General features: G+C 64.7%; 49 protein-coding genes (2 of these 49 only partly in view). 23 read left to right on the forward strand and 26 right to left on the reverse strand.

The genetic code is table 11. The annotated features are described in order from the left end of the window. The 4 genes from FGL95_RS14515 to eccCa all read right to left on the reverse strand — a co-directional run. Positions 1-297: the 5' portion of a WXG100 family type VII secretion target gene (locus FGL95_RS14515; RefSeq protein ID WP_169587896.1), read on the reverse strand. 3 nt of this gene lie to the left of the window's left edge; only the first 297 of its 300 coding nucleotides appear in the window; the start codon lies at positions 295-297; the stop codon falls past the left edge of the window. A 32-nt stretch (positions 298-329) separates the two neighbouring features. Further along, positions 330-641 (reverse strand): WXG100 family type VII secretion target, encoded by a 312-nt coding sequence (locus tag FGL95_RS14520; RefSeq protein WP_169587898.1) that lies wholly within the window; start codon positions 639-641, stop codon positions 330-332. Between the two features lie 138 nt (positions 642-779). After that, positions 780-2,147, reverse strand: coding sequence for a type VII secretion-associated protein (locus FGL95_RS14525; protein ID WP_169587900.1), 1,368 nt, complete (start codon positions 2,145-2,147; stop codon positions 780-782). After that, on the reverse strand, positions 2,129-6,154 hold the full coding sequence (gene eccCa / locus FGL95_RS14530) for a type VII secretion protein EccCa (RefSeq protein WP_169587902.1): 4,026 nt from the start codon (positions 6,152-6,154) through the stop codon (positions 2,129-2,131). Before eccCa ends, FGL95_RS14525 begins: the two co-directional genes overlap by 19 nt. A 160-nt stretch (positions 6,155-6,314) precedes the next feature. Between eccCa and eccD the strand changes: the two genes are divergently transcribed. Together eccD and mycP are read left to right on the forward strand one after the other, a co-directional pair. After that, the gene (gene eccD / locus FGL95_RS14535) at positions 6,315-7,781 is read left to right on the forward strand and encodes a type VII secretion integral membrane protein EccD (RefSeq protein ID WP_420838047.1); all 1,467 of its coding nucleotides are present in this window, start codon (positions 6,315-6,317) and stop codon (positions 7,779-7,781) included. Continuing rightward, on the forward strand, positions 7,778-9,214 hold the full coding sequence (gene mycP, locus FGL95_RS14540; RefSeq protein WP_169587906.1) for a type VII secretion-associated serine protease mycosin: 1,437 nt from the start codon (positions 7,778-7,780) through the stop codon (positions 9,212-9,214). The genes eccD and mycP overlap by 4 nt, the downstream gene beginning before the upstream one ends. Here mycP and eccB read toward each other — a convergent pair. Beyond that, on the reverse strand, positions 9,154-10,641 hold the full coding sequence (eccB, locus tag FGL95_RS14545; protein WP_169587908.1) for a type VII secretion protein EccB: 1,488 nt from the start codon (positions 10,639-10,641) through the stop codon (positions 9,154-9,156). The two genes, mycP and eccB, sit on opposite strands and share 61 nt — an antisense overlap. An 89-nt stretch (positions 10,642-10,730) precedes the next feature. Between eccB and eccE the strand changes: the two genes are divergently transcribed. Beyond that, the gene (gene eccE, locus FGL95_RS14550; protein ID WP_169587910.1) at positions 10,731-12,437 is read left to right on the forward strand and encodes a type VII secretion protein EccE; all 1,707 of its coding nucleotides are present in this window, start codon (positions 10,731-10,733) and stop codon (positions 12,435-12,437) included. Here eccE and FGL95_RS14555 read toward each other — a convergent pair. After that, on the reverse strand, positions 12,374-12,949 hold the full coding sequence (locus FGL95_RS14555; RefSeq protein ID WP_169587912.1) for an NADPH-dependent FMN reductase: 576 nt from the start codon (positions 12,947-12,949) through the stop codon (positions 12,374-12,376). The two genes, eccE and FGL95_RS14555, sit on opposite strands and share 64 nt — an antisense overlap. Positions 12,950-13,024: 75 nt before the next feature. Between FGL95_RS14555 and FGL95_RS14560 the strand changes: the two genes are divergently transcribed. From FGL95_RS14560 to FGL95_RS14615, 12 genes are all read left to right on the forward strand, one after another. Next, positions 13,025-13,708: a PadR family transcriptional regulator gene (locus FGL95_RS14560; protein ID WP_169587914.1), complete on the forward strand. Its 684-nt coding sequence runs from the start codon at positions 13,025-13,027 to the stop codon at positions 13,706-13,708. A gap of 152 nt (positions 13,709-13,860) precedes the next feature. Next, complete coding sequence (locus FGL95_RS14565) at positions 13,861-14,871, forward strand: ABC transporter ATP-binding protein (protein WP_169587916.1); 1,011 nt, start codon at positions 13,861-13,863, stop codon at positions 14,869-14,871. Further along, on the forward strand, positions 14,868-15,668 hold the full coding sequence (locus tag FGL95_RS14570) for an ABC transporter permease (RefSeq protein WP_169587918.1): 801 nt from the start codon (positions 14,868-14,870) through the stop codon (positions 15,666-15,668). Before FGL95_RS14565 ends, FGL95_RS14570 begins: the two co-directional genes overlap by 4 nt. Before the next feature lie 76 nt (positions 15,669-15,744). Then, positions 15,745-16,566: a class I SAM-dependent methyltransferase gene (locus tag FGL95_RS14575; RefSeq protein WP_169587920.1), complete on the forward strand. Its 822-nt coding sequence runs from the start codon at positions 15,745-15,747 to the stop codon at positions 16,564-16,566. 81 nt (positions 16,567-16,647) lie between these two features. Continuing rightward, positions 16,648-17,466 (forward strand): alpha/beta fold hydrolase, encoded by an 819-nt coding sequence (locus FGL95_RS14580; protein ID WP_169587923.1) that lies wholly within the window; start codon positions 16,648-16,650, stop codon positions 17,464-17,466. Then, complete coding sequence (locus FGL95_RS14585) at positions 17,454-18,035, forward strand: WHG domain-containing protein (protein ID WP_169587925.1); 582 nt, start codon at positions 17,454-17,456, stop codon at positions 18,033-18,035. The genes FGL95_RS14580 and FGL95_RS14585 overlap by 13 nt, the downstream gene beginning before the upstream one ends. A 43-nt stretch (positions 18,036-18,078) precedes the next feature. Further along, positions 18,079-18,648, forward strand: a complete 570-nt coding sequence (locus FGL95_RS14590; protein WP_338079861.1) for a TetR/AcrR family transcriptional regulator — start codon at positions 18,079-18,081, stop codon at positions 18,646-18,648. Positions 18,649-18,693: 45 nt separating this feature from the next. Continuing rightward, entirely contained in the window at positions 18,694-21,156 is a 2,463-nt protein-coding gene (locus FGL95_RS14595; protein WP_169587927.1) for a molybdopterin-dependent oxidoreductase, read from the forward strand. A 102-nt stretch (positions 21,157-21,258) separates the two neighbouring features. Further along, on the forward strand, positions 21,259-21,978 hold the full coding sequence (locus FGL95_RS14600) for a response regulator (protein WP_169588238.1): 720 nt from the start codon (positions 21,259-21,261) through the stop codon (positions 21,976-21,978). Further along, complete coding sequence (locus tag FGL95_RS14605; protein ID WP_169587929.1) at positions 21,968-22,996, forward strand: sensor histidine kinase; 1,029 nt, start codon at positions 21,968-21,970, stop codon at positions 22,994-22,996. Before FGL95_RS14600 ends, FGL95_RS14605 begins: the two co-directional genes overlap by 11 nt. A 115-nt stretch (positions 22,997-23,111) precedes the next feature. Beyond that, a complete protein-coding gene (locus tag FGL95_RS14610) occupies positions 23,112-24,485 on the forward strand; it encodes a WS/DGAT/MGAT family O-acyltransferase (RefSeq protein WP_169587931.1) in 1,374 nt (457 codons plus the stop codon). 6 nt (positions 24,486-24,491) lie between these two features. Beyond that, complete coding sequence (locus FGL95_RS14615) at positions 24,492-25,976, forward strand: carboxylesterase family protein (protein WP_169587933.1); 1,485 nt, start codon at positions 24,492-24,494, stop codon at positions 25,974-25,976. 6 nt (positions 25,977-25,982) lie between these two features. On the opposite strand, the gene FGL95_RS14620 is transcribed toward FGL95_RS14615, so the two are convergent. Together FGL95_RS14620 and FGL95_RS14625 are read right to left on the reverse strand one after the other, a co-directional pair. Further along, positions 25,983-27,422 (reverse strand): aldehyde dehydrogenase family protein, encoded by a 1,440-nt coding sequence (locus FGL95_RS14620; protein WP_169587935.1) that lies wholly within the window; start codon positions 27,420-27,422, stop codon positions 25,983-25,985. Positions 27,423-27,434: 12 nt separating this feature from the next. Continuing rightward, complete coding sequence (locus FGL95_RS14625) at positions 27,435-29,417, reverse strand: FAD-dependent oxidoreductase (protein WP_169587937.1); 1,983 nt, start codon at positions 29,415-29,417, stop codon at positions 27,435-27,437. A gap of 77 nt (positions 29,418-29,494) precedes the next feature. On the opposite strand from FGL95_RS14625, the gene FGL95_RS14630 reads away from it, so the two are divergent. After that, a complete protein-coding gene (locus FGL95_RS14630) occupies positions 29,495-30,094 on the forward strand; it encodes a TetR/AcrR family transcriptional regulator (protein ID WP_169587939.1) in 600 nt (199 codons plus the stop codon). Between the two features lie 5 nt (positions 30,095-30,099). Here the strand turns inward: FGL95_RS14630 and FGL95_RS14635 are convergent, their stop codons facing one another. Together FGL95_RS14635 and FGL95_RS14640 are read right to left on the reverse strand one after the other, a co-directional pair. After that, entirely contained in the window at positions 30,100-31,056 is a 957-nt protein-coding gene (locus tag FGL95_RS14635; RefSeq protein WP_169587941.1) for a phosphotriesterase family protein, read from the reverse strand. Positions 31,057-31,066: 10 nt separating this feature from the next. Beyond that, positions 31,067-32,704: a long-chain fatty acid--CoA ligase gene (locus FGL95_RS14640; protein ID WP_169587943.1), complete on the reverse strand. Its 1,638-nt coding sequence runs from the start codon at positions 32,702-32,704 to the stop codon at positions 31,067-31,069. 117 nt (positions 32,705-32,821) lie between these two features. Between FGL95_RS14640 and FGL95_RS14645 the strand changes: the two genes are divergently transcribed. From FGL95_RS14645 to FGL95_RS14655, 3 genes are all read left to right on the forward strand, one after another. Further along, the gene (locus FGL95_RS14645; RefSeq protein WP_169587945.1) at positions 32,822-33,745 is read left to right on the forward strand and encodes an alpha/beta hydrolase fold domain-containing protein; all 924 of its coding nucleotides are present in this window, start codon (positions 32,822-32,824) and stop codon (positions 33,743-33,745) included. Between the two features lie 63 nt (positions 33,746-33,808). After that, entirely contained in the window at positions 33,809-34,447 is a 639-nt protein-coding gene (locus FGL95_RS14650) for a TetR family transcriptional regulator (protein ID WP_169587947.1), read from the forward strand. Between the two features lie 10 nt (positions 34,448-34,457). Beyond that, positions 34,458-35,645, forward strand: a complete 1,188-nt coding sequence (locus FGL95_RS14655) for a PucR family transcriptional regulator (protein WP_169587949.1) — start codon at positions 34,458-34,460, stop codon at positions 35,643-35,645. A 49-nt stretch (positions 35,646-35,694) separates the two neighbouring features. On the opposite strand, the gene FGL95_RS14660 is transcribed toward FGL95_RS14655, so the two are convergent. The 3 genes from FGL95_RS14660 to FGL95_RS14670 all read right to left on the reverse strand — a co-directional run bounded on the left by FGL95_RS14660 (position 35,695) and on the right by FGL95_RS14670 (position 38,666). Then, positions 35,695-37,107 carry a lipase family protein gene (locus FGL95_RS14660; RefSeq protein ID WP_169587951.1) on the reverse strand — a complete coding sequence of 471 codons (1,413 nt, stop codon included), beginning with the start codon at positions 37,105-37,107 and terminating at the stop codon, positions 35,695-35,697. 197 nt (positions 37,108-37,304) lie between these two features. Beyond that, on the reverse strand, positions 37,305-38,105 hold the full coding sequence (locus FGL95_RS14665) for an S-methyl-5'-thioadenosine phosphorylase (protein ID WP_169587953.1): 801 nt from the start codon (positions 38,103-38,105) through the stop codon (positions 37,305-37,307). Positions 38,106-38,114: 9 nt separating this feature from the next. After that, positions 38,115-38,666 carry a CGNR zinc finger domain-containing protein gene (locus FGL95_RS14670; protein WP_169587955.1) on the reverse strand — a complete coding sequence of 184 codons (552 nt, stop codon included), beginning with the start codon at positions 38,664-38,666 and terminating at the stop codon, positions 38,115-38,117. A gap of 71 nt (positions 38,667-38,737) precedes the next feature. Here FGL95_RS14670 and FGL95_RS14675 point away from each other — a divergent pair, with 71 nt between their 5' ends. Continuing rightward, a complete protein-coding gene (locus FGL95_RS14675; RefSeq protein ID WP_169587957.1) occupies positions 38,738-39,727 on the forward strand; it encodes an EamA family transporter in 990 nt (329 codons plus the stop codon). Here the strand turns inward: FGL95_RS14675 and FGL95_RS14680 are convergent. The 11 genes from FGL95_RS14680 to FGL95_RS14730 all read right to left on the reverse strand — a co-directional run bounded on the left by FGL95_RS14680 (position 39,645) and on the right by FGL95_RS14730 (position 54,792). After that, entirely contained in the window at positions 39,645-40,196 is a 552-nt protein-coding gene (locus FGL95_RS14680) for an ATP/GTP-binding protein (RefSeq protein ID WP_169587959.1), read from the reverse strand. The two genes, FGL95_RS14675 and FGL95_RS14680, sit on opposite strands and share 83 nt — an antisense overlap. Before the next feature lie 4 nt (positions 40,197-40,200). Continuing rightward, complete coding sequence (locus FGL95_RS14685; protein WP_169587964.1) at positions 40,201-40,575, reverse strand: DUF742 domain-containing protein; 375 nt, start codon at positions 40,573-40,575, stop codon at positions 40,201-40,203. A 13-nt stretch (positions 40,576-40,588) separates the two neighbouring features. Next, positions 40,589-41,002: a roadblock/LC7 domain-containing protein gene (locus FGL95_RS14690; protein WP_169587966.1), complete on the reverse strand. Its 414-nt coding sequence runs from the start codon at positions 41,000-41,002 to the stop codon at positions 40,589-40,591. Next, positions 40,989-43,550, reverse strand: a complete 2,562-nt coding sequence (locus FGL95_RS14695; protein WP_169587968.1) for a HAMP domain-containing sensor histidine kinase — start codon at positions 43,548-43,550, stop codon at positions 40,989-40,991. Before FGL95_RS14695 ends, FGL95_RS14690 begins: the two co-directional genes overlap by 14 nt. A gap of 146 nt (positions 43,551-43,696) precedes the next feature. Further along, a complete protein-coding gene (locus FGL95_RS14700; RefSeq protein ID WP_169588240.1) occupies positions 43,697-45,475 on the reverse strand; it encodes a putative nucleotidyltransferase substrate binding domain-containing protein in 1,779 nt (592 codons plus the stop codon). Between the two features lie 64 nt (positions 45,476-45,539). Then, a complete protein-coding gene (locus FGL95_RS14705; RefSeq protein ID WP_169587970.1) occupies positions 45,540-47,093 on the reverse strand; it encodes a GMC family oxidoreductase in 1,554 nt (517 codons plus the stop codon). A gap of 6 nt (positions 47,094-47,099) precedes the next feature. Then, positions 47,100-48,623, reverse strand: a complete 1,524-nt coding sequence (locus FGL95_RS14710) for an APC family permease (protein ID WP_169587972.1) — start codon at positions 48,621-48,623, stop codon at positions 47,100-47,102. 69 nt (positions 48,624-48,692) lie between these two features. Further along, positions 48,693-50,177: an aldehyde dehydrogenase family protein gene (locus FGL95_RS14715; RefSeq protein ID WP_169587974.1), complete on the reverse strand. Its 1,485-nt coding sequence runs from the start codon at positions 50,175-50,177 to the stop codon at positions 48,693-48,695. Continuing rightward, the gene (locus FGL95_RS14720) at positions 50,174-51,364 is read right to left on the reverse strand and encodes an aromatic ring-hydroxylating oxygenase subunit alpha (RefSeq protein ID WP_169587976.1); all 1,191 of its coding nucleotides are present in this window, start codon (positions 51,362-51,364) and stop codon (positions 50,174-50,176) included. Before FGL95_RS14720 ends, FGL95_RS14715 begins: the two co-directional genes overlap by 4 nt. 6 nt (positions 51,365-51,370) lie before the next feature. After that, positions 51,371-53,824 (reverse strand): GcvT family protein, encoded by a 2,454-nt coding sequence (locus tag FGL95_RS14725; RefSeq protein WP_338079862.1) that lies wholly within the window; start codon positions 53,822-53,824, stop codon positions 51,371-51,373. Between the two features lie 149 nt (positions 53,825-53,973). Next, positions 53,974-54,792 (reverse strand): IclR family transcriptional regulator, encoded by an 819-nt coding sequence (locus FGL95_RS14730; RefSeq protein WP_169587980.1) that lies wholly within the window; start codon positions 54,790-54,792, stop codon positions 53,974-53,976. Positions 54,793-54,941: 149 nt separating this feature from the next. On the opposite strand from FGL95_RS14730, the gene FGL95_RS14735 reads away from it, so the two are divergent. From FGL95_RS14735 to FGL95_RS14745, 3 genes are read left to right on the forward strand one after another with little or no spacing between them, the layout of a single operon-like run. Continuing rightward, entirely contained in the window at positions 54,942-55,283 is a 342-nt protein-coding gene (locus tag FGL95_RS14735) for a bifunctional 3-phenylpropionate/cinnamic acid dioxygenase ferredoxin subunit (protein WP_169587982.1), read from the forward strand. After that, on the forward strand, positions 55,280-56,473 hold the full coding sequence (locus FGL95_RS14740; protein WP_169588242.1) for an FAD-dependent oxidoreductase: 1,194 nt from the start codon (positions 55,280-55,282) through the stop codon (positions 56,471-56,473). The genes FGL95_RS14735 and FGL95_RS14740 overlap by 4 nt, the downstream gene beginning before the upstream one ends. After that, positions 56,470-57,024 carry a YceI family protein gene (locus FGL95_RS14745; protein WP_169587984.1) on the forward strand — a complete coding sequence of 185 codons (555 nt, stop codon included), beginning with the start codon at positions 56,470-56,472 and terminating at the stop codon, positions 57,022-57,024. The genes FGL95_RS14740 and FGL95_RS14745 overlap by 4 nt, the downstream gene beginning before the upstream one ends. A gap of 12 nt (positions 57,025-57,036) precedes the next feature. Here FGL95_RS14745 and FGL95_RS14750 read toward each other — a convergent pair whose 3' ends face one another. Together FGL95_RS14750 and purU are read right to left on the reverse strand one after the other, a co-directional pair. Next, positions 57,037-57,354 carry a glycine cleavage system protein H gene (locus FGL95_RS14750; protein ID WP_169587986.1) on the reverse strand — a complete coding sequence of 106 codons (318 nt, stop codon included), beginning with the start codon at positions 57,352-57,354 and terminating at the stop codon, positions 57,037-57,039. A 26-nt stretch (positions 57,355-57,380) separates the two neighbouring features. After that, positions 57,381-57,671: the final stretch of a formyltetrahydrofolate deformylase gene (gene purU, locus FGL95_RS14755; RefSeq protein WP_169587988.1), read on the reverse strand. It continues 558 nt past the right edge of the window; the window shows 291 of its 849 coding nt (coding positions 559-849); its start codon lies off the right edge, out of view — the gene reads right to left on this strand; the stop codon is at positions 57,381-57,383.

Below are 57,671 nucleotides of genomic sequence, written 5' to 3' on the forward strand. Positions count from 1 at the left end.
GGTGACCCAGCGCAGCGCTTCGCGGTCCTCGGTGCTCTTCATGCTCACGTTGCCGTCTTCGACGACCTTCGCGATGGTCTGGAGAACGTGGATCAGCTCTTGGTGGGCTGCATTCCACTTGTTCTGCTGCGCCAGGTACGACGTGCTCGTCGAACCGTCCCACGTCGTGAACAACGCCTTCACCGTGCTCTGGAGGTCGTCGTGCGTGGAGTTCAGTTTCGCCGCGTCGGCGTTGAGATCAGTCGACAGCGCCGAGACGCCACCGAAATCCTGCTTGATACTTCCGCTCTGTGTCATGGCTGCTCCTTAAGTGTTTACGGCGATTCGGCTCAGAGATTGAGAAGGGAGTTGACGCTCTTCACCGCGTCGACATTCGCTACCTCGGTGGTGTCGTAGCCCCTCGCGTTGGCGCGGAGATTGTCAGCGATCTCGGTCAAGCTCGTGTGCAGCTTGTTCGACGCGTCGTCGTACTTCTGCATCAGGAGGACGAACTGGGCCGAAGAATCGCTTGCCCAGACGCTGGAGGACCCTTCAACCTTGCCTCTGACCTGGCCGAGAATTGCCGCCAATGCGTCCTTTTCCCGATCGACCCGTTCAGCCCCGGATGTCAACTCCGCCGGGGTCGCCTTCAAATTCGACATGATGAATCCCTCTCGTCGTGTTCTGTACGGCTGCCCCCGTTGAGCTGCGCCGCCTCACCCCTACATTTGATTGGACGCCGTTAGGGCCCAACCGGTTCCCATCAATTCGAGAAAGTTTGTGATCCCCCGGCTGGCGATTCATCGCGCGATAACAACTGACCGCACGAGCCGTTCGCATTCCCCCGCCAGTAAGTTCCATTCCCCCAACAAGAACTGACAGCCGACACTGACTTGAGTGCCGTTTTCCACGATAACATGCCACTTGACCTGCGAGTACTCCTCCGGCGACTCGACGTAGAAGATCACTTGTCGCCCGCCGAAATCGACACCGGTTTCGACCTCGGAGAACGTTGCACCACGGTCGTTTTCGGCAATCTTCTGCCGAAGCGTCGCGGCGGCCTGCTCCTGCGTGAATGCCGAGCGAAGTGCGGTCTGCGTGACCGTGATTCGGCGATCAGGGCCTCCGTCCGGAACGAGGGTCAGCCGGTTGCCGTAACCAGGCACAGATTGCTCGGTGTCCTTGACATGCCAGCCGGGCGGAAGCGTCATGCTTGCCCGACCCAACACCACCGGAATGCCGTCGGTCGCCGACGTGCTGGGCGAATCGGTTTTGTCGATTGTGCGTGCCGCGAGCACAATCCCCGCACCGAGCAGCGCGACGACCAACAGCACCGCGGCGACCACGGGCCACACACGACGACGTTGGGGTGCGGACGCCGGCTCTTGGAGCCATTGCGCGCGCGGCGCAGGCTCCGGATCCGATTGCTGCGGGCGGGGTTGTGTTGCGATGGGCAGTCGTGCGGCACTGCGTGCGACCTCACGCGAAGCGACCACGTGAATACGCGAGTGCCCGAATGCCGTTGCGAGCGCGGCAATCAACGCGGGCTTGTGGTCGGTCAACTCGCCACATACCAACACCGCATCGACATCGTCGGTGCCGGCAACCCGAGCCGCAAGGTCGGCAAACTCGCCTAAGCGGTCGACGGAATCATCGAGCCCTAGCTCGGTTTCCACTTCGCACGAAAGCACGCGGCCGTCGGAGTCGACACGGCTCGCAATCGTTGCCACGGAACCACATTCGAGGACCACGAAGCGCCGCGCTGTAGCCGAGGGCGAGGCACGGTACATATGGGCGCGTACGACCGCGGTCGCAACCGCCAACGTAAGAACCTCGTTTGCACATTGCCTGCCTGCTGCAGCGACGACGTTCTGGCGTCCGGCACCCCAGTGCGTAGGGTGCGTGACTACCGCGAGATCGGCAGGCGCTCCGGCACCCACTTCGAGCGCGGCTTGCCAGAACACTCGAGCCATCGATTCGACTACGGGAATCATCCTCGCGCCGACGGCGCAATAGCCACTGTCGATGAACCAGCTGGGCGGCATCGAAACCTGGTTGGCATCATCGATACCCGCTGGTCCGTCCCAGTCCTCGCGCCCGTACCGCGCCCACACTCGGGTCTCACTGAGGTGGACCGCGAATGCGAGGCCTATAGGGGCGGTAGCCACGCGACCTGCATCAGACCGGTGACCGAGCGCGTCGCCAACGTTCCACGACCCGGCGGCATCGCAGAACCGCGAACTGTGCCGATGAGATAGCCCTCGTCGCGGTTTCCGCTCATCACGAGACCGGCAGGCGACACGTCGCGCATCCGCGCGATCACCGGTTCGTACAGCGACCGCGCCGCACCGCCCGAACGGCGCGCGATGATCACGTGAAAACCGAGATCCTTTGCGAGCGGCAAATATTCGATGAGCGGTGTGAGTGGGTTGCCGGTGGTGGCGCTCGACAGCAGGTCGTAATCATCGACGACGACGTAGATCTCCGGACCTGTCCACCACGACCGATCTCGCAATTGCTGCTGGGTGATGTCCGGCGGTGGCATCCGACGAGACAGGATTCCGGCAAGCTCGGTCAGCATCGCCGCGATCGTGTCGTGGACCGCCGCATAACCGGCGATGTGCGGACCCTCGAATGCACCGAGCATGGTCCGTCGGGTATCGCAGATGATCAGCTTCGCTTGCTCGGGTGTGTTCGCCTCGATCAGGCCTTCGCAGATCCCGCGCAGCAACGTCGACTTTCCACACTCGACATCACCAAAGATCATGAAGTGCAACTGGTCTGCGAAGTTGATGAAGACGGGAGCCAGGTCGGCCTCGTCCAGTCCGATAGGAATTCGCAAACACTTCTGCGCGGGGTCGAGTTGCCTCGGCCAATCTCCGGCGGCGCGCAGGAGTTCGGCGCGCGAGAGCCGGTCGGGCAGCATTCGGACCGGCGGCGCACTGCGTCCATGCGTGGCCGCGGCGATGGCGGCAACGGCATCCGCCACGCCGTCGCGTAGGTCGCTCGGGTTCGAGTTGCCGTCGACTCGGGGCAACGCCATGAGTAGATGCAAGGCTTCCCGAGTGATGCCGCGCCCCGGCCGACCTTCCGGCACCAGCAAGCCGACCTTGCGGCCGAGATCGGAATCCGCCGGATCACCGAGCCGAAGTTCGATTCGGGTACCCAGCTGGTCCTTGAGCGCGGGCCGCACCTCGCCCCAGCGAGCGCAGGAGATCACGACATGGACGCCATAGGACAAGCCCTGCACTGCAAGGTTGATGATCTGCTGTTCGAGGATCTCGAAATCCTGGCGAATGCTGCCGAACCCGTCGATCACCAGGAACACGTCGCCGAACGGATCGACAGCGACTCCCGCAGCCGGACCGCCTTGGCTGGGATCGGACCCACGCAACCGCCGGAATTCGGTCATCGATTCGATGCCGAGCTGGCGGAACAGTTCTTCCCGATGCCGGACGATGGATGTCATTTCGGCGACCGTCCGCCGGACCCGATCTTCGTCGAGCCGATTCGCGACCGACCCCACATGTGGCAGGCCTTCGAGCCCGAGCAGGGTGCCACCGCCGAAGTCGAGGCAGTAGAACTGCACCTGTTCGGACGAGTGCGTCAAGGACATGGACATGATGAGCCCGCGCAACGCCGTCGACTTGCCCGACTGTGGGCCGCCGACGATCGCGACGTTGCCCTTGGAACCGGACACGTCGAGGATCAGCGGATCCCGCCGCTGGTCGTAGGGCCTGTCGACGATGCCGATCGGGGCGCGCAGCGGTGATACCCGAGGCGGAGGTTCGACGAGGATCGAGCGTGGGATCAGTTCGTCCAAGGTCGGCGCTTCATCGAGCGGCGGCAGCCAGATCTCGTGCGCGGGCGTGCCGCGTCCGCGAATCCGGTCGACGACAACCTGCATCACCGTCGGACTGTCCCCCTCGACTTCGGCCGGGTCGGGCGCGATGACGACAGGTGCCGGCTGCAATTGCGACGCGTCCAGCGCGACAGGCGCGGCGGTGAAGGCGCGGACTTTGACGTCGATGTCGGAGCGCCCGACCTCGGTCGATTCGCGGGCCCGACCCCGGCCGGTGTACGGACCTGACACGTACGCACCTTGGAACCGCGCGATTTCCGACGCATCCGAACGCAGGTAACCCGCGCCAGGGTTGGCAGGCAGGTGGTAGGCGTCGGGAACACCGAGGACAGTACGAGATTCGTTGGCGGAGAACGTTTTCAAACCGATTCGGTAGGAAAGGTGGCTGTCGAGGCCGCGTAGTTTACCTTCGTCGAGCCGTTGACTGGCCAGGAGCAGATGCATGTGCAACGAGCGGCCCAGCCGGCCGATCGCGACGAAAAGATCCGCGAAATCCGGCTGCTGCGTGAGCAATTCGGAGAACTCGTCGATCACGACGAACAGCGCGGGAAGTGGGTCGAGGTCGGCTCCGGCTGCCCGCGCCTTCTCGTAGTCCGAGACGTTCGCGAAATTGCCTGCCGATCGGAGCAGCTCCTGCCTGCGATTCATCTCGCCCGCGAGTGCGTCACGCATGCGGTCGACCAGCGCCGATTCTTCTTCGAGATTGGTGATGACCGCAGCGACGTGCGGCGCACTGTCGAGACCGAGGAAGGTCGCGCCGCCCTTGAAGTCGACGAGGACGAGGTTGAGCTGATCCGGTGAATGGGTGGCGAGCAGACCCACGACCAACGTGCGCAGGAACTCCGACTTTCCGGAACCCGTAGCGCCGATGCACAGTCCGTGCGGACCCATGCCGTTTTCCGCAGCTTCCTTCAGGTCGATCTCGACCGGCGTGCCATCGGCTGCGAGCCCGATCGGGACTCGAAGCCGGTCGCGCCCGATTCGGATCCGCCAGGTGTGCTCCGGGTTCAGCATGCCGACGTCGCCGAGTCCGAGCAGTTGACTCCACGACGAGATGACCTCGCCTTCGTCGGCTGTGTCGGCGGTCCGGCGCGCCGGCGCCCGGAACGGCGCGAGCCGCCGAGCGACGTTCTGCACCTGATGTGTACTCATCTGATCGACGGACGCGAACGTCTCGACGCCCTGGCCGCTGCGCGCACCGATCTGGCCGTTCTCCACGACCAACTGCAACCCGCGGGTCGCGGCAAGCCGAGGAAGGTAGCCACACAGATCCATAACGGTGAGCGAATCGACGCCACCGTCGGCGATCACGTCGTTCTCGGTGTCAGCCTCGAGCAGACCACCGTCGACGACAACGACGATCTGCGCTACCCCAGCCTGCGGCGGCGCGTTGCGCGAGTATTTGTTGCGCATGAGCAGCGTCGAACTCAGCGCGGCGTTCAACTCGATGATCGAGCCGTAGATCATCCGTTGGCTGCCGACGCCGTCGATCCCCTCGGGATGCTGCGAATGGGGCAGCCACTTGATCCATTCCCACTCACGTGCCGTGTCAGGCCCGCAGACCACAGCAACCTGCAGCTGATCAGGACCGTGAAAGGTGCACAACTGAGCCAGCATCGACCGAACCATTGCCCGAGCCGACTCGCGGTCGCCATCCAGCGCGATCACTGCGAATCCGCGAAGCGACACCGCGGTCGGGAGTTCGGGCACTACCGAATGTGCGCGAACGAACCGGCGCAGCGAGACCGCGGCGACGGGCTCGAGTTCCTCGACCGGACCGGTCTGGGGAGCAACAAGCCGGGTAGCCAACCGCTGGCTGCCTTTCCCTACTCGGGCGTGGCAGTAATCGGAATCGGTGATCCGTCGCTCCCACATTCGGCCGGTGCCCGCCAGCGTCCACAGCAGATGAGGATCGGGGTGGCTCCACTCGAGCGCTTTGCGCTGTTGGGCGCCGGTTTCGTAGACATCCCGCCGCAACTGGTCGAGATACCGCAGGTAGTCCTTGCGGTCTTCGTTCGACTCGGCGGTCTTCGGTCCGCCGCTGCGTCCCTGGCCGGCGAACATGCCGACCATCGAGAACAACATCATCACGGGGAACAGCAGGCTGTACGGGTTGGAACCGATTCCGCCGGAGGTGAATAGCAGGGCCATCATGCCGACCATCGCGACGACCATGACGAGCGGCAGCATCTTCATCAGAAGGTTTCCAGGAGTTACCCGGGGCACCTCCGGAGGTGGCTGCAGCGTCACTTCGCCGCCGGGCGACCTAGGCACCTCACGCCGAGACCTACGCTGAAAACGAACCGTGCTCATCTGAACACCTCCCCCCGTACTGGCCGTCAGAACACACGGCCGAGACCCCCTCGTTCGGTGCTCATAGTAGAGGCCGGGTCGGACATGTCGTACAGTCGATGGGCATTCTTGTGGGGCGATGTGGGCTCGGACCTGCATCGAAACGAGTTGGGGGAACGTCGTGGCACAAGCGCGCAGCAACGAATTTGGCAGTGAATCGAGCCCTTCTCGAGTCCGTGCACCAGACCTGTGCCGGTTGACCATCCTCGCTCAGTCGACGCAGGTCGACCTGGCGTTGCCTGCCGATGTTCCGGTGGCACTGCTCGTTCCGGGAATCGTCGACATGATCCGCGGGCACGGTAACACCAACGAGTTCGACGAGGCCCCTGAGCAGGTCGAACCCGAGAATTGGGTGCTCGCGCGCATTGGCAGGCCGCCGCTGTCTTCGACGCTCAGTCTCACCGAGCACGGCGTTCGCGACGGCGAGCTGTTGATGCTGGAGAGCCTCACCGCGACGGCTCCGACACCGTTGTACGACGACATCATGTACAACGTTGCCACCGTCGACGCGGGCCGTTACCGCCGCTGGACGCCTCGGATCGCCCGCCTCATGGGATCTGCTGTAGCGGGTGTTGCCGCGACCGTCGGCAGCTTTGCGTTGCTGTGGTCCGGCGCGGGCGAAGAGGACGTCATCGGCGCCGTCGCGGCATTGTTCGCTGCGCTGCTCTTCCTCATCGCCGGCACGGTCACCAGCCGGGTCTACGGCGATGGGCCGAGCGCTCTCGTATTGAGTGGCTGCTCGCTACCGACGGCGTTTGCCGCAGGTGTGCTGTTCGTCCCCGGTGACCTGTCTGCGGCACAACTGCTTCTCGGGACGACCACCGCAGGCGCCACCGCAGTTCTCGCGCTGCGGGTGAGCGGCGTCGGTCTCACGCTGTTCACCGGGGCCGCAACCGCAGCCGCCTTCATCGCACCTGCTGCCCTCGTGGAGGTGCTCACCGACTATCCGACACGAGCGATCGGCGCAGTCGTCGCAGCGGCCGCCCTCATCGGTCTCGCGTTCGCGCCGCGGATCTCGATGATGCTCGCGAAGCTGCCACTGCCGAACGTGCCTGCGCCTGGCACGTCCGTCGATCCCGCCGAAGACGACCCCAGCGACAACCAGGTCATGCCCTCGTTCACTGCGCTCGCCGCTTTGGCGCAGCGGGCGCGTCAGTACCTGACCGGACTGGTCGGCGCAGCGACCGTCGTGACCGCCGGTGGCGCACTGGTCGCCGCCGAGCAGGGGGTGCACGGAATTTATTGGGCGGGAACCTCTTTGGCGTTGGTCTGCGCCGCTGTACTGATGTTTCGCGGACGGACCTACGCGAGCGCCGAGCAAGCGATCACACTGATCGGCGGCGGCGCTGCGGTCGTCGTTACGCTGCTGGTCGGCTCGGCCGTCACGTCCGGACAGTCGCTTGCAGTGTTCGGTGCCGCGATGGTCATCGCGGTCGCGGCACTTTCGATGGGCATCCTCGCGCCGATGCATACCTTCTCGCCGCCGCTGCGCCGAGCGGTCGAGTTGATCGAATACGCCTGTGTCGCCGCGGTGCTACCGCTGGTGTGCTGGGTGGGCGACCTGTACTCGATGTTGCGCGGGCTGTGAGCGCGCGACGAGCAGTCCGGCTGTGTGGCGTCGTCGCGGTCCTGAGCCTGACCGTCGTGCTCGGCCAGGGAACGGCAAGCGCCCGTGGCCCGCTGCCGATCGATCCGTCGCAGCTGCCAGGAAAGGGCGCCCCCACGGCACCCGATACCGAAAAGGGCACCAACTGTCTCTTCACCGTGCCGTTGGCGGCGTCGAAGGCCGTTCCCGAGCCGCAGCGCTACCTCGACTTTCGCTCAGCTTGGCAATTCAGTAGAGGTCAGGGCGTCAAGGTTGCCGTCATCGACACCGGAGTTGCGGCGCATCCTCGGCTGCCAGGTTTGGAGCCGGGCGGCGATTATGTCGGCAACTCCGACGGCACCGAGGACTGCGATATTCACGGCACCATCGTCGCGGGTCTGATTGCGGCAAAAGACGATCCGGCGGACGGCTTCTCCGGGGTTGCGCCCGACGCGACGATCCTCACCCTCCGCCAGTCCAGCGCCATCTACCAAGTCAAGGGTCGCGGTGCGCAGAAGAAGGAAGGCGAGAACGCCGACGGCTACGGCGATGTGGGCACCCTCGCCGCGGCCGTCGTCCGGGCCGCCGATCTCGGCGCCAAGGTCATCAACATCTCCGAAGTCGCTTGTGCTGCACCAACGCTCGATGACCGCGCTCTCGGCGCTGCAGTGCGTTACGCCGCGGTCGAGCACGATGCCGTCATCGTTGCCGCGGCGGGCAACAACGATCGCGAATCATGCAAAGGCGCCAATCCGGGGATCGATCCCCTCCATCCGACGGCCGACCCCTACGACCGCGTCGCCACGGCGGTGTCGCCTGCGTGGTACGACGATTTCGTCCTCGCCGTCGGCTCCGTGAGCAGCAACGGCGCCGCCTCGAGCTTCACCGTTCCTGGTCCCTGGGTCGATGTGGCAGCGCCCGGTGAAAACATCACGTCCCTCAATCCAGTCAACTGGCAACAGGGTGTCGACACGACGACGAAGACCAACGAAAAGGGCGAGAAGGGCACGTTCCAGGGCACGAGCTTTTCGGCGCCACTGGTCGCGGGAACGGTCGCGCTGGTGCGTGCACGGTTTCCGCAGCTATCGGCTCCGGAAGTCATGAAACGGATCAAGGCGACAGCCCACGCCCCCGCGGAGGGCTGGAATCCTTACGTCGGATTCGGCGTGATCGACCCGGTCGCATCGGTGACCGCGACGGTGTCCCCCGACCAGCTGAGCCGGATTCTCACGCCCAACTCGGCGAAGCTGCCGATACCGCCTGCCCCGCCTGCGCCGGACAACCGCCCACGCAACGTGGCGCTCATCGGTGCAGGAATCATCGCAACGTTGCTCGTTCTCGGCGTGCTTGCATCGTTTCCGATCCGCCGCCGAATTCAGTTGGCCGAGTCCTCCGGCAACGCCGCCGTGGAATCGTCGGGCGCCAGACCGTCGTAGGCGACGACGGCCGACTCCCTGTCCAGCGTTCGGCCGTGTGCCAGTAGCGACACGATCGGCCACGGCGCGGGTTCAGGATTGGTGTCGAACCCGAGTGCGGTGGCGTCCTTGCCTGCAGGAACCCCGAAGCGCACACCGGTGTCTGCGACGAAGAAGGTGCCGTCCTTGCGCAGGCTGTCGGGATCGATGCCCGTCGCCTGAATGTAGGCGCCATCGCCGGGATGCAGATAGACGGTGTCGGCCTTCTCCCCCGAGCCGTCGGCCTGCGCGAGCTTCACCGCTTTCGACTTGTCAGGGATCGGCAAGGCGCGACCTGACAGCAGGCTGACCTGCGCCGACCGCGAATCTTCGTCGGTCCCACGGACCGGTTTCCAGGACAGGCAGCTGACCGGCTTTTCGTCGGGTTTCGTCACGGCAAGCGCGGTCTCCGGGTAGGTAGCGACGTCGAGTCGTTCCACCACTCCCGCTTTGTTGATGTCGAACGGTTCCACCTTCTCGACGTCTTTCGACCCCGACGGATTGGTGAAACGGATCAGATCTTTGGTCACCGAGCTGATCGCCTGAACCCCGTCGCGTAGGACGACGTAATACTGCGTCTTCTCGTTGCGCGTCGACTGAATGACCGCGCCGATGTTCTGCCCGGCAATCTCCTTGCTCGGCTTCGATCCGGCAGCATCGATCTTCGGCGGCACGATCTGCGGCACTTCGGGAATGGCGTTGAACAGGCCTGGGCTGATCGCTCGTGGCGTGACACCCTCCAACGCGAGCGCCGCGATGACCGCCGTGCTGTCAGGGGTGGTGCCGCTGACGTCGACCTTCGCCCGCTTGCCGTCGTAGACCAAGTACGTGGCGTCCTTGTTCTTGACGAGAATTGCGTTGCCGCCACCCAGGTCCGAAATGTGTTCGCCCAGTGTGGGATCGCCGATCAGGACCGAGGTCGACAGGTCGCTCGAACCGTCGGATCCGACTGCGTCGCACACTGTCCACGTGCGTCCGGAGCCGGAGCGATCGAACGGTAGCGCCGAGGGCGCGCCGGGAATGCCGACAAGCGGTCCGCGGGGCTTCTTCGCCAGCTCCGACTCTTTGATGATGGCGGGCTTCGCGGCGCTGCCGACGATCAGCCGTGCCGACGCCAGGTTCAGTACTGGATGCAAGGTGTCGCCCATGATCACGAACATCGCGCCCGAATCTTTGCCGACGACGATCTTGTTGTCTGCCAGCTTGTCCTGTGGACGCAACAGTGCGAGAACGGCGCAGGCGGCGAGACCGAGGGACGCCAGGATCGCGCCGACCATCAGTGACCGTGATTGCGACCGCATCGGGTCGTGCAGCATCCGCACATCCCTGCGGACCAGGGCGTGCTCCATACGTCGTACCAAGAATCGATAGCCACTGACTTGCAGTCGCGTCGTCGGCTGTGCAGCCATGTTCCCTCCCCCAAGCCGCGCTTGCTCCCGCACGACACAGTACAGTTTCGACAAACGCTGTTTAAGCGGGCAGTTACTCGGGGGAGCAAATGTTGGATCGGTCAGGAGCGACGCCTGGGCCCGTCCTCGGCAAGATTTCGGTCGCGAATCTGCTGGTCGCGCAGCTGATCGGCATCGCAGTCGCGGTCGTCTGCATCGCGTCCGGCGTGCCGGGCTGGGTCACCGTTGCGGTATCGATCGCGGTCGGCGCGATCTGGTTGATCAGGGTTGCCCAACAGTCGCTGCTCGGTTGGATTGCGACGACGTGGCGCTATTTCACGATCAAGGAATACTCGCTCGGCAACACGGTCGATTACCGAGCGCCGTCGGGACGGTCGCTCGGCCTCTATTGGGACGGCACCACAGTGGTCGCAGTCGTCGAAGTGCTCCCACCGCGCGGTGGGCTCACGCGGATCACCCGTGAGGCCTTCGACTCGTCGCACCTCCTTCCGCTTACGGCATTGGCGCGCTCGCTGCATCAGCACGACGTCACGCTCGGCGGCATCGACATCATCAGCCACGGTCATCGAACACGGGCTGGCACGCCTGCCAGCGGTGTCTACGAGCAACTGATCGGTCCACTGCCTGCGGTCGCCGTGCGAAACGTCTGGCTAGCGATCAGTCTCGACGCCGCGAGCAGCACCGACGCGGTCGAGCGGCGCGGTGGCGGACGAGAAGGCGCCAGCCGAGCGGTCACGATCGCGACGCAACGAATCGTGCGTGCCCTCGGCGACGCGGGCTGCCGCTCGCGAATCCTGACCGCTCCCGAGATTCGGGAAGCGGTTCTCAAAATCACGGCTGGTGCGGACCCGACGCGCTTGGCGCACGACTGGAAGCTCGCTCGTCTCGGCGAGAACGTCAACATCGGCTCCGCCATCAACCCGAACCGGCTCGGGTCCGACCTGCTCGCCAAGATCTGGATACCGCAGTCGCGTGGCACCACGGTCGCGGTCCGGCTGCGGCCAGGCAGCACTTCGGATTCGGTATCGGTCGGTGCCGGCTGGCGCCTCACATCGCGCACCGAGCCGGACCCGATTCGATTGAGCGGCTTGGTTTCTCGCAACGGTCAGCACCGTGCCGGCGTGCTCGCCCACCTCCCCATCGCAGTGCCCGGCCTCGAGAACGCCATTCCGGTACACGAGTTCCCTGTCGACGACCTCGGTCGCCTGCATTTGCCGTCGTCCGGTTGCGGGCAGCTCGTGGGGTCCGACGAACAGCAGCAGGGCATCGCGACTCGCATCGTCGGGTCCGGAATCTCGACCGTCTACATCGCGGGCGAAATCTACCTTGCACAGCAGATCGTGTTCCGCGCACTTGCCGTCGGCGCACGCGTCCTGATTCGCACGGACCGTCCCCACGCGTGGGAGAACCTGATCACCACGATCGCCAACCCGGAGCGGCTGCTCATCGCAGGCGAAGCCAACAACTCGAATGCAGGCTTCAACGCCACTGTCGTCGACGGCGGTGTTGCTCCGCCGCCGCACGCGGGTGTCACCACGATCTACCTCACGACCGATCCCAGCCGTTGGCCCGAGGCGAAACCTGATGTGGCGCTTCACCAGCCAGGCGCGATCGGCAATCGCGTGCTGCTGGAGACCGGGGCGGCGAAAGTCGAGTTGTCGCTCGTCACCATCCCGCGCGAATCGGCGTTCATCGGCCGAGCGCGTGGGAGTCGCGTCCAGCCGACCGGGCCTCAGCCGGGGTACGAATCGGCGGCGCGGGCTGTGCGCAGCGCTGTCCCCCACCACGCGAGCTGACGCAGCATGCGCTCGGCTGCGTCGATGGCCGCACCGTCATCGACCTCCCCGTCGGCGTCGAAGCGCTTCTTGGCTTGATGAAAGCTGACCGTCTCGCGGATCGACACCATGTGCAGTTCGGCGACGACCTGGCGTAGTTGTTCGGTTGCGCGCAGACCGCCGGACAGCCCGCCGTACGACACGAAGGCGACCGGCTTGGCACGCCACTCGTGCTTCGCCGAATCGAACGCCGTCTTCAATGCGCCCGAGTAGCCGTGGTTGTACTCGGTCGCCACCACGACGAACGCGTCCGCGGCAGCCAGGCGTGCCCGATATTCGCGGACGGCGTCGGTCACGACCAGATCTGCGGGCAGTGGTGTGTCGACAAGATCGATGACGTCGACGTCGAACGCCCCGTCTACTCGAGCCCGGCGCAGAAACCATTCGGCGACAACGGGTGCGAATCGCCCTTCACGAACACTGCCGATGATCAGCACCAAGCGCAGCGGGTCGCGAGCAACGTCGGAGTCCATGCGCCAAAACTACTAGGGAACGCTTGCGACTAATACTCGGACTCGGATACTCTGACCAGAGTATTAGGAGGTGTCATGACGCGAAAGCCGTTCGCCCGCGGAAACCCGCTCGCATTGGCGGTCCTCACGCTGCTGTACGAGCGTCCGATGCACCCCTATCAGATGTCTCAGACCTTGCAGCAACGCGGCAAGCAGGAATCGGTGCGGCTGAACTTCGGGTCGCTGTATTCGGTCGTGGATTCGCTTGTGCGGCAAGGCCTGATCGAACCGACAGGGACCGAGCAGGATGGCAATCGTCCCGCCCGGACGGTCTACGCTCTCACGGCCTCCGGGGTCACCGAAGTGCTCGGCTGGCTACGGCAATTGATCAGCGAGCCGGTCAAGGAATTCCCTCAGTTCATGGCGGCCCTGTCTTTCATGCCGTTGCTTGCGCCCGACGAATGCGTTGGCCTACTTCGTGCGCGCGCCACAGCCGTACGCGGCCGCATCGCAGATATCGATGCCTCGGTCACCGAGGCGGCGAGATTCCTTCCCGAACTGTTCGTCATCGAGACCAAGTACGAATTGGCCATGGCGCGCGCGGAACTCGACTACACCACAGCGCTCGCCGACCAGATCGAGACCGGAGCAATCGGCGGTGGAGACTTCTGGCGCCGACTGCACGAACTTCGCGCCGATTACCCCGACGGTCGCCTGCCGCCCGCCGTGTTCGACTCGTTCATCGCAGAAATGGGGGTGCCAGGACCACCGACGAACTGACGACACAGCAACGGCTCGAGTGCGCCAACACCCGAGCCGTCACCGGATCCGAACCGATCGACGCACAAGGCGCCTCTGCGATTCGTCTGCAAGCAAAAGCATATCGCCTGCGTGCTCGACGGTTCATCCATCAACCCAGAAGGATGAATCTGATGTCTTACCAACCTGTATTTGCTGTCGAGGCAACCGATCTCGTCAAGACCTACCCAGGCGCCCGTCGCAAGCCCGACGTCCACGCACTCGATGGCCTGAGCTTCGCCATCCCGGCAGGCACCGTCTACGGCCTGCTCGGACCCAACGGCGCTGGCAAGTCGACGACCACGAAAATTTGCACAACGCTCTCGGCGGCCACGTCGGGTTCCGCTCGCGTCGGCGGCTTCGACGTTGCACACAGCGCCGACGAGGTCCGTCGCCGCATCGGCTACGTCTCCCAAGGGACCGGCGCCGACCCACGCCAAACCCCGCAGGAGAATCTCGTCATGTCGGCGCGACTGCGCGGAATCTCGAGGCCCGAAGCAATCGATCGGTCCAGACGGCTACTCGCACAATTCGATCTGGCCGATGCTGCCGACCGCAAGGTCGCCAAGCTGTCCGGCGGAATGCGACGCAAACTCGATGTCGCACTCGGACTGATTCATTCGCCCTCGGTCCTGTTCCTCGACGAGCCGACCACCGGCCTGGACCCAGAGGCTCGTGCCGAAATGTGGTCCGAGATAAGGCGACTGGCCAGCGAAAAGTCGCTCACCGTCGTGCTGACGACCCATTACCTCGAAGAGGCAGACGAACTCGCGGACCGCCTGCTCATCATCGACCACGGTCGCGCGGTGATCGAGGGAACGCCGTCGGAACTGAAAGCCACCCTCGACGGCGACGCCTTGAGTGTCGAACTCTTCGAACCCGACGTTGCTGCGGTCCGCGCTGCGGCGCAGTCGATCTCGGCGCTGCGCCACGTCGTCGTCGAGGCCCGCGGGACAAGCGGGCGGCTCTACGCGCGCGCCGACGACCCAGCGGCGATCATCGGCCGCGTCATCAGTGAATTCGACTCCGCTGGAATCGAGTTCGGTGCAATCTCGGTGTCTCGACCATCGCTCGACGACGTCTACCTGCACTATGCAGGCAGGGCGTACCAGGCCGGAGCAGCGCTAGAGGCGGTGTCGGCATGATCGCCACAGCGCAAGCTCCCACTGCCGGTTGGTCGGTCGCTGCCGGACAGGTTTTCAAGCGATGGTCGATGAACACGCTGCGCGAATCGTGGGGCGTCGGCGTCAGCCTGCTGCAACCGATTGTCTGGATCCTGTTGTTCGGGCAGGTGTTCAAGTCGATCGGCACGATTCCTGGGTTCGGCGATGGTAGCTACATCACCTTCCTGGTGCCGGGCGTGCTGATGATGACCGTGCTCTTCTCGGGCGCGTGGGCAGGCACCGGCTATATCGAAGACATCGACAGTGGCGTCATGAATCACGTTCTCACAGCTCCGGTTTCGCGCAGCGCGCTCGTCGCTGGTCAGCTCGCCAATCAGCTCGCGGTGAGCGCGGTCCAATCGGCGATGGTGCTGCTGATCGGCTTCCTCGGTGGAGCGCGTTTTCATGGCGGCGTGCTGGGACTGGTGCTGGCACTCATCGCTGCAACGCTGTTGGCAGCCACGTTCTGCTCGTTCTCGTCCGCGATCGCACTGATCACTCGTAGCCAGCTCGCGCTGATCGGGATATCGCAGATGATCGTCCTGCCTGCGACGTTCTTGTCATCGGCGATGATGGCGCCTGACCTGATGCCCAGCTGGGTACGGACCGTGTCGCGCTACAACCCCGTGTCCTGGGCGGTCGACGTGGGCCGGTCAGGTTTGGCGGGAACGCAGGACTGGGGATCGGTCGCCTGGCAGCTCGGGCTCCTCACCGCGCTCGCAGCGGCTGCCTTCGCCTTCGCGATATCGGCGTTCCGCAGTTTCCAGCGGTCGCTGTAGGCCACGCCCCCGTGCGCGAGTCTCACCCCTGACGGGGTAAGACTCGCGCACGGTTCGGCTGGCTAGACTCGGCGACGTGGGGAAAGTCGACGGAACTGCACTCAGTGGCGTGCCCGAAACTGCTCTGTGGACGCTGCGCAACAGAGCCGTCGAGGCGGCTCGCTCCGATTCGACATACGACGATCCACAGGCAGTGGCGGTCTACGAGGCGATCGATTTCCCGTACGAGAAGTTCGGCAAGCACAGCCAGAATTTCGCGTTACGCGCTCTCACCTTCGATCGCGTCGTTCGCGACTTTCTCGAGCGGAATCCGACCGGCACTGTCGTCGCTCTCGGCGAGGGTCTGCAGACGAGTTTCTGGCGCATCAATCACCCTGCGATGCACTGGATCTCGGTCGACCTCCCGCCATTGGTGGCGCTGCGTGAAAAACTGCTTCCTGCCGATCCCAGGCTCACCCACGTCGCAGCGTCGGCACTGGACCGCTCGTGGATGCGTCACGCGCCCATCGGCTCGCCGGTCATGGTCACCGCCGAAGGTCTGTTCATGTACTTGCCGCCTGCAGACGTCCTCGCGCTCATCGCCGATATCGCCGCGAGATTCCCCGGCGGACAACTGCTCTTCGACAACATCTCCCAGGCGATCAGTGCCAAGTCGCTGGAGGGACGAGCGCCGGTGAAAGGCGCGGAGTACACGACCCCACCGATGCCGTTTCACCTGTCGATCGACGAGGCTAGGGCACTGCCGGAGCGGATCCCCGGGATCGCGTCGGTCGTCGACGTCGATGTCGCGCTCGGGCGCGGACTGTGGGGCGCCAAGGCGGTCCGGGCGTTGCTGAGCCTTCCGAGAATCCGCAACCGTAGACCCTCGATCACGCTGCTCGAGTTCGCTGCGGACTGAGCGCACGGAAAGAAGTTGTTGACATCGCAGCTCTTTTGGCTAATGTTATTAGCTATAAGGCTAGCAAGCATAGGAGACGACATGACCGAGTTCCTCGAGACCGCGGAAGGCACACTCGCCTACCAAGTCACCGGCGACGGACCGCTCGTGGTCTGTTCCCCGGGGATGGGCGACCTGCGCAGCACGTTCGACAACATCACCCCAGCGCTCGTCGAAGCCGGCTACCGAGTCGCAGCCATGGACATCCGCGGCCTCGGCGAGTCGAGCGCCGGTTGGCGTCGATACGGCGACAGCGCCACTGCCACAGACATATTGGCGCTCGCGAAGCACCTCAGCGACCGCCCCGCCATCCTGTTCGGCAACAGTTGCAGCGCCGGCGCTGCGGTGATCGCAGCACGTCAGGACCCCGCGGCCGTGGCTGCTCTTGTCCTCACCGGCCCGTTCGCGTTGACACGCTCGATCAGCCTCGTCGACAAGGCGACAGCCGCGGTCTTCGGCATTCCCGGGATCGGTCGAATGGGGTGGCTTGCCTACTGGCCGAAGTTCTTCGGCACCAAGCCTGCCGATTTCGAGGCTCGACGGCTCGAGTTGAAGCGCAACCTTGCCGAGTCGGGCCGGTTCGCAGCGGTCCACGCAATCTTCTACGAAGATCACTCGGAAGCCGACGACGCGCTCGTCGGCGTTCACCACCCAGCGCTGATCGTCATGGGCGACGCCGATCCCGATTTCGCAGATCCCGTCGACCAGGCCAAGCGCATCGCGGCGCGCCACCCCGGACCGAACCAGGTCGTCATCGTTCCGGGAGCCGGTCACTACCCGCACAGCGAGCGCGTCGATCTCGTCGCTCCCGCGGTAGTCGAATTCCTCAACTCACTGGACCGCACACCGTGCCCCGAGTAGGCCTCACGCCGACGCTGGTGGTCTCGGCAGCCGCAGACATCGCCGATCTGGACGGGCTCGACGCGCTGACCTTGGCGCGGCTGGCCGAACAGTTGGACGTTCGAGTGCCGTCGCTGTACAAGCACGTCAACGGCCTCGACGACTTGCGTCGCGAACTCGCTCTGGTCGGTGTCCGGGAGCTCACGGCAATCGTCAGCTCGGCAACCGTCGGCCGGTCGGGTACCGACGCACTACGCGCGCTGTGTGCCAGCTACCGAGACTATTCGCGCCGCTACCCGGGACGCTACGCCGCCATGCAACGCGCGCCCGACCACGACAATCCAGCCGACGACGAACTCCGCACTGCCGGTGCGGAATTGGTCGGTCTCTTTACCAAGGTGCTGCGCGGCTACAACTTCGGCGACGACGACGCGATCCACGCGACTCGAATATTGCGCAGCGCGCTACACGGATTCACCGCACTGGAGAACCTGGGTGGATTCGGCCTTCCCCAGTCGATCGACGACACCTTCGAGCACCTTCTCGACGTGCTCGTCTCCGGACTCACCGCGCTCGCCGAAGGGCACTGACCATGGACTGGCTATACCGATCGACATAGCCCATACTTGGTCTGTGACGAACACGCCGACCGCCCGCGAACGCCTCGTGGATGGCGCGCGCCAGGTGTTCAGCGAGCGCGGCATCGCCGGTACGTCGTTGTCGGACATCGTCGAACGCTCGGGAGCGCCTCGCGGCTCGATGTATCACTACTTTCCCGCGGGCAAGGAGCAACTGGCTGAGGAGTCGACAACGGCAGCCGGCCGCATGATGGCGTCGACAATCAGCGGTCTGTGCGCGACCAAAGGGCCGGCCGAAGCGCTCTCGGTGATCGTGAACTTCTTCAGAAAACAGCTCGTGAACAGCGAATACACTGCTGGCTGCCCGGTAGCGGCTGGAGCGCTCGAAGGTGGCGAAGCACCGAGTGCGGGCCACGCGGCGGGTGACGCGTTCGCTGCGTGGGAGCAGATCCTCGCGGCCGCACTCTGGCAGCACGGAATGCCGAAGGCCAAGGCCGAGGTTCTCGCAACGACCGCCGTAGCCGCAGTCGAAGGCGCCATCATCATTGCCCGCGCGCAGCGGAGCACCACTGCCCTGGATCGCGTCGAGAAAGCCCTTCTTGCCAGCGTTCTGACTGTCGAGTAAGTTCGGTCCAGACTTATACCGCTCGTCATAGCAGGGAGCCCACCAGTGACGACCGAAACCTCGCACACGACCGCATGCATCCTGTGTGAATGCAATTGCGGCATCAAGATCGAACTCGACGGTCGCCGCTTCAAGACGATCCGCGGCGACAAAGAGCACCCGGCATCGCAGGGCTACACGTGCGAGAAGGCAATGCGGCTCGATCACTACCAGAACGGCACGCACCGGCTGACGTCGCCGCTACGCCGACGGTCCGACGGTAGCTACGAAGAGATCGATTGGGACACAGCGATCTCCGAGATCGCCGCCCGCCTCGGCCAGATCCGCGACACCGTCGGCGGCGACAAGATCTTCTTCTACGGCGGCGCGGGCCAGGGCAACCACCTGGGGCGGGCTTACGGCGCAGCGTTGCAAGCGGCGATCGGTTCGAAGTACTACTCGAACGCCCTCGCGCAGGAGAAGACCGGCGAGATGTGGGTCGACGGAAAGCTCTACGGCGGCCATACGAAAGGCGATTTCGAGCACTCCGACGTCGTGGTGTTCGTCGGTAAGAACCCGTGGCAGAGCCACAGTTTCCCGCGCGCACGGCCTGTCCTGAAGGCGATGGCCGCGGACCCGAAACGCACGATGATCGTCATCGACCCACGCCGCACCGAGACCGCAGACCTCGCGGACATCCACCTCCAGGTCCGTCCGGGCACCGACGCGTGGTGCCTGGCAGCGATGGGAGCGGTCCTCGTTCAAGAAGACCTCGTCGATCACGCTTTCCTCGCCGAGCACGCGGTCGACACGGAGCCAGTCCTGGCCGCGCTCGCCCAGATTCCCGTCGCCGAGTACGCGCAGACCTGCGGAGTGTCCGAAGATCTGATCCGTGCGGCCGCCCGCGCCATCGGAAATGCCGAAACTGCCTGCACCTACGAGGATTTGGGCATCCAGCAGGCGCCACACAGCACGCTGTCGTCCTACCTCAACAAATTGCTCTGGATCCTGACCGGCAACTTCGGCAAGCCGGGCACGATGAGCCTGCACTCGTCGTTCGTGGCGATCGCGGGTGGTGGATCCGGCGGCGGTCCACGCAAGGCACCATCGCGGCTGGATTCTGTGATCGCGTCCGTCGGCGCGGTTGCGACGCGATTCGTAGCCGATGTTGTGACGGCCGGAATCGCCACGGCCGCAGAATATTCCGCTACCACCGGACTAGCCGATCGAGGCGCGGGCGCCCTGCTGTCGAAAGCACCGATCACCAAAGTCGCTGCAGGCGGCGGGGTCGGTGGCGGCGGTGGCAGAACGACGCCGGTCACCGGTGCCCGAATCATCGGCGGCCTGGTCCCGTGCAATTCGATCGCCGACGAGATCTTGACCGATCACCCCGACCGCTTCCGCGCGATGTGGATCGACAGCGTCAACCCGGCGCACTCGTTGGCCGAATCCACTCGATTCCGTGCGGCATTGGACGCGCTCGACCTGGTCGTCGTGATCGATGTCGCCTTCACCGAAACCGCTCGGCACGCCGACTACGTATTGCCCGCGAGCACGCAGTTCGAAAAATGCGAAGCGACGTTCTTCAATTTCGAGTTCCCACGCAACGTCTTCCAACTACGAGCCCCCGTGCTCGACCCGCTGCCAGGGACCCTCGCGGAACCGGAGATCTATGCCCGCGTGATTCGCGCGCTCGATGTGATTCCGGTAGCGACGATTTCACGCCTCCGTAAGGCGGCCCACGCAGGTCCCGATGCCTTCGCTCTGGCCTTCTTCGCCAGCGTTGCAGCGGACCCGTCGTTGATGAAACTCGCGTCGGCGGTGCTGTACGAGACTCTCGGCGAGACCCTGCCGCCCAAAATGCGCGGCGCCGCCGCGCTGTGGGGTGCCGCGCAACTGTGCGCGGCGGCGAATCCGGCCGGCGTGCGGCGCGCTGGATTCGGTGGCACGGGAACGCAACCCGGAACGAAACTGTTCGACGCAATCCTGAACTCGCGTTCCGGCGTGACGTTCACGGTGGACGACTGGTCGGATGCGTGGAGCTACGTGCGCGGACGCGAGCATCGCATCAAGGTCGCGATCCCCGAGCTGCTGACCGAACTGGCGAAGCTCGACGCTGAGCAGTCGTGGACGAGCGAGGAGTTCCCGTTCATCCTCGCCGCGGGCGAGCGTCGCGCGTTCACCGCCAACACGATCATCCGCGACTCGGGTTGGCGACGTCGCGATGCTGCAGGCGCACTTCGGATGAGCACCGCCGACGCCGAAAGCATGGGCTTCACTACCGGCTCGCGCGTTCGTGTGATCACCGAAGCCGGCGCTGCCGAGACGGTCGTCGAGGTCTCCGACACGCTCCGCGCGGGTCACATCACCCTTCCCAACGGACTCGGCGTCGACAACATCGGCACCGACGGAGGCGCCGTCGCCGTCGGTATCGCGCCCAACGAACTCACCTCCTCGAAGCACAAGGACCCCATCGCCGGCACCCCCTGGCACAAGCACGTCCCCGCCCGCGTGGAGGCGGTGCTGTAAACACTGTGCGTGAATTTCACCCCTGGAGGGGTGAGACGCGCGCACGGGTGACGAAACCATGACACCTGGGCCAGGATGTGCCGGAACGACATATCGTTGAACATCGTGCACATCCTCGTTGCCGACGACGACCCGGTGGTTCGGGAAGTCGTGCGCCGCTACCTGCAGCGTGACGGCATGACCGTCATCGAGGCAGTCGACGGACCGCAGGCGATGGCGGCGCTGGCGGGCTCGAATCGCGGCGGCACCCACATCGACCTTGCGGTCCTCGACGTGATGATGCCCGAACCGGACGGCATCGCGATCTGCGCTCGCATGCGGACCGAGTTCAAGAGCAACGTCCCGATCATCTTGCTCACCGCGCTCGGCGACGAGGACGACCGCGTGCTGGGCCTGCAGGCCGGGGCAGACGATTACGTCACGAAGCCGTTCAGCCCGCGCGAACTCGCGCTTCGCGTCGCCTCGGTGTTACGGCGGTCCAGTCAGCGACCGACCGCCGACAACCGCACGCTGCGCGACGGTGCCATCGAGGTCCGGGTCGATGCGCAAGCGGCGCTGATCAACGGCTCCCCCGTCGACCTGACGGCCCGCGAATTCGACTTGCTCGCCTTCTTTCTCGCGCATCCGCGCCGCGTCTACACCCGCGAGGAACTGCTAGAGCACGTGTGGGGATGGACCTTCGGTGACCTGTCGACGGTCACCGTGCACATCAAGCGCCTGCGCGCGAAGCTCGGCGACCACCACCGGATAGACACAGTGTGGGGTCGCGGATATGCCTGGGCCAGAACCGATCCCGATGGCGGCGGTGCAGATGCCGACTAACGTTCCTGGCATCGTCGCCTACGCGCTCGCGTTCTCCATCCCGGTCGTCCTGCTCGGAGCATTGATTCTGCGCCGCGCACGCACCATGTCGCTGACCGCGAGTATGGCTGTCCTGGTGCTGATTCCGACGATCGCGACGTTCGCCGGCGTCATCGGAATCAGCGGCATGATGTTCGACGATCAGCTGGAGCGGCTCGCAATCGTGCTCGTTGTCGTCGCGGCGGTGACGGTGCCTGCAGCGCTGATGCTCGGTCGCTATCAGGCACGGCGGACCGTGTGGGAGAAGGAGATTCGCGAACAGGAGCGTGCCGCCGAGAAGTCGCGGCGCGAACTCGTGGCGTGGGTCAGCCACGACCTACGGACCCCCCTCGCTGGAATTCGAGCGATGGCGGAGGCACTCTCGGACGGCGTCGTGAGCGAGCAAGCCGACGTCGAACGATATGCAAACCAGATCGTCGGGGAGACGAACCGGCTCAGTTCGATGGTCGACGACCTCTTCGAGATGTCGAAGATCAACGCCGGAACGCTCCGACTCGACATGGAACCCGTCGACCTGCACGAGCTCGTCGACGAGGTGCTGGCAGCCAGTCGGCCGACTGCCGAACGTTCCGAGGTCGCGTTGCACACGGAGCGACCGACGAAGCCCGTCGTCGTCTGCGGCAGCGACCGTGCGCTGGGACGCGTGCTTACCAATCTGGTGTCGAACGCGATCGCGCACACTCCCCCCGGCGGGCGAGTGGACATCTCGGTCGGCAGCGACGACGGTCAGGCATGGACCCGGGTCGACGACACCGGACCAGGCATCGCCGAGACCGACCTCCCACGTATTTTCGAGGTCGCCTACCGTGGCACCACCGCGCGCTCGCCCGTCGCCGCCGACGGTATTCCACCGGGCAGCGGGATGGGCCTGGCGATCGCCGCAGGGCTGATAGAGGCCCACCATGGTGCGATCACGGCCGTCAATCGCGACAAGGGCTGCCGCTTCGAGATTCGACTGCCCTTACTCGCTTCCTTGTGACAAAGCGGTTGCCGCACAACAGATTATTCGATAACGATGCGGTCTTGATGCGCAAGAGTACGCTCGGCTTCGGCACCAATCGCGACCGCAGCGCTGCGGGTAAGGTGGTCTCTCGATGGCCCTGATTGCACCGATCGACGCTTCTTTCTTGCTGATGGAAACACGCGAACAGCCGATGCACGTCGGTGGCCTGCAGATATTCCAACTGCCTGACGGCGCAGGGCCCGATTACGTCGGCGATCTGTACCGCCGCCTCCTCACCTACGACACTCTGCGCGGGCTGTATCGGCGTCGACCGAGCATGCCGAGCAACATCCTCGGCGACCTGTGGTGGAAGGACGAACGCGACAAAGACGTCGACTTGGAGTACCACGTCAGATTGTCTGCGCTCCCGAAGCCGGGACGCGTCCGCGAGCTACTGGAGTTGGTTTCCCGCCTGCACGGAACCTTGCTCGACCGGCATCGACCGTTGTGGGAGTTTCATCTCATCGAGGGTCTGGAAGACAACCGTTTCGCCACGTACGGCAAGGTGCACCACGCGCTCGTCGACGGCATTCGCGGGACGCAAGAGTCGGCAGGCCAGTACTCGCCGGATCCGGCCGCCGAGCTACCGCCGATGTGGGCGCCGCGTGACAAACCCGCCTCCGCACGCACAAAGGCCGAGTCCAGCACCGAACGGCGCGCCCCGTGGCGGGCGGCGGCGGAGTTGGTCGGCGACGTCGCTGGCGTGGCACCGACATTGATGAAGGTGTTCACCGACAGCATTTCCAAGGACTCGGCTGCGGTCGCGTTCACCGCACCTAAGACGATGCTCAACGTGTCGTTGACCGGTGCTCGCCGCTTCGCCGCGCAATCCTGGCCGATCGATCGAATCAAGAAGGTGGCCAAGGCAAACGGCGCGACCATCAACGACGTCGTGCTTGCGATGTGTTCGGGTGCGCTGCGCCGATATCTCGTCGCGAACGACGCGCTGCCGACCAAGTCGCTCATTGCCGCCGTGCCCGTTGCACTGCCGGTGGCCGACACCAGCCGCGAGGGCGGCAACGCCGTGACGATGGTGCTGTCCCGCCTTGCCACCGAGATCGCAGATCCGCTCGAGCGGCTGACCGCTATCCGAGCGTCGATGCTGACGGCGAAAGAATCCATGGCGGGCCGTTCGACGCTGCAGATCAATGCGGTCGGCATGGCGACGACTATCGTTCCAACGGGCCTCAACCTGATCCCCGGCTACGTCGCGTACGGACGCACGCCCTACAACCTGGTCATCTCCAACGTCCCGGGACCGCGAGAACCGTTGTACTGGAATGGCGCTCGGCTGCTCGGCTGGTACCCGGTGTCGGTCCCGACCGAAGGCCTGGCACTGAACATGACGGTGCTGAGCTACGCCGACAACATGGAATTCGGCCTGACCGGCTGCCGCCGCAGCGTGCCACATCTGCAACACCTTCTCGACTACCTCGAAGACAGCCTCGCCGAATTGGAGCAGTGAACACACGTGGACCCTCTCGTCGAATTAGAGCAAGGCCAAATCAGGGGAACAACGACGGCAGGCGTGACTGCCTTCCTGGGCATTCCCTACGCCTCCGCACCCGCAGGCCCCGCCATGTTCCAGGCGCCCGGACCCGCACCGAGGTGGGACGGCGTCCGCGATGCGACTGCCTTCGGACCGACCGCACCCCAGCCGCCGTACAACAAGCCCCTGGACGACATTCTCGAGAACCCCCGGCTGGACGGCGAGGAGTTCCTCAACGTCAACGTCTGGACCCCGGACCCTGGGAGTGCGGGGCTGCCGGTCATGGTCTGGATCCACGGCGGCGCGTTCCGCAACGGCTCGAACGCGGTATCGACCTATGACGGCGCGAACTTCGCTCGTGACGGCGTCGTCCTCGTCAGCATCAACTACCGACTCGGCGCGCCTGGCTTTGCTGTGCTCGACGACGCCCCACACAACCGCGGACTACTCGACCAACTCGCCGCATTGCGCTGGGTGCAAGACAACGTCGCGTCCTTCGGCGGCGACCCGGGCCGCGTGACGATCTTCGGCGAGTCGGCAGGCGCGATGAGCGTTGCGACGTTGCTGGGCTCGCCCGCGGCGAAAGGCCTCTTCCAGCGAGCAATCATGCAGAGCGGCAACGGATCCATCGTCGCCGACCTGGCGGACGGACGACTGGTCGCGCGCGATCTTGCGGCTCGCCTCGGCATCGACGCCACGTCGACCGACTTCGGCGCGCTCAGCTCTGCTGCGGTCATCGACGCGCAGAACGCGCTGTACCTCGACTTGGCCGCCAACCCCGACCCCGCGCGGTATGGCGCGACGACCATCAAGAACGGTCTCGGGTTGATGCCACTGATCCCCGTTGTCGACGGTGACATCGTCCCGCACTATCCGATCGACGCGATAGCTGCCGGATTCGCCTCCGACATACCGCTCCTCCTCGGTACGACCACCGAGGAAATGCGATTGTTCCTCGCTCCCACCGGGATTACCGCCGGCCTCCCTGCGGAGATGCTGCCCCTGATGGTCCCGCGGTTCGGCGGCGATCCGACGTTCATCGATACCTACACGGGCAATCGTCCCGGCGCCACACCTGGTGACGTACTCGCAGCCATCGGCACCGACTCCGCTTTCCGCGTCCCGACGGCGAGATTCGCGGATGGTCACCACGCATCCGGTGGCGAAACCTACGTATACGAATTTGCTTGGCGCACAGAACATCTGAACATGGGCGCCTGCCACGCGATGGAGCTACCGTTCGTCTTCGACACCCTCGCCAGCGGCGGCGCGCAGCGAATGACCGCATCCGCACCTGCACAGGACGTCGCCGACGCCATGCACAGCGCCTGGGTGAGTTTCGCGCACGGCAAGGACCCCGGCTGGGCCCGATACGACGCCGACTCGCGACCCGTGATGACCTTCGATCAACCCGAGTCGCGAGTCGTCAATGCGCCACGCGACGACGAGCGGGCGCTGTGGGGTTGACCGGCGCTAGCGCTGAATCGACTTGACCTCCAAGAACTCCGACAAACCGTGCGGACCGAGTTCGCGACCGTTGCCGGACTGCTTGTAGCCACCGAACGGCGCGAGCGGGTTGAAAGCCGCGCCGTTGATGTCGACTTGACCGGTCCGTAGCCGACGGGCGACGCGCTCGGCCTTCGAGCGGTCCGCGGACCAGACTCCGCCGGCAAGTCCGTACGGGGTGCCGTTGGCGATGGCGACAGCGTCGTCTTCGTCGTCGAACGGGATGATCGACATGACCGGGCCGAAGATCTCTTCCTGCGCAATCGTGGAGTCCGGCGCGGCATTCGAGAAGACCGTCGGCCGGACGAACCAGCCGCGCTCGACACCTTCGACCGGTTCGACGCCGCCGGTCAACAACGTGGCGCCCTCGTCGATGCCTCTGCGGATGTAGCCGAGCACGCGGTCACGATGCGCCGACGTGACCATCGGACCGATGTTGGTCGCCAGATCGAACGGGTCGCCCGTCACTGCGGCCTCGGCGACCGCCGTGGCGATTGCTTCGACCATCGGCAACTGCTCGCGCGGCACGAGCAACCGCGTCAAGGCCGAACAGGTTTGGCCGGAGTTGATGAAGCATTTCGAGAAGGCGTCGATGATCGCGACCTGCCAGTCGTCGGCATCGAGAATGACGTTGGCCGACTTGCCACCCAGCTCGAGCGACACGCGTTTGACCGTCTGCGCGCCTAGTTCTGCAACGCGGCGACCGGCACGCGTCGACCCGGTGATCGACACCATGTCGACGCCGGGGTGCGCGGCGATGGCCTCGCCGACCACCGGACCGGTGCCGTTGACCAGGTTGAAAACCCCTGCGGGGAGCCCGATCTCGTGGATGATCTCGGCCAGAATCAGCGACGACAGCGGCGCGACCTCGGTCGGCTTGACCACGATCGAACACCCTGCCGCCAGCGCAGGCGCGACCTTCGCGCACACCTGGTGGAGCGGATAGTTCCACGGCGTGATGGCGCCGACGACGCCGATCGGCTCTCGCACGATCAGCGAGTTGGCGATCTCCTCTTCCCACGGGAATTCGGTGACCAGTTTGGCCATGGACCCGAACGACCACGCAGGTAGTCCGGCCTGCAGCAGCCGCGAGGCGGCGATCGGCGTGCCCATCTCCGAGGTCACCAATGCCGCAATCTCGTCGCCGCGTTCGGCCAGTTTGGCGTAGATCGCGTAGAGCACTTCGGCGCGTGTAGCGATATCGGTTTTCGACCAGACGTCGAATCCGGAGCGTGCTGCTTGGACGGCTCGGTCGACGTCGTCGGCATTGCCGAGGGCGACCTTGGCGATGACCTCCTCGGTCGTGGGGTTGATGACGTCGTGCGTCTCGGTACCGGCCGGGTCGACCCACTGGCCGCCGATGTAGAACTTGTCGCGCACCTGAACGGGCGTTGCTGTTGCAGTCATCGTCGTTTCCTCTCAGGCCTGCGCCGAGGCGAGTGGCTTGTCGGCGGACGCGGCGATCGCTTCCGCGGTTCGGTGGGCGAGCGCCATGATCGACAGCATCGGGTTTGTCCCACTCGGTGACGGGAATGCGCTCCCATCGCCAATCCAGACACCAGGTGTGTCGTGCAGTTCGCCGAACGGTCCGGCGACGCTGGTCTGCGGGTCGGTACCCATTCGACAGGTACCCATCTGATGCGCCGAGAACATGCGATGACCGCCCGCGCGGAACGGAATCGCCTGCAGCCGAGCAACATACGCGTCGAGGTCGTCGCCCCAGCGCCATCGTGGCAACCCAGGCGACAGCGCGCGCATCTCGATTGCACCTGCTGCACGATGCACCTGCGCCAGCACACCGATGCCCGCCTGGAGGTTCGCGACATCCAGCGGGTCGCTGACCGGGTAACTCGCGACTGCTTCACCATTCGCGTCGATGGTCACGCGGCCGTGGCCATGATCGCGAACCAACGCAAGCAACCAGGTCATGTTCGATGCCTGACTCATCAGGGCTTTGTGTTCGGCGGGTGAGCTGAACGGCAAGAACGCTGCCGAGGCCGCCGTCGTGTAATGCGCGGTTTCCAGCAGGAAGCCGTAGCCGTTGCCGGGGTTGGCGAACTGGTCGACCAAGCCGCTGTGCGCGGGACCCCACCAGCCCTGCTGCTCCTCCGCATACACCCCGCACAGTGCCGTAACCGGATGCAGCCGTAGGTAATTGCCAACCGCGGGACCGCCGATACCCGACCGCAAGAGCAGCGCGGGCGACTCCAACGATCCACCAGCAACCACGACGCGCGGCGCACGGACGGTGACCTTGCTGCTCGCGCCGCTCGCCGGATCAGAATAGGTTGCCTCGACGCCTGCAGCGCGGCCGTTTTCGACGATGACGCGCGACGCTCTGGTGCGGACGAGGATGTCCGCACCCGCGTCGAAGGCGTCCTGCAGGTAGCTCTTCATCGTGCCCTGCTTGGAGCCGGTCTGATCGCCGAAGCCGATGTAAGCGGCGGTCACCGGGTCGTACTTCGAGGCATCCGAGTTCCGGGTGATCTTCTGGAACGACCAACCGAGTTTCTCGGCAGCTTCCTTCAGGCGAAGGGTCGGCGAGTTGTAGTCCGAGGTGTCGCCATTGACCGAAATGCGTTGCGAGACAGCATCCAGGTGCCGATCGAACTCGGCAGTGTCGACCCCTTCGAGCCCGAACTCCCGCGCCCACTCTTCGCGGACCCAAGGCTTGGTCCGCAGGCTGGTCATCCAGTTGATGGTCGTGCCGCCGCCGAGCGTCGCACCCGCTTGCAGCGAAATGTTGAAATCGGCGCTCGCCACCGGACCGCCACGCCAGTACAGATTCTGATACGCCCACAGTTCGAGCTGGTTGAAGTCGCTCTCGTCGAAATAACCCGCGGCCTCCAGCACGACCACCTTCATGCCCGCCTGGGCAAGCTTCCCCGCGATCGTTCCGCCCCCAGCGCCCGACCCGACGATCACGACATCGGCTTCCAGCACCTGATCTTCGCTGGGAACCAACGGCTTGATCGGCTTCGCGGCCGGCTGCGGCAGACTCACCGGACCGGGGTAGCCGAGCCGGACCCAGTTGGGGTTCTTGCCGGTGTTCGGATCGGGCAGACCGTAACTCAAGAACGTCGTCAGCTGAATCAGCGCGCCAACTCCGACCGTCGCTTCCGGACCGAGCAACGCGGTGCGCGACAGTAGTACCTCACGCGATTGTTGTGAGGCCCCTACGATGCCTTGCGCGCCGATGACGTCGACGAGCCCGAGCAGCCCTTCTCGAAGCTCGGGCGGCATCCCTTCGAGTAGTCCGACGATCGCGATATCGACTCCGAGGTCGCTCGCTTTCCGGGCCCAGAATCCGTCTGCGTCTTCGGCGTGTTCGATTGCGGGAACGATGGTGTCGCAGATTGCGCGCAACGCGTCTTGGCGTTCGGTGGTCATCCATTCGGTCATTGAGCGAACGTTACCTGCGTCACACTTACGCGGGTAGTGCCAATAAATACACCGTCGATTGCTCGTATCATTTCCCCATGACAACGACCGCGGGAGCGCTCACCCCTCGCCCTCCTGGGCGGCCCGCGTCGGCCAGCAAGGCAGAGGTCCTTGCAGTCGCGACGAAGCTCTTCCTGCAGGGTGAGCGCCTCGACGTGCAGGCGATTGCAACGGAATTGGGCGTCAGTCGCGCGACGATCTATCGCTGGTACGGGTCTCGCGAAGGTCTGCTCGGCACCGTGCTCGCGAGCGAATTCGAGCGCAGAATCGAGTCCGCCGATGCTGCTTGCGATGCTCGCGGAGCAACCCGCCTTCTGATCGTCATCGAGCGCGTCGTCCGCGAGATCGCCGAACACCATGCGATGCAACGCTATTTCGAAAACGAGCCGACCTCAGCCTTCCGGATTCTCACGTCGAGCGGCGGCATCGTCCAGCCACGCGCGGTCTCGACAATCGAGAAGTTGCTCGATCGCGTCATCGACGAAGACGGCTACCGCCCCTCGATCGAGCGCTCGACCCTGGCGTACACACTGGTGCGATTGGGCGAAGCGTTCCTCTACAACGACGCCGCCGCGGGGTTGCGCGGCGACATCGACCGGGCGGCGGAAGTACTCGTCGCCCTACTGCGAACCGACTGACGGCCTCAGCCTTCGAACCACCGCCGCGGGTTTCCAACCAACATCGCCTCGATATCGGCGTCGCTGACACCGCGCTCCAGCAATGTAGGCACGACATCGCGCAGCACGTGGAAGTACGTCCAGTTCGGTAGCAGCGCAAGCATTTCCGGCGCCGCCCAGTCGATGTGGCAGGACGCGTCCTGCGACAGCACCATGCTGGCCGCGTACCCGCGACGGCACATCTCGACCACGATGTCGATGCGTTGCTCGAACGGCAGGATGATGTCGATACCGAAGCGGTCCATGCCGAGCAGGTAACCGGCCTCGGCCAACTCCGCGAGGTGATCGGCGTCGGTACTGTCGCCGGAATGCGCCAGTTGAACGCGCGACGAATCGACGCCTTCGCTCTCCAGCACCCGCCGAACCTCGAGACCCGTCTTCGACCCTGGGTGCGTGTGGACCATGATCGGCGTGCCCGTCTCGCGGTTGGTCTGCGCAACCGCCCGCATCACCCGCTCCACACCTGCGGTCAGACCTTTGTCGTCGATCGCGCATTTGAGCAAAGCCGCCTTGACACCGGTGCCCTGGATGCCTTCGCGAATGTCGCGAACGAACAGCCCCGTCATCGGGTCGGGATCGCCCAACCGATATTCGAAGTAGTGCGGCGCATCGGTGTAGGTGTAGATCCCGGTCGCGACGAGAATGTTGAGCTCCGGGACCTGATCGGCGATCCCTTTGATACGCGGCAGGTATCGGCCGAGCCCATCGACGGTGGGATCGACGATCGTGCTGATGCCGGTCGCGGCGAGGGCGTGCAAACGCTCGACCGCATCCGCGACCCTCGCTTGCTCGTCCCAGTCCGTATTCCAGTTCGCTTGACTGTCCGGAGTCAGCACGAACACGTGCTCGTGCATCAGCGTCTTACCCAGGGTGTCCGTGGCCACCGGGCCACGGACCGTCTCGACTGTTGACGTCGTTGTCATTGTGGGAATCTCAGCCGAGGTTGATGACGTCGAGTTCGCCTTCTGCGTACTTCGCTCGCAGCACCTTCTTGTCGAACTTGCCGACGCTGGTCTTCGGTACCTCACCGATGAACGACCAGCGCTCCGGCAGCTGCCATTTCGCAACCTTGTCAGCGAGGAACTCGCGCAGCGCCTCGGCGTCGACGTCGGCGCCCTCGCGGAGCACCGCTGCGACCAGCGGCCGCTCGTCCCACTTCTCGTCGGGAACGCCGAAAACCGCGGCTTCCGCGATCGCGGGATGTGCCATGACCGCATTCTCGAGGTCGACGGACGAAATCCACTCGCCACCGGATTTGATGACGTCCTTGGAACGGTCGACCAGCGTCAGGAACCCGTTCGGCGAGATCTTGCCGACGTCACCCGTCTTCAACCAACCGTCGTGGAACTTGCCGGGATCGATGTCGGATCCATCCGGTGAGTAGTACGAACCGGTGATCCACGGTCCGCGAACCTCCAACTCGCCCAACGTCTCTCCGTCGTTCGGCGCCACGGAGCCGTCGTCGGCGATCAACCGCGCTTGCACACTGGCAGGGAAGCGGCCCTGCGTGATGCGGTACTCCCACGCCTGCTCGTCGGTCACGTGCGCGGGCGGGTGCGCGACGCTGCCGAGCGGCGACGTTTCTGTCATGCCCCACGCATGCAGGATGCGCACGCCGTGCTTCTCCTGGAATGCCTTCATCATCGACGGCGGCACAGCGGAACCACCCACGATGACGTCGCGCAGGTGTGTGATGTCCTGCGGCTTCGCCTCGAGCGCGGCAAGAACGCCGGTCCAGATCGTGGGCACCGCGCCTGCGAACGTCGGCTTCTCGGTCGCCATCATCTGCAGCAACGGGTCCGGCTGCAGGAAGCGGTCCGGCATCAGCAGGTCCGCACCGGCCATCAGCGCCGCGTACGGCAGACCCCACGCGTTCGCATGGAACATCGGAACGATCGCCAGGATGTTGTCCTGGCTGTTGAGGCCCATCGCCATCGGTGAGCACACCTGCATCGCATGCAGCCAGCACGAGCGGTGCGAGTACACGACACCCTTCGGGTCACCCGTCGTCCCCGACGTGTAACACATTGCGGCGGCTGACTTTTCGTCGATCACCGGGAAGTCGAACGAGTCGGACTGCGAGGCGAGCAGTTCGTCGTAGGAATGCACGGTCACGCCGGCGGGCGCTTCGAGCGCCGACGCATCGCCGTTGGCGACGATCACGTGCTGGACGGTCTTCAACGACGGCAGGTATTTGCCGAACAGCGGGATCAAGGTGGCATCGACGACGACAACCTTGTCCTCCGCATGGTTGGCCACGAAGATCAACTGCTCCGGGAACAGCCGGATGTTGAGCGCATGCAGCACCGCACCCATCGCGGGGACCGCGTTGTACGCGACGAGATGCTCGTTGTTGTTCCACATGAACGTCGCGACGCGGTCGCCTTCGCCGATGCCGAAGCCGCGCAAGGCATTTGCGAGCTGCGCGGCCTGGCGGCCGAGTTCCCCGTAGGTCAGGACCCGAGTACCGGCACCCGTCCAGGTCGCGACCTTGGCTTCGGATTGGAAGGTGCTCGCGTACCGGAGCAACGTCGCCAATGACAGCGGCTCGTCCTGCATGGTGCTCAACATGTTCGGCGTTTCTCCTCTGTAGCGGTCATGCGGCCGGGATCAAGACTATTGCCAGGATCACATCGGCGGCAATGGTACGTTCCGCCCTGACTGTTTCAAATAGGAATGTGAGAAACCGTGCCACTCGACCCGAGCTACCGGCCCATTCTCGACACACTCGAGGCCAGCGGCGTCCTTCCGTTGAGCCAATGGACAGCGCCCCAGGCGCGCGAGGTCTATCGGCAGGTCTCCTTCGGCCGGCGCGGTCCGGATTTCATCGCTGAACAGGTCGACAAGGTCGAAAATCGTGTGGTGCCAGGTCCGGGCGGTGACATCCCGGTCCGGGTGTACACGCCCGCCGACGATCGCGGCCGCGTCCTCACCTTTGTCCACGGCGGCGGCTGGGTAATCGGCGACATCGACACCCACGATCCACAGTGCAGGCGCATCGCGAATGCGGTCGGCGCGGTGGTTGTCTCGGTCGACTATCGACGCGCGCCGGAACATCCGTATCCGGCGCCGCTCGACGACGTCATGGCCGCACTGGCCTGGACCGCCGCCAACTATCCCGACCGGCCGCTGGTGGTCGGTGGTGACAGTGCCGGCGGAAACCTCTCAGCCGCAGCGGCTTTGCGAGCCCGCGACGAAGGTCCAGTGCTCGCCGCCCAGCTGCTGATCTATCCGGCAGTCGATCCCAGTTCCTCCATGCCATCGGTCGTGGCGAACGGCAGCGGCTACTTCCTGACCGGCGAAGACCTCGTGTGGTTCATCGACCAGTACCTGCCGGACCCGAGCATGCGCACCGAGCCGACTGCGGACCTCATCAACGCCGACCTCGCGGGTCTGCCGCCGACGGTGATAGCTACGGCCGAATTCGACCCCCTGCGCGACGAAGGTGACGCCTACGCCAATCGACTCCGGGAGTGCGGCGTCGAGGTCCGGCACTTTCCTGGACCAGGACAGATCCACGGATTCTTCGCCTTCGCCCCTGGCGTTCCCTCCGCGGCCGCGCTACGCGAAGACATGCTTGCCGCACTCTCGGACCTGCTCGACCCCTCGTGAGTCTTTTAGGAGTCCAGGGACTCCTAAAAGACTCACGAGGGTTGGGCTGAGTAGCCTGGGCGAGTGAGTGAGGCGGAGAGTTTTCGGAGCTACGGTGGCGTGCCTGTTGCCCATCGTCGCGACGAACGACGGGCCCGCTTCATCGAAGCAGCACTGACCGTTTTCGCAGCCCAGGGCTATGCGCACAGCACGGTCGCCGATGTCTGCGCAGCTGCTGGACTCTCGAAGCGGCAGTTCTACGAGCAGTTCGCCAACGCCGAGGAATTGTTGCTCGCCACCTACGACAAGATTCAGGCCGACGCCCGAGCGACCGTGCAGCAGGCGCTGGCGGAGCTGCAGACCGAAGACATCCGACAGGTCGTCGCGACGGCGATCACCGCATTCCTGACCTATATCGAATCGGACAGCCGCCGGGCGCGGGTTTCGTTCGTGGAGATCGTCGGCGTGAGCGAGCGGGTCGAACAACATCGTCTCGACGACCGCAAGCATTGGTCGTTGCTGATCAAGGTTGCCGCGGAGGCCACGATCGGTCCGAATGCGGAGCCGCCGAGCGGATACTCGCTGACCGCAACAGCGTTCATCGGCTCGCTGTACGCCGTCGTCCACGAGTGGAGTCTCACCGAACCGCGCCCACCGGTTGCCGACCTCGTCGAGCTTCTGACCAGAGTCCTGATTGCCCTCATTGCACCTACTGCGGGCTAGCATGCGAGCCATGGAGGACCGGCCGATGACGCCCGCTCCGTTTGTGGCGACGGCAAGTCGGGTGCTGCTCGAGGAAATCGACAACCTCACGGACGAGATTGCCCGTGAGGTTGTACGGCGTGAACCCGCCTACGGCAACTTGAGCCCTGCTGCGCAACAAGACATTCGAAATGTCAGCCGGGACAATATGATCGCCATCCTCGGCGCGCTGAGCGGCGAACCCGCGTCCGGCGACGCAATCGCGCGTGCCACGGGAAAGCTGCGCGCCGAACAAGGTGTGCCGCTGCCAGCGGTGTTGCGTGCGTTCCGCATCGGGACGACCGTCGTCTGGGATCGGCTCATACTCGCAGCCGACAACCCCGCAGACAGCCGCGATCTACTGCTGACGGCGTCGGACATCTGGAACGTTGTCGACGACTTCTCCCAGGGCATCACTGCTGCATATCAGGAAACGACGACGGAACAGATGCGCCGCGACGCGCATGCCCGCGACGCGGCATTGGACGTTCTGCTGTCCGGACGCATCGTCGATGGCCCGGAGCTGTGGGAAAGCGCGAACGTCCTGCGGCTTCCGCACCATGCAACCTATTGCGTCGTCGTAGCCATGTCGGGAACGCCTGCAGGAGAGACTCTTCCCGGCGTCAGTGACAGCCTCGCGACGGTGGGGGTGCGGTCGGCGTGGCGCGTCGAGCTGGACAGTCAGGTCGGCGTCGTCGCACTCACTCCGCGGTTCGACGTTGAGCGCCTCGCGGCGTGCGCAGCCGAACGGACGTTGGGCCGAGTCGGCGTTAGCGTGCCCTACGACAACCTGGAAGAAACGGCGGCAGCGCGTCGCCAAGCGCAATTAGCTTGCGCTGCAGGTAAACCCGGGAGCCGTGAAGTCGTGCAGTACGACAAAGCGCCTGTCGCGATTCTGCTCGCGGGCGCCCCGGAGGTCTCGGGCAGCCTCATCGCGTCTGTGCTCGGACCCATCTTGGCGCTGCCCGAGCACGAACGCGACATTCTGCTCGAGACGATGCGGACCTGGTTCGCCTCCGGCGGCGACCCCTCCGCCACGGCGGCTGCGCTGTACTGCCATCGCAACACGGTCCGCCAGCGGCTCAATCGAGTCGCTCAGCTGACCGGGCACGATCTCACGTCGCCTACCGCGGCGATCGAGGTCTACCTAGCCCTCGAGGCCCACCGCATCGCCCCCTGACTCGTGAGTCTTTTTGGAGTCCCTGGACTCCTAAAAGACTCACGAGCGGTTAGCGGGCGCCGATGGGGAGGCCGATGATGGCGGCGAGTGCGTTGCCGAGCACGTCACCCCAACCGGGGAGGAACTCGGGCGCGCCTGCGATGGTCCCGACATCCTTGATGTGGCAACCAGGTTCGACGGGAACGCCGTTGAGTCGGTCGCGCAGCCACAGCAGCGCACTCGGCGCCATGAGCGGTTCCAACGAGATGTGTTCGCTGAAGTGATCACGGGTGTAGGTGACGTTGGCTGCCGGATCCTTGCAATATGTGTCGACCAGCGCGTTGACCTGGCCGATCGGGATCAGGTAGTCGGGATTCGCGTTGTACATGTACATCGGCACCGTCGGCACGGACTGGCCCATCTTCGTCTTCCCGAGAACCTCCTGCACCTGCGGCTGCGCGACGGGGTCGCCGGGCCCGGTGTAGAGCATTTCCAATCGCAAGAAGGGCATCAGTGCCGTTTGGTACGAAACGCACAATGGGTTCTTCGCTGCAAGCAACAGCTGACCGGCCGGATTCAGATTCTTCTGAAAGAAGTCCGCAAGCTCCGGGTATTCGCGAGAGACGCCGATAGCGGCGGCGAGGATGAGCCCGAACCCGACGTTGCCGTTCGCGAGCCGCAGCACGGCTTCCAAGTCGGCAGGGATGCCGCCTTCGGAGACACCGACGATGTTCAATTCGGGGGCGTAGCTCGCGTGCAGTTCAGCCGAGTGACCGGTCGCGATCGCGCCACCGGAGTACCCCATCAAGCCAACCCGAGTATCGGTTCCCGGCAGTCCCAGCGGTGCGAACTGCTCCGCGGCCCGGATGCCGTCGAGCGTGATGCGTGCGTGCAACGGTCCGGCGGCGTACGCAGAATTCGGACCTTGGTAGTCCGGGATGATCACGGCATAACCCATGTGCAGGAGCGTCTGCGCATTGAGCAGACCTTCGAGCATCGGATTCACCGAGCCGGTCAGGTTGCCCGGAATCGACGCCAGCTGAAGCGAATACGACGGCGCGCAGTACTGACCGAGGGAATCCTCTGCGATCTGGACCGAGACCAGTTTGCGCGGACCGCCATCTTGCGTTCCGCCGCGAGGCTTGATGACCGTCGCGACCGCAGGCACCGGCTCACCGCGGGTATTGGTCGACCGATAGGACAACTGCCAGGCATCGACGTTGAGTGGCAGCAGCGAGAAGTTCGCCAGGTTCACCTGCCGCGCGGCGATGATCTCGCCGGGCGCCTTCGGATCCAGGATGTCCGCCGACGGCAGATAGAAGCCATGGTCGAACTCGGGCGGACTCGGCGGAATCGGGAACGGCAGCGGCGGCTGCACCGGGACCGGATCGGCATTGGCCGACCCGGCGAAGAGAACGGACGCTACGAGCCCCAGGGAAGTGACCAGCAGTCGGCGTCGTCGCCGCAATCCTGGGCTTGTCATCGTTCGTCCTCCATTGATCGGCGAATTGGCAACCATTCAATAGTGGGCGACATGGTACCGACGGACTATGGGCGAACGCTTTCTCTGTGACGTCGAAAAATGTGCGCTTGCACACTCGCGAGAGGGTTTCGCATCGAGAGTGCGGTTGTTCATGCCGAATCGGCCAAAATTGCCTGAACAACTGCACTCTCGGCGTATCACGGCAGCGCTATCGGTAGCTGCACTCCGTCGTGAACCCGGCAGTCGGCGCACGTGTCGTCGCCGGCGACTGCCGCAATCGCCGTCCGGACCAGCGCCTTGAAGGGTCCGATATTGCGTGCGAATTCGGCGAATACGTCGACGGCGCGCACTCCCCCACCAGCTTCGACGCCGGCATCGAGATCGGTCACCAAGGCGATCGCGGCGTAACACATCTCCAATTCCCGAGCCAGGACCGCCTCGGGATGGCCGGTCATGTTCACGAGCTGCCAGCCTTGCGCGGCGAACCACTGGCTCTCCGCGCGAGTGGAGAATCGAGGACCCTCCACAACGACCATGGTCCCGCCGTCACCCACTCCCTCCTGCACGGCCGCTGCGCGCAACTCGGCGCAATACGGATCGGCGAACGACACATGGACACCGCCGCCATCGAAGTACGTCTGCTCGCGGCCGGACGTGCGGTCCACGAGTTGGTCGGGAACCACGACCGCGCCCGGACCGAGTTGCGGGGTCAGGCTGCCGACCGCGCACGGGCCGAACACGCGGCGCACACCGACGGACCGCAAGGCCCACATGTTCGCTCGATAGGGCACGGTGTGCGGCGAGAATTGATGCTGCGCACCGTGTCTGGGCAAGAAGGCGACGGTCCGCTCGCCGACCGTACCGATGGTCACCGGACCGCTCGGCGCGCCGTACGGCGTCTCCACGGCGACATCGACTGCACCGTCGTCGAAGAAATCGTAGAAACCGCTGCCGCCGATCACGGCCAGCGTCGGACGAGGATACGCGGGAGCTGCCATGGAGCCACCCTATTGGGCAGCCCTGGCTTTGCGTGCGCGGTAGGCGGCGACATTCGCTTTGTTGCCACAGTTCCCGATATCGCAAAACAGCCGAGACCTGTTGCGAGACAGGTCGATCAGTACGGCGTCGCAATCGGGTGCCGCGCAGAACTTCAGCCGGTCGAGGTCGCCGACGCGAATCACGTCGGCAAAAGCCATTGCCGCTTCGGCGCCCATCCGGTCGACCAATGGGTCAGCGGACTCGGTGACGTGCAGGTGCCAATCCCAGGTGCCGTGCCGAGTCAGCCACGGCCGCGCATTGGTCCTTCGCAGCAGATCGTTGACGACCTCGACGGCGGCCTCCGCGTCGGCTGCCTCCCACACCGAGCGCAGCAATGGGCGCAGCGACCGCACCGCCTCCAACTCCGCGTCGGTCCGCTCCCGCAAGCCAGTCCATTCGAACTCGACGAAAAATTCATCGAGACCTGCGACGTCGACCAGGCGTTCTCGACCCCGCGCCGACGTGTTGACCAGCGCAGTCGCGGAACGCAACGCAAAGTCGGTGTCATGAGCGAAATACAACTTTACTCCTGACTGCCTTGACCCGTAGTGTCACTAGCGTAACCCGATAACGCTCATGACAGGGGGCTTCCGTGCGTCGATCAGGCATTTGGCTGACCGTCTTGTCGGCGCTGGCCTTCAGCTGGTCCGGGCCGTTCGCCAAGGCGTTGATGGACTCCGGCTGGTCACCCGGCGGAGTCGTCTTCGCCCGGCTCGCGGGTGCTGCGCTCGTCGCCTTCGCCGTCGCTGCGGCGGTCGATGCTCGGGCATTGCGTGTCGCACCACGGCAGGTCCGCTCGTCGGCGCTGTACGGAATCGTGGCAATCGCGACCGTGCAGGCCACCTTCTTCCTCGCGATCCAAAGTCTGTCCGTCGGCGTCACGTTGATGATCCAGTTCCTCGCGCCGATCGTTGTGATCGGCTGGGAGTGGCTGGTCCGCGATATTCGACCCAGCACACTCACGATCCTGGGCGCGGTCCTCGCCCTCGCCGGAGCGGTCCTGGTCATCGATGTCTTCGGGGCCACCGAGGTGAGCATCGAAGGCATCGCCTGGGCAGCGCTGTCGATGCTCGGCAATGCGTGCTTCTTCCTGATGTCGACTCGGAGCGCTGGTTCGCCATCGCCGGTTGTGACGATGGCGTACGGCATGGTCTTCGCGGCGCTCGCGGTCGGCGCTCTCGGCGTCACCGGCCTGTTCACCATGACGTTCGCGACCGATCCGGCGGTCCTCGCCAGCCACGATCTGCCCTGGATATTGCCGCTCGTGCTGCTGATCACGATCAGTACGGTCGTCGCCTACCTGTGCGGAATCGCCGGCGTCGGCCTGATCGGCGCGACCCTCACCTCGCTCGTGCTGCTCACCGAAGTGCTGTTCGGTGTCATCTCGTCATGGCTGCTGCTCGGTCAGACGATCTCGGTAATCCAGCTACTCGGCGGCTCGTGCATCGTCGGCGGCGTCGCAATCGCCAGACTCGGCGGCGCGGGCGCTGCCGAACCGTTCATCGAGACGGTTGAGCCAACCGACGAAGCGCATACTCCGTCACCTCGATCAACGCCTCCTTCGCCGATTCGCGCGACCTAGCGTCGATGCTGATGATCGGGACGTCCGCGGAAATCGCGAGTGCGCGCCGAACGTCTTCGTGGTCGTGGCGCGGTGCACCATCGAACTCGTTGATGGCGATCAAGAACGGCAATTCCCGCGCCTCGAAGAAGTCGATCGGCGCGAACGAATCGTCGAGCCGCTGAGTATCGATCAGCACGACCGCGCCGATCGCGCCACGCACGATGTCGTCCCACATGAACCAGAAACGGCTCTGCCCCGGCGTCCCGAACAAGTACAGGACCAGATCGTCGGACAGGCTGATGCGGCCGAAGTCCATCGCCACCGTCGTCGTCGACTTGTTCGGCGTCGAGGACAGATCGTCGAAGGATTCGCTGACGTTGGTCACGAGGGCTTCGGTTCGCAGCGGAACGATCTCGGACACCGCGCCGACCAACGTGGTCTTGCCGACGCCGAACCCTCCTGCGATCACAATCTTCGCCGAGGTCACTCGGTCAGATGTTGCGAAGTCCACTGAGAACCCTTTCGATCAGCTCGCGGCGCTCGACATCGGTCGAATCGTCCCGCAATGTTGCGAGCACCTTCACGTGCCCGCTCGCAACCAGGTCGGCGACAAGTACCCGAGCCACACCCAACGGAATCACCGCGCGGGCCGCAATCTCGGCCACAGACGGCGATTCGCCGCACAGTGCGAGGATGGCTGCCTCGACATCGCTCAGCTCCCAATGCTTGTTTCGCGCTCCCGGTAGCGCCTGGACCAGCGCCTCCAATGCCAGCTCCACGGCGGGCTGCGTTCGGCCGGACGTCAACGAGTACGGCCGCACCAAACTTGGCCGATTCACCGGAACATCATGCTCGTGACTGTCCATCCGACCTACCCCGTCACGGTCCCAGGTTCGTGCGCGGTGCTGCCTGGACGGCTTGCCCGACACGATCGACAAGAATCGCCATCTCGTATCCCACCTGGCCGATATCGCACGACGCACTCGTCAGCACCGCGAGAATCGAACCGTCGCCGACGTTCATCGTCAACAAGTAGCCCTTCTCCATCTCGACGACCGTCTGCAGCACGCCGCCACCCCCGAACAGGTTCGACGCTCCGACGGACAAGCTCGACAGACCCGAGGTCACTGCCGACAACTGTTCGGCGCGTTCGACAGGAAGTCGGTCGCTCGCCGACATCAGGAGACCGTCGGCCGACACGAGGACCGCGTGCGTAACGCCCGGAACTTCGTTGGCGAAGTTCGACACCAGCCAGCCGAGTGATCGGTGGGCAGAACGGTCAGCGCTTGTCATCGCTCTCCTTCTTCGTTTCGTTCGGACGCGCAGCCCGACCGTCGCGCACACCTTTGAGGTGGCGGGTCAGATTAGCGCGAACGAGGTCGGGATTGGACGTGCCACTGCGCGGTCCGCCAGTTTGCGCACCAATCCCGCCAGGAACGAGGCGCTGTCCAGGCTGCCGCTGCGGTAGTCCTGTCACCGTGTTCTTTTCGACAGCCACATCGTGGCTGCGGTCTGCAGCGGACCAGCCTTCGTCACCGGCCGATCGCCAGCCAGTGGACGCCGCCGCATCGGGTGTGTTCACATCGGCCAGCCACGCCGTAGCGGTCACCATGCCTGCGAAAATCGGGGTCTCCGCGGACTTCGGGGAATCCTCGAAAACCGAGGCTGTGCTCGCCCGTTTGTAGCGATGAAGGGTGTCGCCGCGCGGATCGCCGAGCAGACTCCCGCCGGAGTCGTTGCCTGCATCCGCGGTCGGAATCAGTGCCGCACCCGCGCGACCCGGTTCTCGCACCGGCAGCGCCGACCCGGCGGCGGATCCTGCCGCAATCCCGTTGCCCAACGCCGACGTGCCAGGTGTCCGTTGCGGCAGACCGCTCTGGACAGGTGCGGGCGGCGCGGCCACCGGCTCGGCGGGTCGTTCCGGGAGCGGGAGCAACGTCGGCGGCAAGTGCACGCTTGCCGTGACACCGGCGTTGGTTTCGCGGTCCGCGCTCGGCCGCAGGCGGACCGTGATGCCGTACCGCGCCGCAAGCTTGGCCACCACGAACAGGCCCATTCGACGCGTTGTCTCGACGGTGACCTCGGCATCGATCGCCAGGCGCTCGTTGATCGACGTCAACTGATCACGGGGAATGCCCACGCCCGAGTCGGCGAGCTCGACGAGCAGCCCGCCGTCGACCGCACGAGCGAACATGAACACGACCTCGGTATCGCGCGGTGAGGCTCGCAACGCGTTCTCGACCAGTTCGGCGAACAAATGGACCACGTCGGTCGCCGCAGCGGACGCGACACCGTACTTCGGCGCTACGCCGATCCGAACTCGGTGGTAGTCCTCGACCTCGGACATCGCGGCGCGCAGAACGTCGCCGATCTCGACCGACCCGGGCTGGCCCTGCCGCGGCCTGGTGCCCGCGAGCACCAGCAGGTTGTCGCTGTTTCGGCGCATTCTCGCCGCAAGGTGATCGAGCTCGAAGAGGTTGTTGAGCCGCGCAGGATCCTTCTCGTCGAACTCGAGCTTCTCGATCATTCCGAGCTGACGATCGATCAGCACCCTGCTGCGGCGAGCCATCGTTTCGAACATCTCGTTGATCTGCAGCCGAAGTTGCGCCTGGCCGCCTGCAAGCCGCAGCGCCTGACCGTGCATGTCGTCGACCGCTCTGGCCAGCTGGCCGATCTCCTCGGTCGTATGAATAGGTACCGGCTCGACCTGGAGGTCCTCGATGGTCGCACCCGAATCGATGCGGCTGAGTTCACCGGCCAGATCGTGGTGTGCGACTCGGAGGGTGCCGTCGCGAAGACGACTGATGGGTCGAACCAGCGAACGCGCGACAAGAATGGCGAACAACAGTGCAGCGAGGAGACAGACCAGGACGATCAGACTGTTGCGAATGGCTGCCGTCCTGGCGGCGTCGGCGCGGTCGGTGACCACTGCACTCATCTCGGCGCCCGCCTGCCGATAGAGCCCGTCCAAAATGTCCTTGCTGTTGTACAGCAGCGCCGCCAGCTTCGTCGACGCATCGACGGCGTCCTTCTTCTGCGAGAACTCCAGCAGGACCAGATCGCAGTTTTCGGCGTTCGACTTCAGCTGTTGGACGCGGTCGTTCGCCTCCGGGAACGAATGTTCCAAGCTGTCCAACAACGCTTGTTCACCGCCCGAGGCGCGCAGAACCGCGACAGCCGCAGCGGGATCATTGGGGTCGGCCATCGCGCTGATTCCCGACGTCGCGAAGTTGAACAGCTGCCGCCCAGCCGCCCACGAGTCGATCAATTTGGTCTTTGCGACAACGACTTCGCTGTTGTGAATCGGCTTGACGATCCCGTCGACCGCCTGCGTCGCACTGGCTGCGATGGCGTTGCGTGCGTCGGCGATCTGCTTGATGCGTGCGACCACCGCCGCCCGGTCGGTCGTACCCGCATCGCTCGTGATCGACACGAGTCGGTCGCCGGTCGTCACCATCGCCCGCAAGGCGGAGGCGACATCGGTGTCCAGATCACCATCGGCGAGTTCGGCCTTCGCCTCGCTGATTCGCTTCTTCAGAACCTCGAGATCCTCGGCTTGTGGCGGGCGTCCCGGATTGGCCAGCTGAGCAGCCCACGTTGTGGTCGCGACCTCGAAATCGAGGATCAGCGGAATCGTGGCAACCCGATCAGCGGCTCGTTGGAGGTCGTTCGCATCGCCGAGCGAGGTGGTCACGCGGACGAGACCGAGGACGAGCGCCGCCGCAAGTGGCACCGCCACGACCGCGGTCACCTTCCAGCGGACGCCCCATTGCTCGATGTTCCACCATCGAGGTCTGGACTCTTTTGGTTTCACGCGGACGGGCTTGCTGCTGTCGGTCATTCTGCTCACTTTCCACCAGGTTCGACACCGAACAAGTCCCCCACGACGGAACCCGGCATGTTGCTATTGAACAGTAGCGGGGCGCCTGTCGCCGTCCAAGTTCGTGCTGACGGGACTTCGACCACGCTCTCGATGAGCAGAAACGCCTACCTCGTGTTGTTGCTCACTCTGCGCTGGACCGCAGCAATCTCGCGCACACCATCGGCGAGCAAGCTGCGGTTGATCGGCGACAATTCCGACATCGTGACGATGTCGCCAGGCGGATGGCCATCGGCGATCTGAGCAACTTGGTGCGCCATCCGCAACGTCTGCAACAGCGCGAACACCTCGTTCAACGTCTTCGCGTCGGGCTCGGTCAGCAGACCGTTTCCTGCCGCAGCCTCGAGCCGTGCGGGCGTGGACGCGGATGCGATGCCCACGGTGAGACCGCCCCACCGCGCCAGATTCACGATGGGCGTGACCGCATGAGCCTTCAGATCGAACGTGCCACCGCGGCGGGAAAGCACATCGCGCAGCGAGCGCATCCGCGCCTTGTCCGACAGCGCATTGAGCAGTTGCAATCGAAGAGCGTTGGGATGGTCGGTCCGCATGCGTCGGTACGCGGCAGGGACCGTGTGCTGTGCGACATCGCCCCAGACCACGCGACCGTCCACCAACAACGACGACATCACCAGACCGCGGTCTTTCAGCGGGTCGTCGAGCCACTCCTCGGTCGCACGTGCCCATTCACTTGCAGAGCGAGCGAACCGCGGTTTGCTCGCGATCGCGCCATTGCTGTCGGCGGGCAGCCCGCAGGCATCGAGGATGGTGTGGACGCGTCCGGCGAGGCGAAGGAGCCGACCCTTCTCCGGTGCCAGCTCGTCCGCCCACGACAAGGCGCTGTCGACATCCGACGACGGCATCGCTTCACGCCGCGCGATGCTGCCGAGTGAGAGCCACGCGAACTTCGACCGCGGCAGCCCGACCGACGTTGCGAGGGACAGTTCCAACGCCCGCCGCACCACGCTGTCGATGACGACCGACAGGATTCCGCTGGTAGCCGACGCGTCCGTGCCACCCCGAAACAAATCGACCGCCAGGTCCGCAATCCCAGTCGACACCGCCTGCAGCTCGGCTGCGTCTGTCGCGAGACCGATGGAGCGTCGCAACAGGAAGCTTTGCCGCGTGGATGCGGCGAGCAGGTCGGCGTCCTCGACGACTCCGAGGACCTGTCGGTGCTGGGTCAGGACCGGCATGTGCCGCAGCCCGATCTCCAGCATGTCCATCAAGACGGTCGACGCGAGCCGGTCGGCCGTGACGTAGTGCGCCGGTGCGCTCATCACGACCCGAATCGGCACATCGACGCCGACGCCTGCCGCGACGACTCGGGTCCGCAGGTCTCGGTCGGTGAAGATGCCGTACTCGCCGTCGCTCAGCGGGATCAATACGTAGGAGCTGTGATTGGCCGTCATGTGTTTCACGGCGTCGCGGACACTCGTGTCCGGCGTGGTGAAGACCGGTTCCGCGCGGACCAAGTCACCGACCGGCCGGCGCGATGCCGGACCCTCCACCGCACTTCGCTTGCCCGACATCGTGCCCCACGCCGACGATGCCAAAAAGGAGAGTCCGCTCGGCTGCGCGAACACCGGGCGGACAAGTTCACCGGGAAGTCGTAACAACGTGCTCGGCTCGGTGGCCTGTGCCTTGAACTGCACGTCGCCGTCGGTCAGCAGCGGGAAGAAGCCGAAGATTCCGCCGGTCGAAATAGTGTCGATCTGTCCGGCCGCGATCTGATCGTCGCCGGTGTGCAGCAACGTCACCTGGCCGGAACACACCATCCAGATCTCGTCCGGCACGTGAGACGTGTAATCCACGACGACGGACCCGACAGCGAATTCGTGCCGGGACGCCGCCGCCGCGAGCTCGTCGAGCGCGCTCGGTGTCATCGACTGGAACGGTGGATGATCAGCCAAGAACGCAGCGACCTCGGGCGCCGGTGTCACATCGGCCTCACCTTCCGCGAATGAGGTCCGCGCACTTCTCCGCCATCGTCATCACCGTGATGTTCGGGTTGATCGCCGGCAACTTCGGCATCGCGGATGCATCGACGACACGCAGATTGTGCACGCCCTTGACCCGCAACTCGGGGTCGAGAACGGCCATCGGATCATCGACCGCCCCCATCCGAGCGGTACCAGCCGGGTGGTACACGGTGTTGTGGGTCTTGTGGATGTAGTCGAGCAACTCCTCGTCGGTGGTCGCCGCTGGACCGGGTGCAAGCTCGCGGGCGATCCACTCGCGCAACGGTTCCTGCTCGGCGATCTTGCGTGCCAATCGAATTCCGGCAAGCATGACCCGCTCGTCGTGACCGTCCGGGTCGGTGAAATACCGCGGATCGACCTTCGCCCGATCCCGAAAATCGCGCGAGCGCAGCCGCACCGTCCCCCGTGATCGCCCCTGGGTGACGTTCGGCGTGAGGCAGAAACCGTTGTCTGTCGTGGGATAACCCCAGCGCAGCGTGTTCATGTCGAACGGCACGCTGCCATAGTGCATCATCAGGTCCGGCTGAGTCAGTCCTTCTTCGGTGGTCGCGAAGAGGCCGATCTCCCACCATTGGGTCGACGTTGTGACCATCGGCTTCGACGCCTCGTAGAACACCAGCCCCTCGACATGGTCGTCGAGGTTCGCGCCCACCCCCGGCGAGTCGACGCGAACCCTGATGCCGTGTTCGCGAAGGTGCACCGTCGGACCGATTCCCGACAGCATCAACAACTTCGGGGTATCGATGGCGCCGGCGGTGACCACGACCTCGCGCCTGGCGTTGACCGTGTCGTAGCCGGTGAGGTCAGGGCGCTGGTACCGAACGCCGGTCGCCGTCAGCGAATCGTCGATCAGGATTTCCGAGATCCAGCAGTTCGTACGGACCTCGAGATTCTTGCGGGTATCGAGGATCGGATGCAGGTAGGCGTGTGACGTCGACTGGCGCGAACCATCTTCGCCCGCGTTGATCTGGAACCAACCAGCACCGTTGAGAACTGTTGTGCCACGGTTGAACTGAACGGTCGGCAACCCGACCTTCGCCGCCGCATCGATCACCGCTTGCCCGCATGGGTCGTTGGGCGGAACATCTCGGATCCGGACCGGTCCGTCGTGACCGTGCTGGTCGCCTGGCGCGTCGTTGTTCTCCAGCCTGGTCACGTATTTCAGTACGTCACGAGCACCCCACCCCTTGGCACCCATCGCTTCCCACTCGTCCAGCCCCTCGGCAGGCGGCCAGAACGCGATACACGAATTGTGCGACGAGCAGCCGCCGAGCACCTTCGCCCGAGCGTGCCGCATAAAGCTGTTGCCCTTTTCCTGCGGCTCGATCGGGTAGTCCCAGTCGTAGCCCGAATCGAGTAGGTGCATCCATTCGGCCAGCACGAGAATGTTCTGGTCGCCGACATCGGACGGTCCGGCCTCGACGAGACACACGGTGACGGACGGGTCCTCACTCAGGCGCGCCGCGAGGGCGCAGCCAGCCGTGCCGCCGCCGGCGATCACATAGTCGAAGGTGTCTGCCATCGCAGCTCACTCCTTCGCTTCGGCGGCGTGCGAGGCCAACGTCCCGATGTGGTTGCGGCCCTTGACGCCGTACCAGAGCAGACCGAGCCCGAGGATTACACCGATGTAGACGAACGCACCCCAGGTGTTGTACCAAGGCGAGCCGTAGACCGCCTCGCGCGGCCAGGCAAGGTTCAAGGCCATCGCGACCCCCCACACCACAGCCACGATGTTGACGAGCATCCCCCATTTGCCCATCGTGAAGTAGCCGCCTGCCTTGAGGTCCTTCGGCGGCCACTCCCCTTTGAGGCGCTTCTTCAGCAGCGGTCCGGTCACCATGAGGTAGGCCAGGTAGATCATGATGATCGCGATCGACGTGAGCACCGTGAAGATCTTCGGCTGACCGATGTTCACCACGAGAATGGCAATGGCGATCACGCCGATCACGACCGCCGGAACGATCGGGGTCTGGTGTTTCGGATGGACCCGAGCGAGCTTCTCGCCGAACGGAAGTGCGTTGTCGCGCGCCATGGCGAACGTCAGTCGAATCGCTGCTGTGTGGACGGCGAGCGAGCAGACCGTCACGGCGACGACGATGCAGATCAGGAAGATGGTGCCGAGCGGGCCCCACATGACCTGTTCGACGATGTACTGCAGGCTGCCGTCGGAGCTGCCGATCTTCGGGTCGTTCAGGTCGGGCGCGGCCATGACGGCGAACACCAAGATCGCACCGCCGATGACGAACGAGGCCAGGATTGCTCGCAGAATGGCCTTCGGTGCGGTGCGACGAGGTTCGACCGTCTCCTCCCCGAGCGAACTCGCGGTGTCGAAGCCGTACATGACGTACCCCGACGCGAGCGAGGCGATGAGGAACGCGCCCAGGTAGCCGCCACTTTCACCGGCGCCGTAGCCGTTGGTGGAGAAGAAGATATCGGGACCGCGGTCGATGTTGAGGGCGAGGATGAAGGCGATGAGCACCGCCGCGATGAGTTCGATAAAGACGCCTGCGCTGTTGATCATCGCCATCAGCCGGACGCTCCACGCGTTGACCGCTGTGGTGAAGACGATCCAGATGGTGCCGAGCAGCACCGCGTTTGCGGCGAAATCCTTCGCACCGGAGCCGTCGCCGATGATCTGGAAGCCACTCCACAGCCGTGGCAGATTGAGTTGCAACGCGAGTACGACGGCGGACAACGTCACGATGGACGCGGTCAGCATCAGCCAGCCCGATGCCCAGCCGACGATTTTGCTGCCGAGGATCTTGGCCCAGTTGTAGACGGATCCGGCTACGGGATACTTCGCCGCGAGCTCCATGAAGCACAACGCGACAGCCATTTGGCCGACGAAAACGATCGGCCACGACCACAAATAAGCGGGTCCGGCTGTGCCGAACCCGAAGTAGAACAGTTGGAAAGTGCCGGTGAGGATCGAGATGTAACTGACGCCCGCCGCGAAGCTGGCGAACTTGCCGATGCTGCGGTCGAGGGATTCCTTGTAGCCGAAATCCTCCATCCCGTTGTCTCCCGACAAACCCTCGGTTTGCAGTGCCATGGTCTGATGCCTCTCTCCAGACGTGCGGGGCCGGGACTGGGCGTTCCGACCGAATGACGCTCGCGACGGTCAGTCGCCCTTGAACCAGCCCGCCGGCTTCGGCGAGGTGTTGTGCCAAATATGTTTCATCTCTTGATATTCCGCGAGTCCAGTCGGACCGAGCTCGCGCCCGTTACCCGACTTCTTGAACCCGCCCCACTCTGCCGCAGCCGTGTAGTAGCCGAAGTCGTTCAGCCAGACCGTGCCGTGCCGCAAAGCCCGAACGACGCGCTCACCGCGCGCCGCATCGGACGTCCGAACACCGGCGGCCAGCCCGTATTCGGTGTCGTTGCCGAGCGTGATCGCCTCGGCCTCCGTGCTGAACCGTTCGACCGTGAGGATCGGTCCGAACGTTTCTTCCCGCACGATTCGCATCGTCCGGTCACAGCGATCGAAGATTGTCGGCGGGAAGTAGCTCCCGTTGGCGAACGCGGGATCGGTCGGCCGTTCGCCTCCGACGATCAGCTTCGCGCCCTCCGAAATTCCGAGCGCCACATAGGCTTCGACCTTCTCGCGGTGCTGCTCGGACACCAGCGGACCGGTCTCGCTCGCGGGATCTAGTCCGTTGCCGAACTTGATCTTCGCGGCACGCTTCGCGAGTTCGGCGACGAAATCGTCGGCAATCGATTCTTCGACGATCAGCCTGGTTCCCGACGAGCACACCTGCCCCGAGTGCAGGAACACCCCGGTGACGACCTGGTCGACCGAACTCTCCCACTCGGCATCGGCGAACACGATGTGCGGGTTCTTGCCGCCGAGTTCCACAGCGCATTTCGTGACGTGTTGCGCAGCAACACTGGCGATTCGACGACCGGTCGCCAGCCCGCCGGTAAAGGAGATCAGGTCGACGTCGGGGGTGTCGGTCAAGGCGTCACCCAGGACCGCGCCGCTGCCCTGCACCAGGTTCAGCACACCTGGCGGCACTCCCGCTTCTTCGGCCAGCCGGACGAACGCAATGGTGCTCAAGGGCGTGACTTCGCTCGGCTTCGCGACCATGGTGCAGCCGGCTGCCAGCGCGGGCGCGATTTTCCAGGAGATCTGCAGCAGCGGGTAATTCCACGGCGCAATCAGCACGCACACGCCGATCGGCTCGCGGACGACTCTGCTGATGACCGTCGGATCGCCGACATCGACGAGTCGGTCGGATTCGACGGCGACGAGCCGCGCGTAGTAGCGAAATACCGAGGTGACGTCGTCGATGTCGATTCGACTCTCCACCAACGTCTTACCGGTGTCCTCGGTTTCGATCCGGGCGAGCGCTTCTTTGTCTCTTTCGAGCAGATCGGCGATGCGGTCCAGGATGGCGGCGCGGTCGGCGACCGGGGTGGCCGGCCAGCTTCCTTCGTCGAAGGTGGCGCGTGCCGCGGCAACGGCACGAGCTGCGTCGTCGGGGGTCGCCTCGTCGACGACCGCAACGACACTGCCGTCGGCCGGGTTGATCAGTTTTCGAGTGCCGCCGTCGGACGAATGCACCCACTCGCCTGCAATGTAGAGATCCGGGATGTCACCGCTCACGCTCTATCGCCGCCTTCGGTTGCCGCATGACCCAGTTTTGCGAGTAACCACTCGTGGAACTCGCCTATGTGATGCTCAGCCGGGACGAGCACCCCGCCATGACGGTAGGCGCGTGAAGCCATTGCTGGTTGAGTTCGCTCACATGCCTCGAAATCTTGCTCGTTCACCCGGTGAAACAGCTCGACCGAGCGTGATACATCTCGACCTTCCGCGACCACATCGGCGGTGTAGAGCCAGTCGCATTCGACGACAGTGCGGTCGTGGGCCATCGGATACATGCGGTGAAAAATGATGTGGTCGGGCACGAGGTTCACGAACACCGTCGGCCGGACGGTGATTGCGTAGTACTTGCGGTCCTGGTCGACGGCGATCCCCGGCAGCGCCTCGAACCCAGCCGAGCCGTCGACAGTGAACCCGGCGATGTCGCTGCCGAATTCGGCGCCGTGGCCGACGAAGAACTGCGCCGCAAGCCCCTCCTTGAATTCAGGGAGTACCTCGGTGAGTTCGGGATGGATCGTGGCGCAGTGGTAGCACTCCATGAAGTTCTCGATGATGAGCTTCCAGTTCGCCGCGACGTCGTAGACGACCCGGCGTCCGACTTCGAGCCGGTCGATGCCGTAGTTGTCGATGGCTGCGGGATCACCGAGTCGTTCGGTGACCGCGCCCATGACCTCAGCTTCGAACGACGGCGGCTCGTCTGCCAGGCAGACCCACGCGTAGCCGAGCCATTCTCGCAACGCCACCGGGACGAGCCCGAACTCGACGCGGTCGATCGCGTTGCCCTCGAGATCCTTGAGCGACGAGAGGTTCGGTGCCGCAACCAGCTTTCCGTCGAGCCCGTAGGTCCAGGCGTGGTACGGGCACCGCAGATTCCGTCGCACCTGCCCGGATTCCTCGGTGCACAGCATCGCGCCGCGGTGGCGGCAGACGTTGAGGAACGCACGCAGCTGGTCATCGCGTCCGCGGACGATGAGCACGCTTTCGCTGCCGACTTGAATCTTCCTGAACGCTCCCGGGTGCTCCAGGTCGCTGGAGCGGACCCCGCAGAACCACATCGCTTCGAAGATGCGGCTCTGCTCGGCTCGGAAAATGTCTTCGCTGCAATAGTATTCGCCGCGCAACGTTGGGATCAGCGACGGCGCTCGGGAGGTCGTGCCGACAGACTCAGGCAGGTCGGTTGTCGTCATCGCCCGCTACCTCCGAATCCGAGCCATCTCGGGATCGACTACCGGTTCGGTGTGCACCACCGCCCGGTGACTCGTCCCAAGGAAGTCGACGAACACGTCATCGCCGGGTTCGACCGCGGCGGGCAGCCACGCATACGCGATGGTCGCGCCGATCGTCGGCGAATAGCCCGCGCTGGTTACGTACCCCGCCGTCCCACCGTGGACCGATACCGGCTCCTTGCCGAGCACAACGGTCGCGGGGTCGTCGAACACGATGCTGCGCAACACCTTCTCGGGTGCGCCGGCGCTCTCCAGCGCAGCCTTGCCGATGAAGTCACCCTTCGCCATCCGCACCGCGAAGTCGATGCCTGCGGCAGCCGGAGTGTGCTCGGTGGTCATGTCCGTACCCCAGGACCGGTAGCCCTTTTCGATGCGCAGACTGTTGAACGCGATCCGCCCTGCCGCGACGACGTTGTGTTCCTGACCGGCAGCCCAGAGCAGATCCCACAGCGCAGCGCCGTATTCCGCGGTCGTGTAGATCTCCCAGCCGAGCTCGCCGACATAGGACACCCGCATCATCGTCACCGGGATCGGACCGAGGTAGGTCTGCAACGCACGGAAGTACTTGAACTTGTCGTGCGAGATGTCGGCGGCCGTCAGCGGCTGCACGACGTCGCGCGCGGCCGGTCCCCACACCCCGATGCAGCAGGTACTGCCCGTGATGTCGCGCAGCGTGACGCTACCGTCGTCGGGGAGCTGCCGGGAGATCCAATCGAAGTCCAGCGGACCGTTCGCGCCGACCTGGAACAGGGCCGGTTCCAAACGAGCGACGGTGAGATCGCTTCGAACACCACCGTTTTCGTCGAGCATGAGGGTGTAGGTGACCGAGCCGACGGACTTGTCCAGATTGTTGGTCGTGAGTCGTTGCAGCAGCGCGAGCGCGCCCGGACCGGCGACTTCGTATCGCGTCAACGGCGTCATGTCGAACATCGCGACATGTTCACGGGTCCAGATTGCCTCGGCGATCGCGATGGGCGAATAGAATCTCGCCGACCATCCTTCGCGGTGCGGGATCTCGACACCCCGATCGACGAGTTGTTGCAGCAGTGGAGCATTCGCCTCGTAGTACGCGGGACGCTCCCAACAGCCACCCTCGAAGAAGAACGCGCCGAGTTCTTGCTCACGCCGATAGAACGGGCTGGTCCGCAGGCCACGCAGGTCGTTGCGGTACTGGTGCGGATGGATGATGTCGTAGACCTCGACGAACGCTTGCGAGCTGGTCTTCAAGATGAATTCGTCACTGAGCGCCGGCTTTTCGAAACGGTAGAGATCGCATTCGTGCACGTCGGTGTGCGGCGCGCCTTCGGTGATCCATTCCGCCATAGCCTTGGCGACGCCCGCGGAGTGCGTCACCCAGACGGCCTCGGAGACCCAGAAGCCGGACAGGTCTCGGTGCTCGCCCATGATCGACATGCCGTCGGGCGTGAACGAGAAGATGCCGTTGAACGCCTCCTCGATCTTGGAATCGCCCAGAGCAGGAAGCAGTTTCGCGCTCTCCAGCCACGCTGGGGCAAAGTCCTCGTCGGTGAACGGCAGCATCGAGGGCATCTGCTCGTTCGCCGAGTCGATCAGCAGCGTCGACATGTCGACCGGCATCGGCTTGTGTCCGTAGTAGCCGATGCCGATGCGGTCGCCGTGCTCGCGGAAGTAGAGATCCTGGTCCTGATGGCGAAGAATCGGCAGCCCCGCTTCCGCGAGTTCGGAATTGCGACCGACCAATTCGGCGATCTGGCCGGTCCTCGCGTACTGGTGCGCCATCGGGACCAGCGGGATCGTGAGGCCGACCTGCTTGCCGAGCTGCGCGCCCCAGAAGCCGGCAGCACACACCACGATGTCGGCATCGATGACGCCGTCGGTTGTGCGCACACCTGTCACGCGGGAGCCGCTGTGCAGAATTTCCACGACGTCCTGGTGCGGCCGAAACTCCGCTCCCCTGCTGATCGCCCGCTTCGCTTGCGCCTCTGCCGCCCGCAACGCTTTGGCCAAACCGTCTGTGAGCGTGTGGAAGCCACCGAGAATCCGGTCGGCGTCGAGCAGCGGGTGCAAGCGTGCGCATTCCCCAGGGTCGAGCAGGCGGCCCTCGATTCCCCACGACCGTGCCCAGCCTGCTTTGCGATGCAAGTCGGTCCAGCGCTCGGGCGTGGTGGCCACCTCCAGCCCACCGACCGGATTGAAACACCAACCGTCGGGGTGCTCCAGCGCGAGGAATTTCTCGGCCGTATAGCGAGCAAATTCGCTCATGGTTTTCGACGGATTCGTCTGGAAGACGAGGCCCGGCGCATGCGAGGTGGAGCCGCCGGTCGCGAACAACGGTCCGCGATCGACCACGACGACGTCGGTCCAACCGCGTTGCGTGATCTCGTCGGCGAGGGATGTGCCGACTATTCCGGCTCCGATGATGACGACTTTCGGCTGAGCCACATGAGCCTCCGCTTGTTGCGCATTACGCAACTTAATGTGCATTACGCAACAAAGCGTGATCCTCGAAAAGCCCCTTGTCAACTACAAAAATGGACAACTTTGCCGGCGGTTTCGCCGCCGTTACCGACCGATGACGGGCAGGTGAGCGGTCAGCGCCGCTTTGTTCGCGGCAGGTAGCCCAAACGCGCACTGATCTCGCTTGCAACGCCGGTTGCGTGCGCGGCGAGGGCGTCGAAACGCTCTTCGGGCATTCGATACGCCGGTCCGGAAATAGTCAGCGCCGCAACAATTTTGGTGCTGTTGTCACGCACCGGCGCGCCGACGGCATGCAAGCCGGTCTCCAGCTCTTCGACCGTGTACGCCCAACCCCGTTCGCGGACGAGGGCCAGTTCACGCTCGAGTACCGGGTAACTGACGATCGTCTTGTCGGTGAACCGTTCGAGCGGGGAGCCGAGCCGTTCGCGCAGCTGCGCAGAAGTCAGTTCGCTGATCAGCATCTTGCCGCTCGAAGTCGCATGCGCAGGGCTCGCCTGCCCGACCCAGGTGCGTAAAGCGACCTCCGCTGAACCGGCCGCCTCGACGATATTGATCGCGCGGTCACCTTCGAGAATCGCGAGGTTCACCGTCTCGCCGACCTCGTGGGCGAGCGCATCGCAGCGCGCTTGTGCCGCCTTGGCCAAATCACGTCCGGCGACCGTAGCGCCGGCCAACCGCACGACCGTGAAGCCCAGGCGATACTTGCCGCGATCGCTGAGCTGCTCGACGAATCCACGCGCCTCGAGCACCGCGACCAGACGCGACACCGTCGACTTGTGCACGCCGAGTTCTTCGGCGATTTCGGTGATTCCCGCGGAACCTTGCGCACCGAGGATCTCGAGGACCATCAGCGCGCGGTCGACCGACTGCACGGCCGCACCGGATCGCCGGTCGCCATCCAGACCGGCGTCGACGGCCGCGGGATCGCTCATGCCTGCAGGTTATCCCCGAGGCCACACGTGTCCGATTCCGCCCTTGACGGCCAGTGTCGGAACCGGCATTCTGTTGCGTATAGAGCGACTGTTGCAATGGGAGCAACAAACTCCGCTCGAAAGCCCGCTGCTTCAAATAAGGAACTTCGATGACCGGTACCGCCGCTCCCGTCACAGACTCGACCGTCTTCGTCTGCTCGACCGCCGATCTTCCGGTTGGCGAGGCGACAACCATCACCCACCCAGGCTTGCCGACCATTGCGGTGTTCCACACCGACGAGGGCGTATTCGCCATCGACGACACCTGCACGCACCAAGACGCCTCGCTTGCCGACGGCTGGGCGGAGGGCTGCACCGTGGAGTGCCCGCTGCACGAGTCCTGCTTCGACCTGCGGACGGGAGCAGTCTCGGGCCCGCCTGCGAAGGTCCCAGTCCGCACCCACCGCGTCACCGTCGTCGACGGTGCAATCTACGTCGCAGTCGAGCCATAGCCATGACGCCGCGCTCCGTGGCCATCGTCGGCGCATCGCTCGCCGGGCTGTCCGCGGTCCGCGCACTGCGATCGGAGGGCTATACCGGCACGATCACCGTCATCGGTGACGAGCCGCACATGCCCTACGACCGGCCACCGTTGTCGAAGGAATTCCTGTCCGGCGACGATTCCAACGTCGCGCTCCTGGACGAGGCCGCCGGCGAAACCGACGCCCTCGGCGCGACCTGGCTGCTCGGTCTGCGTGCAACAGGAATTTCGTCCGTCGGGATCGGCCACGAAGTGCAGACCGACGACGGCACGTCGGTCCGCGCCGATGCTGTGATCATCGCGACCGGAGCCCGCGCCCGAACCCTGCCCGGTGCCGACGCGCTCGATGGCGTGCACACGCTGCGCACCTTCGACGATGCGCGCGCACTGCGTAAGTCATTGGCCTCGGCGCGCAGGCTCGTCGTCATCGGAGCCGGTTTCATCGGCGCGGAAGTGGCATCGTCCGCCGCCGCCATCGGTCTGGAGGTGACGGTCGTAGAGGTGTCGCCCGAGCCGCTCGCGGGCGTGCTGGGTGCGCACGTCGGTTCGCTGTGCGCGGCCCGCCATCGCGCCAACGGCGTCGGACTGCTGACCGGCGTCACGGTCGAGAAGCTGCTCGGGACAACCGCAGTGACCGGTGTCGAGTTGGGCAACGGTCTCGTGTTGCGCGCCGACGCTGTCGTCATCGGCATCGGCGCCATTCCGAACGTCGAGTGGGCGGCCGAGTCCGGACTCGAGATAGCCAACGGCTTCGTGACAGACGCTCTGTGCCGCACGACGATCGACGGAATCTACGCGATCGGCGACTGCGCCCGATCCTTCGACGAGGAACTCGGCGCACACCACCGCAGCGAACATTGGACTAACGCCACCACCCAGGCCAAGACGGCTGCACGGACGATCATGGGAGCGTCGCATCCCCCGCAGGCTGCGCCGTACTTCTGGTCGAACCAGTACGACAAACGGCTGCAATTCGCGGGCCGTAGGCGGCGGACCGACGAGGTCAAGTTCGTCGACGGTGATGCCGACACTGCGTCTTTCACTGTGGTGTACGAACGTGACGGCGAGGTCGTCGCCGTCTTCGCGATGGACAATCCTCGCCTCTTCACCCGCTACCGCAAGAACCTGGAACGAGGTCGGCGCGCTACTGTCCAGCGATGATTCGCACAGCATGGCATTTCGACGAATCCGACGGGGAACTGCATATTCACACCGGAGTCGCGGGCCGGGCAGCCAAGATGGGTCACCGGCTGGTCATTGCAATGACCGCCTGGCGGGGCACGGTGTCGTTCGTCGACGGCGAACCGGCTGCAGCAGACCTCACCGTCGACGTTGGTTCGTTTCAGGTGCTGCGGGGCGACGGTGGCTTGAAGCCCCTGTCCGGAGCCGAGCGGGCCATCATCAAGACGAATGCACTCAAGGCACTGCACGTCACGCGGTTCCCCCAGATCCATTTCCGCACACACCATGTCCACAACGTCGGCGAGGGCGACTATCGCCTCACCGGACTGCTGGAGATTCACGGGAAGAGCCATGAGCGTGTAGTCGATGTGCGCCTCGATGATGTGGGCGACGCCTGGCGACTGTCCGGCCAGGCCGAAGTTCGCCAATCGGATTTCGGCGTCAAGCCGTTCTCGATGCTTGCAGGAACTCTCAAAGTTGTCGACGCCGTGACCGTGTCGGTCTCCGTCACTCGGGCCAAGGACGACTGAGGCTGGGTTCGGTCAGCCGCGTGACGGCAGCACCGCAAACAACCACCCAGCGCCGGTCGGATCTGCTGCCGCCAAACCGGGGTCGGAACTCACCGCGTCGTTGACGATGGTGACTCGACCGGTCACCGGTGAGTACAGGCCGGTCGACTCACCTGCGGACACGACCACACCACATTGTGCTCCCGCCTCGACGACGGACCCGACCCGCGGAAGATCGACAGCCGAGACCGCTCCGATCTGCTGCGCAACGACGGGCATCATGCTGATTCGCAAGGGCACGTCGAAATAGTTGGTGCTGGTCGCGACAGTCAGCCAGTTCTGCGTAGCCATCGGAAGATGCCTTTCTGATTGGGTTTTCAGCGAAATACGACGGTGCTCGTGTCGTTGAGCAGAACGCGGCGTTGGCAGTGCCAACGGACCGCCCGCGAGAGTGCGAGGGCTTCGGCGTCGCTGCCGACCGTTGCCAGCCGACGCGGATCGTAGGTGTGGTCGATCCGAATCACTTCTTGCTCGATGATCGGACCCTCGTCGAGATCGGGCGTGACGTAATGCGCTGTGGCGCCGACGTATTTGACGCCGCGATCGAACGCCTGGTGATACGGCTTCGCGCCCTTGAACCCCGGGAGGAAGGAGTGATGGATGTTGAT

The sequence above is a fragment of the Antrihabitans stalactiti genome, from assembly GCF_012932915.1.
GTDB lineage: Bacteria > Actinomycetota > Actinomycetes > Mycobacteriales > Mycobacteriaceae > Antrihabitans > Antrihabitans stalactiti.

Excerpts from the sequence above, each read along its gene's own strand:
- FGL95_RS14665 (WP_169587953.1), bottom strand. The coding sequence starts at position 38,105 with ATGGCAGCTCCCGCGTATCCTCGTCCGACGCTGGCCGTGATCGGCGGC.
- FGL95_RS14705 (WP_169587970.1), bottom strand. The coding sequence starts at position 47,093 with ATGGCAGACACCTTCGACTATGTGATCGCCGGCGGCGGCACGGCTGGC.
- FGL95_RS14710 (WP_169587972.1), bottom strand. The coding sequence starts at position 48,623 with ATGGCACTGCAAACCGAGGGTTTGTCGGGAGACAACGGGATGGAGGAT.
- FGL95_RS14610 (WP_169587931.1), top strand. The coding sequence starts at position 23,112 with ATGGCCCTGATTGCACCGATCGACGCTTCTTTCTTGCTGATGGAAACA.
- FGL95_RS14655 (WP_169587949.1), top strand. The coding sequence starts at position 34,458 with ATGGAGGACCGGCCGATGACGCCCGCTCCGTTTGTGGCGACGGCAAGT.
- FGL95_RS14685 (WP_169587964.1), bottom strand. The coding sequence starts at position 40,575 with ATGGACAGTCACGAGCATGATGTTCCGGTGAATCGGCCAAGTTTGGTG.
- FGL95_RS14640 (WP_169587943.1), bottom strand. The coding sequence starts at position 32,704 with ATGTTGAGCACCATGCAGGACGAGCCGCTGTCATTGGCGACGTTGCTC.
- FGL95_RS14620 (WP_169587935.1), bottom strand. The coding sequence starts at position 27,422 with ATGACTGCAACAGCAACGCCCGTTCAGGTGCGCGACAAGTTCTACATC.
- FGL95_RS14605 (WP_169587929.1), top strand. The coding sequence starts at position 21,968 with ATGCCGACTAACGTTCCTGGCATCGTCGCCTACGCGCTCGCGTTCTCC.
- FGL95_RS14555 (WP_169587912.1), bottom strand. The coding sequence starts at position 12,949 with ATGGACTCCGACGTTGCTCGCGACCCGCTGCGCTTGGTGCTGATCATC.
- FGL95_RS14560 (WP_169587914.1), top strand. The coding sequence starts at position 13,025 with ATGACGCGAAAGCCGTTCGCCCGCGGAAACCCGCTCGCATTGGCGGTC.
- FGL95_RS14520 (WP_169587898.1), bottom strand. The coding sequence starts at position 641 with ATGTCGAATTTGAAGGCGACCCCGGCGGAGTTGACATCCGGGGCTGAA.
- FGL95_RS14750 (WP_169587986.1), bottom strand. The coding sequence starts at position 57,354 with ATGGCTACGCAGAACTGGCTGACTGTCGCGACCAGCACCAACTATTTC.
- eccB (WP_169587908.1), bottom strand. The coding sequence starts at position 10,641 with ATGGCTGCACAGCCGACGACGCGACTGCAAGTCAGTGGCTATCGATTC.
- FGL95_RS14565 (WP_169587916.1), top strand. The coding sequence starts at position 13,861 with ATGTCTTACCAACCTGTATTTGCTGTCGAGGCAACCGATCTCGTCAAG.
- FGL95_RS14570 (WP_169587918.1), top strand. The coding sequence starts at position 14,868 with ATGATCGCCACAGCGCAAGCTCCCACTGCCGGTTGGTCGGTCGCTGCC.
- FGL95_RS14720 (WP_169587976.1), bottom strand. The coding sequence starts at position 51,364 with ATGACGACAACCGACCTGCCTGAGTCTGTCGGCACGACCTCCCGAGCG.
- FGL95_RS14660 (WP_169587951.1), bottom strand. The coding sequence starts at position 37,107 with ATGACAAGCCCAGGATTGCGGCGACGACGCCGACTGCTGGTCACTTCC.
- eccCa (WP_169587902.1), bottom strand. The coding sequence starts at position 6,154 with ATGAGCACGGTTCGTTTTCAGCGTAGGTCTCGGCGTGAGGTGCCTAGG.
- FGL95_RS14735 (WP_169587982.1), top strand. The coding sequence starts at position 54,942 with ATGACCGGTACCGCCGCTCCCGTCACAGACTCGACCGTCTTCGTCTGC.
- FGL95_RS14625 (WP_169587937.1), bottom strand. The coding sequence starts at position 29,417 with ATGACCGAATGGATGACCACCGAACGCCAAGACGCGTTGCGCGCAATC.
- FGL95_RS14690 (WP_169587966.1), bottom strand. The coding sequence starts at position 41,002 with ATGACAAGCGCTGACCGTTCTGCCCACCGATCACTCGGCTGGCTGGTG.
- eccE (WP_169587910.1), top strand. The coding sequence starts at position 10,731 with ATGTTGGATCGGTCAGGAGCGACGCCTGGGCCCGTCCTCGGCAAGATT.
- FGL95_RS14695 (WP_169587968.1), bottom strand. The coding sequence starts at position 43,550 with ATGACCGACAGCAGCAAGCCCGTCCGCGTGAAACCAAAAGAGTCCAGA.
- FGL95_RS14630 (WP_169587939.1), top strand. The coding sequence starts at position 29,495 with ATGACAACGACCGCGGGAGCGCTCACCCCTCGCCCTCCTGGGCGGCCC.
- FGL95_RS14580 (WP_169587923.1), top strand. The coding sequence starts at position 16,648 with ATGACCGAGTTCCTCGAGACCGCGGAAGGCACACTCGCCTACCAAGTC.
- FGL95_RS14635 (WP_169587941.1), bottom strand. The coding sequence starts at position 31,056 with ATGACAACGACGTCAACAGTCGAGACGGTCCGTGGCCCGGTGGCCACG.
- FGL95_RS14700 (WP_169588240.1), bottom strand. The coding sequence starts at position 45,475 with ATGACACCGAGCGCGCTCGACGAGCTCGCGGCGGCGGCGTCCCGGCAC.
- FGL95_RS14730 (WP_169587980.1), bottom strand. The coding sequence starts at position 54,792 with ATGAGCGATCCCGCGGCCGTCGACGCCGGTCTGGATGGCGACCGGCGA.
- FGL95_RS14745 (WP_169587984.1), top strand. The coding sequence starts at position 56,470 with ATGATTCGCACAGCATGGCATTTCGACGAATCCGACGGGGAACTGCAT.